Below are 56,251 nucleotides of genomic sequence, written 5' to 3'. Positions count from 1 at the left end.
CTCCGCCATCGCGCCGGCGAGCAGCTCCAGCGTCTGGATCCGTGCCGGGGTCTCGTCGAGCGGTTCGTGGTCGTAGGCGCCGGAGGACGCCGAGATCATGACCTCGTCGACGCCGTGCTTCTCCGCGAACGCGCGGAGCTCGTCGGCGACCTTCGCGGGCTCGCCCACGAACCACCGCTGACGGTTCTGCTGCATGAGCGAGTCCTCGAGCGCGTCGGACGGATTCGCCCGGACCTCGTCGACCGTCTCGATCTTGCGCATCGGCTTGTTCGAACGCAGGCGCGCGAACTGGCGCAGCTGCGGCAGGGCGCGCTCCTCCGCCTCGTCCTGGGTCGGCGCGACGACGACGTTCGCTGTGAGGAAGGACACCGGCGCGGGGTGGCGCTCGCTCGGCTGGTACTGCTGGCGGTAGAGCCCCATCGCGCGCTCGACGCCGTCGCCCGCGAAGTGGTTCGCGAAGACGTACGGCAGGCCGAGCTGCGCCGCGAGCTGCGCGGAGAAGTCGCTGGATCCGAGCAGCCAGACGGTCGGGGATCCGTCGGCCTCGGGCGTCGCGTGCACGTCGTAGGTGCCGCCCGAGGTGAAGCGGATCGACTCGCCGGCGGCGTCCATCAGCCGGATGATCTCCTGCACGTGGTCCGGGAACTGCTGCGCCTCGCTCGTCGTGCCGGTGCGGCGCAGAAGCTGCGTGATGACGGGATCGGATCCGGGGGCGCGGCCGAGGCCGAGATCGATGCGGCCCGGCGCGAGCGCCTCGAGCGCTGCGAACTGCTCCGCGACGATGAGGGGCGCGTGGTTCGGGAGCATGACGCCGCCGGATCCCACGCGGATCCGGCTCGTCTGCGTGGCGGCCGCGGCGATGAGCACGGGCGGCGACGTCGACGCAACGGCCGGCATGTTGTGGTGTTCGGCGAACCAGTAGCGGCGGAATCCGAGATCGTCGGCGGCCTTCGCGAGGGCGATCGACGACGTCAGGGCCTGCGCCGAGGTCTGGCCCGTGCGAACGGGGACGAGATCGAGGACGGACAGTGCGGGTGAGGTGCTCATCACCTGACGGCAACCGGATCCGCGGGGCGGGTATTCCGTCTGCGCGACTTTTCGGGTCGTCGTGTCGCGCCCACCGGGCTCAATCGAGCACGTCCTCCAGCTCGCGGCCGAGGGCGGGGGCGATGTGCTCGACCCACAGCCGGTTGAGGTGCGAGTTGTCCTCGTAGAGCGGCACGTCGCCGGCGAACAGCGGACAGCCGTCGTCGGTGCACACGAAGCCCTCGGTATCGAGGTAGACGGCGCCTGCGGCGGTCACTCGCTCCTCGGTGATGGCGTTGCTGTGGGCCTCGATACTTTCGCCCGAGACGACGCATCCCGACTGGTCGGCGCCGGGGCGGTCGATGCAGTCCTTCGGTTCGGACTCGTCGCGGGCGGGCACGTCTCCGAGCGCGATGACGCGGTCGGAAACCGCCTGATAGCCGGTCACGGCTTCGGTGACGGCGCTGGCCCACTGCTCGTCGACGGTCTCGCCGTCGCGATCGGCCATGTTCAGCTGCCCGCGGGCGCCGAGGATCACGACGTCGGGCTGCAGGTCCTCGACCTCGTCGCGTGTGAACTCGCGGAAGGCGTCGCAGTCGGGCTGGATATGGCCGTCGGCATCCTGCACCGCCGGGTACGCGCCGCAGGCCATCTTCGCGAACAGGGCGACGCGGAAGTCGTGCTGCTCGCCGATGATGTCGAGGGCCGGGAGCCACATGGCGGCGTGGGAGTCGCCGATGAGGGCGATCGTCGTGGACGAATCCGTGTTGCCGTAGTAGCACACGTCCGCGTCCTGCTCGCCTTCGGATGCGTAGCAGTCGCTGTCGGCGACGTCGGTCCACATCGCCTCACGCAGCTCGTCGGAGTCGATGTCGGGCGGGATCGGGGCGCCCGATTCGGCGACCTCCACCGCCTCGTCGAGCTCGTCCTGCACCTGGTCGATGTCCTGCCCCTTGATCTCCTGGTAGCCGTGCTCGGCGAAGTAGTCCTCCGCGGCCGCCTGCTGGGCCGACTGCCGCGCGTCGCCGTACGCGGCCGCGCCGAACGCGACCGAGAGGACGACGACGACGCTGATCGGCCACAGCCACAGGGTGCGCCGATCGCGGGAGAAGACGGGGATCCGCTTCTCTTGGAAAGGCCGCTCGACGAAGTGGAAGGTGAGCGACGCGAGGATCAGTGAGATGGTGATCGTCGTCGCGGCGGACACGAGCAGCGGGGTCCCGTGGGGCATCGACGCCTCGACCGCCATCGCGACGGGCCAGTGCCACAGGTACAGCGAGAACGAGATATCGCCGATGTAGCGCACGGGGCGCCACGACAGCGCGCGTCCCGTCCAGGTGTCGGGGCCGGCCGCAAGCAGCAGCGCCGTGCCGGCGACGGGGACGAGCGCATACCAGCCGGGAAACTGCGTCTGCTCGCTGAAGGTGAGCGCCGCGAGCGCGAGCAGCAGGATCCCGACCGTCGCGGATCCGTGGCGCCAGCGGGAGGACATCGGCGCCGCGAGGACACACGCGAGCAGGGCGCCGCCCGAGAGTTCGAACGCGCGGGCGACCGTGTTGAAGTAGGTCGCCTCGGGGGCGATGCCGGTCGCCCAGACCGAGTAGGCGAGGGATCCGATGAAGACGGCCGCGGCGATGCCCGCGAAGGCGCGTCGGCCGAGGCGGGGCACGAACAGCAGGACGAGCAGCGGCCAGATGAGATAGAACTGCTCTTCGACCGCGAGCGACCAGTAGTGCTGGAACAGGCTCGGGTCGGCGACCGAGAAGTAATCGGCTCCCGAGAACGCGAAGTGCCAGTTCGCGAGGAAGACGCTCGACCAGCCGGCGTCGGCCGCCGTCTGCTGCAGGCGCACGAGGGGCAGCGCGAGTGCGGCGTACGCGACGACGGCGACCGTCACGACGGTTGCGGCCGGGAGGATCCGTCGTGCGCGCCGTACGTAAAACTGCGCGATGCTGACGGATCCCGTGCGGTCGACCTCGCGCAGCAGCAGCTGAGTGATGAGGAAGCCGGAGATGACGAAGAAGACGTCGACGCCGATGAAACCGCCCTCGAAGCCCGGCGTGCCCACGTGGGCGATGACGACGAGTGCGACCGCGAGCGCGCGGAGACCCTGGATGTCGGGTCGCCACGTACTCGGCGCCTGCGTCGGGGGTGCTGCGTCGCGCGGGCGAACGGCGGTGGTGTCGATCACCCTTTCCAGGATAGTTATCGTTTTGTGATCTGTCTGGGAACCTGGGCGTGGTCGTCGTTCGGATGTCAGACCCCGCCCGTAGCCTGATCCCATGCAGGCCGAGTTCTTCTCCGTCCTCGCCGGTGCGGTCATCGTCGCCGGCATCGCGCGCTGGCGCGGGTGGCCCGCGCCCCTGCTCGTCACGGCGGTCGCGCTCATCGCGTCGCTGCTGCCGTTCGTGCCCGAGGTTGAGATCGACGGCGAGCTGCTGCTGGCGCTTGCGCTCCCGCCGCTGCTGTACTCGGCCGCGCTCGACGCGTCGTTCGTGAGCTTCCGGCGTTCGATGCCGCATGTGCGGCGGCTCGGGGTGGGGCTCGTCGCCGTCACGGCGCTCGTGGTCGGCGTCGTTGCCTGGCTGATCATGCCCGATCTCACCTTCGCCGGCGCCCTTCTGCTCGGTGCGATCGTGGGGCCGCCCGACGCCGTGTCCGCCGCGGCGATCGGCCGCAGGCTCGGGCTACCGCGACGCGTGATGACGGTGATCAGCGGTGAGAGCCTCATCAACGACGCGACGTCGCTGACGCTCGTGCGCGTCTTCGCGGCGATCGTCGCGGGCGCGACCGTCACGGTGTGGCAGGGGATCGGCGAGTTCGCGCTCGCCGTCGTAGTCGGCGTGGGTGTAGGCCTCGTCGCGGGTGTCGTGCTGCACGCGCTGCGCATGCGGTTCGACGATCCGGTCGTGACGGGAACGGTCGGCCTTCTCCTCCCTTTCGGTGTGTACGCAGGGGCTGAACAGCTGTACGGATCCGGTGTGCTCGCGGTCGTCGCGATGGGTCTGTTCGTTGGGTCCCGCGCTCCGCTCACCTCCTACACGCAGCGCCAGCAGGAGAAGCCGATCTGGCGCTCGGTGGACTTCCTGCTCGAGGCTTTCGTCTTCGCGTATATAGGTCTGCAGCTGCCCACAGTGCTCGACGCGGTGTTCCAATCCAACGGTCTGCGGACGATCCTGCTCGCGTTCGCCGTATTCGCCGTCGTGCTGGTCGTGCGCCCGATCTTCGTCTTTCTCTCGTACAGATGGGGGCGGGGCTGGCAGTGGCTGCGCGTGAAGCGGTGGAAGCACGCCGTCGAGGCGTTCCAACGGGATCCGCAGAGCAGTCGGGCGCGCGCCGTGCGGATCGCGAGGAAGAAGTCTGCCGCCGATGACGAGAACGCAGTGGCGAGCGCGATGCGCAAGCGGACACCCGAGCCGCTGCTGTCGTGGCAGGAGCGCGCGGTGATCTCGTGGGCCGGCATGCGCGGAGTCGTGACGCTCGCGATGGCGGCGGCGCTGCCCGACATCACGAACCACAGCATGCCCGAGGGGCACGTCGAGGTGCTTGTCGCCGTCGCCTTCGTCGTCACCGTCGGCACGCTGCTTCTGCAGGGGCTCACGCTCCCGGCCCTCATCCGACGTCTCCACGTCTCGAACGACGATGAGAAGGACGCCGACGCGCGGGCGCTCGAGCGTGTGCGCGACGAGAGCAGGAAGGCGGGCATCGAATACCTGCGCTCCCGCCAAGGGCAGTGGGAACAGGCCCACGGCACCGAGGGATCCGAGATGCTGAAGGCCTTCTCGCGGCGGCTGCTGCGCGTCGAGCGGGACACCGACCGTGAGGCGGTGGGAGCGGAGCGCGAGGCGGCGCTACGGCGCGACGTGGCTGACGAGATCGCCGAGCTCACCCGCGGGTGGCTCGCCGTGCGTCGGTCGGTGCTGCTTGAGGAGTTCCGCCTCGGCCATGTCAGCGAGGAGGTCATGCGCGACCTGTTCGACGCGATGGATGCCGAGGAGCTCGCGCTCGATTACCGCGGGGCGCACCAGGCCGAGTGACGCGGGGCCTTCCTCAGCGCATGACCCGCCCGGCGACCGCGAGCGTGGCGCGGCGGGGGAGGATCCGCGCGAGCGTCGCCGTCGCCGCGTTGCGCCACCCGGAGACGACGCTTGCCGGGCGCGAGCCCGCGTCGAGTGCCCGGAGCGTGCGGGTCACGACCTGCTCGGCGGTCTGGAATCCGCCGACGGCCGCGTCCTCTCCGGCGATGTCGAAGAACTCGGTGCGGGTCGGGCCGGGGCTCACGGCGAGCACCCGCGCCTTCGTGTGGCGGGCCTCGTGCGCGATCGCCTCGGTGAAGCTCAGCACGTAGGCCTTGCTCGCGCCGTACGCCGCCATCGTGGGGCACGGCTGGTAGGCCGCGGCGCTGGCGATGTTCACCAGGATCCCGTCGGCCGCGAGGATGTCGGGGAGGAACTCGCGCGTGAGGGTCGTGAGGGAGGCGACGTTCAGCTGGATCATCGCGTCGAGGCGCGCGGGGTCCGTCTCGGCGAGGGGGCCCTTGATCCCGAAGCCGGCGTTGTTGATGAGCCCGTCAATGCGGATCCCGGCGTCGTCGAGGCGCTCGCGCAGGAGTCCCGCGGCGTTCGGCTGCCCGAGGTCGAGAGCGATGACGTCGGCACGGACGCCGTGATCGCGAGCCAGGCCCTCGGCGAGCTCGCGCAGGCGGTCTTCGCGGCGGGCTACGAGCACGAGATCGCTGCCGCGGCGGGCGAACTGGGTGGCGAACTCGGCGCCGAGGCCCGAGCTCGCGCCGGTGATGAGCACGGTGCGGGGAGAGGAAGTCATGTTCCCGAATGTAGGCAGTGACAGCATTGTTGTCAATGGCTACTTCGGGATATCGTGACGCCATGACCGAACGTCCGTACCACCACGGAGATCTGCGAGCGGCGCTTCTCGCGCGGGCTGTCGACGAGATCGATGCGCGCGGCGTTGAGGGCCTTTCGCTGCGCGGGCTCGCTCGGGATCTCGGCGTCAGCCACGGTGCATCAGCGCGGCATTTCCGCGACCGGGCCGCGCTGCTCGACGCGGTCGCGATCGAGGGTTTCGAGCGGTTGCAGCGAGCGATGCGCGCGGCGTCGGACGCGGATCCCCTCACCTCCGCCGCGCAGGCGTACGTTGCGTTCGCCGTTGCACACCCGCGCCTGCTCGCGGCGTCGTTCGCGGCGAAGCGGGCCGCGAACCCGAGCGAGGAACTCCTCACGGTCGGCCACGGCGTGCTCGACTACGTGGTCGGCCTGCTCGTGCAGGGGCAGGAGTTCGGCACGGTGCGGGACGGCGACCCGGCCGAGCTGGCGCGAATCTCGTTCGCGACCGTGCACGGCGTCGCGATGCTCGCCATCGACGACCTGCTCGACGGCGTGCCCTGGGAACAGGCGACCGAAGAGGCCGTGGCGTTCTTGATGGAGGGGCTTGGGGCCGGGCGCGCGGGGTAAGGCCATCACAACGCAGTCAATCTGCGCGGCGGGCGGAGGGGATCCGCGAGATTCCGCGGACCCGCCCGGCAGGTGCCGGCAGATCGACTGCGTTGTGTTGCGCGGGTATGTCTGACCGGCGCGACCTCGCGGCACCTGGGCGCCACGAGCCGTAGGGAGGCCCCAACACAACGCAGTCGATCTGCGCGGCCGGCACGAGCGATCCGCGGATTCCCGCGGGGCCGCCCTGCACCTACCTGCAGATCGACTGCGTTGTGTTGCGCGCTCTCCCGAGGCCGACGTGTGCCCTACCGCGCCGCGGTCGAGGCCGCCTCCGACTCCGCGCCGGTGGCCTCCTCGTCCTCATCCTGGAACGGCAGGCCCTCGCGAGGCGCGTTGTAGAGGTCGGTGTCGAGGATCCCCTCGCGCTTGGCGACGATGGCCGGAACGAACGCCTGGCCCGTGACGTTGAGCGCCGTGCGGCCCATGTCGAGGATCGGGTCGATCGCAAGCAGCAGGCCGACGCCCTCGAGCGGCAGGCCGACCGTCGACAGGGTGAGGGTGAGCATGACGGTCGCGCCCGTCGTGCCGGCCGTTGCGGCGGATCCGACGACCGAGACGAGCACGATCAGCGCGTACTGGATGAGCGACAGCTGCACGTCGAAGAACTGGGCGACGAAGATCGCGGCGATCGCGGGGTAGATGGCGGCGCAGCCGTCCATCTTCGTCGTGGATCCGAAGGGCACGGCGAACGACGCGTACTCGCGGGGCACGCCGAGGTTGCGCTCGGCGACGCGCTGCGTGAGCGGCAGCGTGCCGATGGACGAGCGGCTGACGAATCCGAACTGCGTCGCGGGCCACACGCCCGTGAAGTACTGCCGGACCGAAAGCCCGTTCGCCTTCGCGAGCAGCGGGTAGACGACGAAGAACACGAGCGCGAGCCCGACGTAGATCGCGACGGTGAACCAGACGAGCGAGGTGAGGCGCTCCCAGCCGTACTGGATGACCGCGTTGCCGATGAGGCCAAGCGTGCCGATCGGGGCGATGCGGATGATCCACCACACGACGCGCTGAATCACCTTCAGCAGCGACTCGGTGAAGTCGAGGAATGCCTCGGCCTTCTTGCCCGCGCGCAGGGCGGCGAGGCCGACGACGACGGAGACGACGATGATCTGCAGGATGTTGAAGTTCACGGATCCGTCGAAGGAGCCGGTCTCGTCGACGGATCCGCTGACGCCGATTCCGAGGAAGTTCTGCGGCACGAGGCCGATGAGGAAGTTCCACCAGCTGCCGACGCTCGACGGCTCGCCCGTCTCGAGGTCGGTGCCCGCGCGGGATCCGGGCTGGATGATAAGGCCGAGGGCGATGCCGATCGACACGGCGATGAACGCCGTGATCGCGAACCAGAGCAGCGTCTGGCCGGCGAGGCGGGCGGCGTTCTGCACGCGGCGCAGATTCGAGATGCTCGCGACGATCGCCGTGAACACGAGCGGCACGACGGCCGCGCGCAGGATGGTGACGTACGAGGATCCGATCGTCGCGAGCGTCTCGGACAGCGGAGTCGGGTTCGTGGCGGACGCGCCGAGCTGGCGGGCGAGCAGGCCGAGGGCGATGCCGACGACGAGCGCCGCGACGATCTGGAAGCCGAACGACGCGTAGAAGGGGCGCTTCTTCTTCTCGGTTCGGGGTGCGGTGGTGGTCATGAGTCTCCGTTGGGTGGCGCGGGGCCGCGCGCGTCGTTCGCGCGGGTTGCTCGCGTGCGTGGGCGTCGACCGCCGGGCGCCCGTCAGGGCGCCGTGCGACGGCACGGAGAAGCGAAACTCACCGGTGCGGTGGCGTATTCCTGCGCGTTTCGGAGTGTGACGAGGGTCAGCTCGGCAGCTGCCAGTTCACTTCGGGGAAGCGTTGGAAGTCGGCGTCGTAGGTGACGACGGTCGCGCGGTGCTCGACCGCGAGCGCGGCGATATGCGCGTCATTGACCAGATTCCCCGCCGACGGTGAGGCGTCGAGCAGGCGCCGGAGGATGTCGCCGTGCCGGGCGGTCGGGTGGAGGATCTGCGTGCCGGGGTGTGCCGTCCACTGCGCGACGATGTCGGTCGCCTGCACGCCGGTGAGCGGCGTGGGCATCAGCGTCGGGTGGGAGGCGATGCGGATGAAGGCGAGAAGCGGCTGCCAGGCGAAGGCGACGACGTCGGATCCGGAAAGGGCGCGATCCAGCCACGCGTGGGCTTCCTCGTGGTGCGGAGCCGAGGAGTTGATCGCGTTCAGGAGGACGTTCGCGTCGACGAGCTTCATGTGCGCAGGTGCTTCGCGATGTCCTCGTCGTCGAGGTTCGCGGCGATGGTGTTCGCCTTCGTCAGGTCGGCAGCGGGGCGTCCGAGGTCGAAGACGGGTGTGTGAAACGGCGTGCCCATGTCGCCTCGATCTCGAGCCGAGTCGCGAACGGCATCGTTGAGCGCACGTTTGAAGCTGACGTGCTCACGCGCCATCCGTTCGCGGAGGGCGCGCTCGACGTCGGGGTCGAGCGTGACGGTCGTGCGCATGGTGACAGCATAGCGTCTGAGTGGTGATGCCTTGCTGTCAATCGGCCCGTCGAGGCGCTTGCCCGTGTCTTCAATCGCGTGCGAATCGCGCGTCACGAGTGACGTGCTCGTCGGCGTGAGCGTGATCTCTGCATCGGTCTGCCTCGGGGCTTCCATATGAGGATGATGCCCGGGAGGTCAGACATTCATGCGGCCGCGATCTCGTCTCGTTCCCTGTCTGAGACGCATGCAGTTTTCGCATGCAGTGGGAGTGTGATGCCAGGATCCAGGTTCCATCGACCACCCCCGCGCGCTTCACTGGACTCCATGGATGCCGAACCCACGACCGCCGCCGACGTCATCGGCGCCCTGCGCGCGGAGGCGGATCCGGCGCAGACGGCGAAGATCCGCCAGCGCGTGCGGGAGGGCGAGCCGGTGATCGGCGTGCGCATGGGCACACTGTTCGACATCGCTAAGCAGGCGACGGATCTGCCGCGGGCGGAGATCCTCGCCCTGCTCGACGAGGGTGCGTACGAGCCGCGCCTCGCCGCGTTCTGCATCCTCGACTTCCTCGCGCGCCGGCGGCTCGCCGACGAGCAGCGTGCCGAGCTTGCGCAGCTCTACCTCGATCGCCACGACGCGATCACGACGTGGGACATGGTCGACCGCGCGGCGCCCCGCGTGCTCGGCTGGCCGCTGCTGATCGGTGCGTATGGAGGCTGGGACACGTCGCGCGGCGAGCTCGGGATCCTCGCCGAGCTCGCCGGATCCGCGGATCCGCTGCGCCGCCGATCCGCGATCACGGCGCCGCTGTGGTTCATCAAGAAGGGCGACGACGCCGACGTGGCACAGGGGCTGCGCATCGCGGAGATGCTGGGCGGGGACGCGGATCCGTATGTGCGGTCGGCCGTGAAGACGTACCGGAAGCACGCGGTGCGGCGGGTGGGGTAGGACCGTCGAGTCGGTTCGACGGATATGCGCCCGAACTGCGGATCTGGCGGGTGGACTCGATCCGGCGAAGCGGCGTATCTCCTTCGGATCGGACGGGGGAGGCTACTCGATCTGCGCGGAAGCTGACGCGGAACTCACCAGGGTGTCGACGACCGGCTCTTCGTCGTCCGCGGCGGCCGGGGCCTTGGGTGGTGGCGCCACCCACTCGGAGAGGTGCTGGACCACGTCGGCGTAGAAGGCGTCGAAGGCCGCGAGAGATGTGTCGATGAAGGTTCCGGTCCCGGTTCCCCGCTTCATGCCCATCTTCGACATCGCCGCGACGCGGAAACGGACGATCTCACGGCTGCGGTCGAGGATGAGGACATCGGGCTCCTCGCGGATCTCGCTGAGGAGGTTCGCGGCGCCCTGGCCCCGTTGGTGTGCCACGTACGCCTCGATGCGGGTGTCGGGCTGCGCGTTCTTGAGTTGGCGGGCGAGCCAGTTGATCCGAGTGCGGTTTCGGCCCGTCTTGGGGGCTGCGATGTCCACATGGCACGTGATCGTGCGCGCTCGCAGATCGGCGGACAGGGTGATGTCTCCGACCGTGTCGGGGATGCGGATCACGCCCGCCAGCGTGCCATCGTCGACGAGACTGCGGGAGAGGACCTGCTGGCGGTATGCAGGATCCTGCTGCTCCTTGCGGGCGAGCTGGTGCTTGACGTTGACGCCGAGCTGTCGCCCCGCGCGGAGTGCCGTGAACCGCATCAGGGCATCGAAGTTCGCTGTGACCGAGCCCACGGCGTCGCGGTCTGAGGCCCGCAGCGTGCTCGCGCGCACGGCGTCGCGAACTGTCGTCCAGTCGTCCCCCATGTCCTCGAATGCGAGAGCACCGGATTTCGGATGCTCCAGGTAGCGGATGAGCTCGCCGAGGATCCATGCCTGGTCGGGGTCGCGGATCCCCTTGTGCTCTTTCTCCATGACCGCGACCGTGAGGAGCCGCGACCAGGACCAGTGGTGGAGCGCGAGCTTCTTCAGCTTGCGTCCGTCGATGCCGTCGGTCGGATGCTTGTCAGCGTTGGGGCTGATCTCGTTGGAGATTGTGATGAGCGCATCGAAGCCGTTCTCTCGCGCGATGTCGAGGTAGCAGTTCAACTGTTCGGCGGCGAGGGAGTTCTTTCCCGTCTTCACCTCGAGAAGTGCGGTCCAGGTTCGCTTGCCCCGCGTGACGCGGATCAGGCCGTCGGGTCGCACAATCTTCTTCTTTGTCAGCTCGAATGGCACTTCCGTGAAGCACTCGATGGTGCCAGCCGGTGCGCCCGCCATGCGAGTGAGCGTGCGCCCGAATTCGTCGACGGCCGCGATGACTGCCAATAGTGCCGATGTCGCTCGCCTCTCCTGCTCTTGTGCTCCGGAGATTCCGGTCGTTGGGATGAGGCGGGCAGATTCCCAGGCCTCGGCGGCTTTGTCTGCGGTGACCATGACGGAACACTAGCGATATTCAGCCAACGAGGGGAGTTCTTCGGTGGCATCGTATGTGCAGGGGCGGGCCTCCCGGTGAGTTGCTGCAGACGCCTCCCGCGCTCGGCGTCGGAAGGCACCGAGGGATTGCCATCGACGAGGACGTTGGTGTCGAGCAGACATCTCACTCGCTTGCGCACTCCCGCGGACCCCGTGCCTCATCGGTCTGGCACGAGCGTCCGCCTCCACCGATACCCTGGCCGATGTGTCCTTCGACCTCCTCCAACAAGACCTCCGCGCCTTCGTCGCCGAGCGCGACTGGGCCCAGTTCCACACTCCCGAGAACCTCGCGAAGTCGGTGTCGATCGAGGCGGGCGAGCTGCTTGAGGAGTTCCAGTGGGGCGAGCCGGCCGACGATGATGGTGTCCGCGACGAGCTCGCCGACGTCCTGACCTACTGCCTTCTCCTTGCCGATCGGCTTGGCGTGGATCCGATCGAGATCGTCCGTGCCAAGCTCGCGAAGACGATCGAGAAGTACCCTGTCGACAAGGCTCGCGGGCGGAGCGCGAAATATGACGAGCTTTAGTATCGAGCGGCATCGGTTCACCGATGCCGAAGTCGCGCGTCTTGCCGGATCCCGAGATCGGCACAGCAACTGGCCGGTCGTCTACCTGCTGAACGACGCACGATCCATCTACATCGGAGAGACGCTCAACGCCGCGAAGCGCCTGCGTCAGCACAGGGATTCGTCCTCGCGCAATCGCGACATGAAGCAGATGCGCATTGTGCTCGGCGACGAGTTCAACAAGTCGGCCTGCCTCGATCTCGAGTCGCAGCTGATCCGATACTTCAGCGGTGACGGGCAGCGGCAGGTCAGGAATCGCAATGATGGCGTCACTGACGCCGACTACTTCGATCGCCACCGGTATCAGCAGAGCTTTGACGAGATCTTCGATGCGCTCCGCGCCGAGGGAATGTTCGCGAAGTCGCGGCACGAGATCGAGAACAGCGACCTCTTCAAGCTTTCGCCGTTCAAGGCGCTGACGGTCGAGCAGCGGGCGGCCGTCGAAGGAATCCTCGACGGACTGTTCGGCGATCTGGCGGCTGACCGCTCGAGCATGTCCGTGATCCAGGGCGCCGCCGGAACGGGCAAGACGATCGTCGCGATCTACCTCATCAAGCTGCTGAGCGATATCGCTGCGGCCGACGAGAGAGACGCCTACGAGGGGGACTCGGTGTTCTCCGACTACTTCCAGCGGGGATATCCGGCGCTGGCACGGGGCCTGCGAATCGGCTTCGTCATCCCGCAGCAGTCGTTGCGCACCTCTGTGCAGGCGGTTTTCCAGCGCACGCCGGGCCTCACGAAGCATATGGTGATGAGCCAATTCGACGTCGGGAAGTGCGACGATCAGTTCGACCTGCTCGTCGTCGACGAGTCGCATCGGCTCACGCGCCGCGCGAACCAGTCGTCGGGCGTGCTCAACCGTGACTATCGCCTCATCAACGAGAAGCTCTTCGGACGCGATGACGACGGGTATACGCAACTCGATTGGATCCGCGCGAAGAGCACGCATCAGATCTTCCTCATGGATAGCGGGCAGAGCGTGCGCCCGGCTGATATCTCGTTCGAGACGCAACGAGCGCTGCGCGACGAGGCGTACGGGTCGGGTCGCTGGCACCACCTCATGACGCAGATGCGCGTGAAGGCCGGAACCGACTATGTCGGGTGGGTGCGCGAGGTGCTCGCCGGTGGCACACCGGATCCGGTCGACCTGGGCGAGTACGACTTCCGCTTCTTCGACTCGCCTGCCGAGATGCGCGACGAGATCCATGAGCGCGAACGCGAAGCCGGTCTCTCGCGCGTGCTCGCGGGGTACGGATACGAGTGGCGCTCGCGCGATGATCCAGACGCGTACGACATCGAGATCGGACGTCTCCGGATGCGCTGGAACTCGAAGACGACCGACTGGATCAACTCCCCGCGATCCGCCAGTGAAGCCGGATCCATCCACACGGTGCAGGGATACGACCTCAACTACGCGGGCGTCATCATCGGTCCCGAGCTGTACTGGGATCCGGTCGAAGAGCGGATCCGCGTCGACCGCGAACGCTACTTCGACAAGAAGGGCAAGGAGAACAATCCGAAGCTCGGCGTCGTCAACGGCGAGGCCGAGCTGTACGCCCTCATCGTGAACATCTACGTGGTGCTGATGACACGCGGGATGCTCGGGACGTACGTGTACGTGCACGATGCGGGGTTGCGGGAGCGGTTGCGTGGGGTGTTCGGGGCGGGCGCCCACACGGAGTGAATCGACGTGCCCGAAGTGGCGGCGAGATACTCAAGGTTGGTTCGGGCATGAGGCGAGGAGCGGTTCGCTGCATGGCGCGGTGCGAAGATGGCGACATGTCTCCTGATCTCGAACTGGACCTCGATGCGATCGCGCGCGTATGCGAGCGATTCAGCGTCGAGCGCCTGCGCGTTTTCGGGTCGGCTCTGACGGAGCGGTTCGACCCCGAACGAAGCGACGTCGATCTGCTTGTCGACTTCCGCAAGGATGTCGAGCGCACGTTCCGCGACTACTTCGCGCTCAAGGACGCGCTCGAGGAGGTCATCGGGTACCCGGTGGATCTCGTCCAGCCGCGCAACGTGCGCAATCCCTACATCGCGAAAACGGTGTTCTCCGACACGTACGAGCTTTATGCGGCCTGAGACTCCGGCCCTCCTCTGGGATGCTCAGCAGGCCGCTTCGCGCGCAGTGGAAGCGGTGCGAGGCATGTCGCGCGCCGAGTACGCGTCGGATTGGATCCGCCAGGCAGCCGTCGAGCGCCAGATCGAGATCATCGGCGAGGCTCTCAACCGGCTGTGCCGCGGCGACGAGGAGACGGCGGCCCGCGCGTGCCCGACCTCCGGGAGATCATCGGCACACGGAACGTCATTGCGCGCGGATACGACGTCGTCGACCAGGACATCATCTGGTCGCTTCTGCGCTCCGGGATCCCTGCTCTGGCCGAGGTCTTGAAGGCGCTGCTCGAGGAAGCGCCGGCATTCGAAGACTGACGCGCTTCGGATGCGAGGGTGGGCGTCGAACGCGACCGCTGCATCGACAAGAGAGACAAGGCGAACGTCCCGGACGTCTGCGTCTCCACCGCCGGGGCAGAGCTGTCCGCGCTCGTTGCGATCTTCTCCCTGGTGCTGGTGACGCGCGGGATGATCGGGACGTACGTGCATGTGCACGACGCGGGGCTGCGGGAACGGTTGTGTGGGGTGTTCGCGGGCGCGGTCGCCGAAGGATGGGAGTCCGTGACTGAGAAGCAAGGAGCGCACATCATGGTGAGAGGTCACGTCGTCCCGCACCCCGGTCGGTCACAAGCACGGACGGGAGCTCGGCCGGTATCCGTACGAGCAGGACGTGGAATCGATCGTGAGAGAGCGAGCTCGCTGGCATCCCGCGGATGCACCGTGGGGCAGCTATCGGAGCACTCTCGATCGCGGCAGTCGCCGCCATCTCGGCGATAACCCTCATCGCCGGGGGCACAACTGCCGCGTACCTGCAGATCGTTGTATCGGCTCTGATCGTGATTTCGGTCGCATTCGTCGGCTTCGGTACCTACTACGTGTTCGCAGACCCCGACAGCGCGAGGCGAGCATGGGCCGCATTGCTCGAAACTGAGCGCGCGGTTCGAACACAGCAACAGGTGGCGCGACGAAACACGCGCCGGGCTTGGTTCTGGCGTCGCCGATGTCTGTGCGCTCCTCGGCATCGATCTCACCGGTGCCCACGCCGCGCTGCACGATGCGCGCGCAACGAGCGGCGTGCTCGAGGCGCTGATCCGGAGCGTCGGCGGCGACAGCGAGTGGCGGGATCACGTTTCGCGCGCCGCCTTCGGATCGGCGACGCCGCACGCCGCGAGTGTCCCGCCATCGGCCGGGCAGCCGATGCGACAGCCGATCGCTGCGAAGGAGGACACCGCCGAATGGGCTTTCTGACAGCGCACGAGCATTCCGATCGCCTCGGACGAATCGAGCGACTCGGTCTGCCTCGAGCTTCTGGGCGCGGTGCTCGACCACTGCGTTGTCTCGCTGGCCGCGCACAATCGCCTGGACCAGATCGCCGAGATCACCGGCGTCGGCGAGCGCCGTCTGCGCGCGGCGCAGCTCGAAGCGGCCGTTCATGAGGCCACTGCAGGCGGGACGGTGACGCACGCCGAGCGTGCCGAACTCGAGCAGATCGCCACCGTCCCGGACGCCGCTCGCGCCGCCCGCGTCTCGTCCGTCGTGACGGGACCGCGCTTCCTCCTCGGCATCGCGTGCAGCCCCGGCAGCAGCAAGACCCCCCTCGCGACGACGCTCGTTGACCGCCTCATCGCTCGACAGGAGGGGAGCGCCGTGCACCTGCCGATGGACGGGGTCCACCTCGCGAACTTGACGCTCGACCGGCTCGGCATTCACGCCCGCCGCGGAACGCGGCCCTCGCCTCATCGAGCCGACCTCCGGCCGCGCGGAGCTCATCGTCTCGGGCGTGGCCTGGAAGGCGTGACGCCACGGTTCGCGACCTGAGACGTCACCCCAGGACTTTTCCGACGAAGTCGGTGACCCCGCGTACCCATGCCGCCTCGACATGGGGGGCGGCCACAGTGTGCGTCATCTCGTACACGTGCTCCTCGGCGACCCCTCCGGCCATCTTGACCCGCGCGCACAGCTCGCCTCCGCCGTCGGCGATCTCGTCGTGTCGAGCCACGACCGCGTGCACGGGCGGAAGCGCGCCGAGCGACGGGCTGAGGGCCGGCGATGCCCGGGGATCCTTGGGCGAGATCTCGCCCAGGTAGCCGAGCAGCTGACCTCGGCGCTCCTCCCACGCGGCCGGATCGTCGTGCATGGAAGCGGGGGGAACATCCAATCGAAGTGACGAGACGATCAGTACGAGGCCGGCGATGGGATCATCGACGCCGAGATCCGCTAGCGCCGCCGCCGCCGCGATATTCGCGCCCGACGAGGTGCCGATGAGTGCGATCCGGCGCGGATCCAGATCCTCGCCGAGCTCCCCGTGTCGTACGGCCTCGAGCACGTCGTGCACGTCATCCATCGCCGCCGGGATTGGGTGCTCGGGCGCGAGCCTGTAGTCGACGTTCAGCACCGTCGCGCCGCACGTCGCGGCGAGCTGCTCGATGAGGGAGCGGTCGAGCAGGCGCGCCGCCCGGCCACCTCCCATCCAGAAGCCGCCCCCGTGTAGTCGGACGACCACGGCGCCCGAGGGACGTGCAGGGGCCGTGACCGACACGTCCACGACGCGACGGTCCGCGGCGGTCACCTGAACCTCGGACTGCCGGAGGTTGTCCGGCACCGCCGGCAGCAGCTCACGCGCGGTCGCGCCGAACAGGCGCGACGCGGCCCGATCCACCGCCTCGCGATGCGCGAGGGCGTGCATATCCGCGTCGTCTCGCGCGGCCGCGATCCGCGCTCTCCAAGCAGCCGCCGACTCGTCCGCTGCGCGCTCGAAGCGCGGAAGCGGCGGCGAGACGAGCCGGATCTCCGCGAGCAGCCGACGCAGGTTCTCTGGCATGTCGCCTCTCATGTCGTGATCCCTTCCACCAGGCTCGGCGTGAGCAGCACCCGCTCCTGCGGCGCCGCACGGTCGGCGAGCAGGGACAGCAGCTGCCGCGCCCCGATCCGTCCCGACTCCACGAGCGGCTGCTGCACCGTCGTCAGCCCGAGCGCCTCGACGGAGTCGCCGCCGTCCCACCCGATCACCCCCACGCTTTCGGGGACCGAGACGCGGCGCGCCCGGAGCCCCGCGAGGATCCCCGCTGCGAGTGTGTCGTGCCCCGCGAGCACGCCCACGCGCTCGTCGCGCGCGAGCGATGCGATCGCCTCCGCCGCGTGCCGCCCCGCTGTCACGTTGCCCGAGCGTGCTGTGATGCGCTTGACGTGATCCTCGGGGATCCCGCGATCCGCGAGCGCGTGCACGAAACCCGAGAGACGCCGCGTGCCGTGTGCGATGAAGTCGTGCGACACCTGTCCCTCCGTCACGTACACGAAACGCGTGAATGCCCGTGCGAGCAGGTGCTCGCTCGCGATGCGCGTGCCGTGCGCCTCGTCGAGCACAACCGACGGGAATCGCGGATGCGTCGAGTCGACGAGAACGGTCGGCAGTTCGCGATCGACGAGCCGCTCGCCGAGGCCCGTGTCGATCGGCACGCCCATGACGATCAGCCCGTCGAGCGACGCCGACAGCGGTAGCGTCGACAGCCGCGGCGAGGGGCTGCGGCTCGCCGAGGGATGATCGAACACGATCACGTCGACCCGCTCCGCCTCGCACGCGTCAAGCACGCCGTTCAGGCGCATCGCGTACGAAGGATAGGCGCGGAACGGCGCGACGACGCCGATCCGCTTGCGCGCCGTGGGGGCCCTGCCGTTCGCTGTGCGCGCCGGCACGTATCCCAGCTTGTCGGCCGCCTCGAGTACCTTCGTCCGTGTCTCAGCCGACACCCGAGCGGGCCGGTTCATCGTGTGCGACACCGTCGCGATCGACACGCCCGCCTCGCCCGCGACGTCATGGATCGTGACCGAGCGCGTCATACGACGTACCGCTCGGCGGTGAGCGAGCGACCGCGCTGCACGGTCGGATCCGGAATCGGCGCTGCCTCGAGCAGCGAACGCGTGTACGCGTGCTCCGGGCGCAGGATCACGTCGCGTGCCCTGCCGCGCTCGACGATGGATCCGCGATACATGACCGCGACGTCGTCGCAGAAGCTGCGGACGACCGACAGATCGTGCGAAATGAACAGGTAGGCGACGCCGAGCTCGTCCTGCAGCTCCGACAGCAGGGTCAACACCTGCTCCTGGATCGTCAGGTCGAGGGCACTCACCGGCTCGTCGCACACGATCAGCTCCGGGCGCAGCACGATCGCGCGGGCGATCGCGATCCGCTGGCGTTGTCCTCCCGAGAACTGCGTCGGGTGACGATGGGCCGCGCTCGTCGGCAGGCCGACCCGCTCGAGAGCGTCCGCGACATCGCGCCGCGCGTCCGATGCCGAGCGGCCATGCGCGAGTACGAGAGGCTCGGCGAGCGTCGATCCGACGGTGCGCACCGGATTCAGCGATCCGTACGGATCCTGGAAGATGACCTGCACGCGCCGGCTGAGCTCGCGCCGCCGTCGCGTCGAGGCGCCCACGAGTTCGTCGTCGCCGAGCCGGATGCTGCCCGAGGCTGCCTCCACGAGGCCGACGACCGCGTTGCCGATGCTCGACTTCCCGGATCCTGATTCGCCGATCAGCCCCAGCGTGCGCGCGCGGTGAAGGTCGAGGTCGATGCCGTCGACTGCCGTCGTCCGCATCGAGCGACCCCGCGAGTCGCGGCCCGCGTACTCGACGCGCAGATCGCGCACCGCGAGGAGCGGATCCGTCGACGGCCGCGCCGCACGCACGTCGAGCCGCGCGGGGTCCGCCTCGAGCATCGCGCGCGTGTGCTCGTGTAAGGGACGGGCGAAGATCTCGTCCGCGTCCGCCTCCTCGACGATCCGCCCGTCGCGCAGCACGATCACGCGATCAGCGATGTCGGCGACGACGCCCCAATCGTGTGTCACGAGCAGCAGCGACATCGACTCGTCCGCATTGCACAGCCGATGGAGCAGCGCGAGGATCTCTGCCTGCACCGTCACGTCGAGCGCCGTCGTCGGCTCGTCGGCGACGAGGATCCGCGGCTCGGCGCTGAGCGCCGCGGCGATCACGACGCGCTGTGCCATGCCGCCCGAGAGCTGGTGCGGGTAGCGGCGCGCGACGGCCTGGGGGTCAGGGATCTGCACCCGCTCGAGCAGCTCGATGGTCCGCTCCCGCGCAGTACGCTGGTCGACGTCCTGGTGCAGGCGCACGAACTGGGCCAGCAGATCTCCGATGCGCATCGACGGATCCAGCGACGGCTGCGGATCCTGCGTGATGTAGCCGAACAGCTCCGTTCGCAGGCGCCGCATCTTCTCGGCATCACCGGCGACGACCTCGCGTCCGTCGACCACGATCCGGCCCGACGTGACACGGGTGCCGCGGCTGAGTCCGAGGAGCGCGAGCGAGGTGACCGACTTGCCGGATCCCGATTCGCCCACGAGGCACAGCGTCTCGCCGGAGCGGAGCGCGAACGACACGTCCTCGACGAGCTTGACCGGACCGGAGGGCGAGTCGACGACGATGGTGAGGCCGGTCACCTCGAGGAGGGCGCCGGATTCCGTCGTCGTCGCGGGCGTCGCCGCCTGCTCGCTGCGCGCTGCGCGGATCCGCTGCCGCGAGGACCCCGTCCAGCGCTCGGCGACCGCGTCGCGGACGCTGTCGCCGACGAGCATGAGCGCCATGATCGTGACGATGATCACGCCGCCTGTCGGGACGAGTAGCCACGGTGAGCGGCTGATGTTCTCGCTCGCGGTCTGTACCATGTTGCCCCAGCTCGGGGCCGGCAGTTGCACGCCGAATCCGAGATATCCGAGGCCCGTTTCTGAGATGATGACGGCTCCCGAGAAGATCGTCGCCTGCACGATGATCGGGCCGGCGAGGCGCGGCAGGATGTGGCGCACCGTGATCTGCACCTCGGTCAGTCCCATCGTGCGCGCACCCCGTACGAACAGCTCGCCTCGTACGGTCTTCGTCGTGCCGCGGACGACGCGGATCAGCAGAGGGCTCGTCAGCACTCCGATCGCGATCATCGCGACGGACATGTTGCCCGGCACGATCGAGAGCATCACGAGCAGGATGATGAAGGCGGGAACGCTGAGGAGGATCTCCGCCGCGCGCACGATGATCGTGTCGACGAAGCCGCGCGCCATCCCCGCGGCGAGACCGAGCGTGGTGCCGATAACGAGGAACACCGCGAGAGCCTGGACCACGCCGAGGAGTGTTACGCGACCGCCGTAGAGCAGCCGAGACAGCACGTCGCGCCCGAGATCATCCGTTCCGAGAGGATGCGCGAGGCTCGGCCCCGAGAAGGTATTCAGCAGGTCCTGCGCGACGGGAGAATATGGGGCGATCACCGGCGCGAAAGCGACCGCGAGCGCGAGAACGGCGAGGACCGCGGCGCAGACGACGAACTGGGTGCGCGAGAGCAGGATCCGCCACAGCGGCGGGACGGCACGGGCATCGCGCGGCACGCGCACCACCTCGGTGCGCTCTTCGACGGGCCTGGTCATGCGTTCTCCTTCACGTTCAGCCGCGCGTACGCGAGTTCGACGACGAGGTTCGTCACGATGATGACGATCGTGAAGATCAGGGTGATCGCTTGTACCACGGGGATGTCGTGCAGGAGCGTCGCGCTGACCGAATATCCGGCGAAGCCGGGGATCACGAAGACGCTTTCAACGAGCACCGTGCCGCTCGTGAGGCCGACCATCTTCATTCCGAGGATCGTCACGATCGGCACGGCCGCCCCGCGCAGGGCATGGCGCCAGAGGATACGCCTCTCGCTCACGCCGTGGGAGCGTAGGAGCACGATGTACGGCTGCGTGAGCTGCTCGGCGACCGCATCGCGCGTCTGCTTCGCAAGCAGCGCCGTGCCGCCGATCGTGAGAGTGATCACGGGGAGGACCATGTGGGCCAGCCACGGGCCGACGCCGTCGACGAGCGGCACATAGCCGCTGGTCGGGAGCAGCCGCAACTGCACGGCGAAGACGGTCGCGAGCACGAGGCCGATCCAGAAGCTCGGCACGGCGGAACCGACGACGCTCCCGACGTCAGCGGCCTTCCCGACGACGCCGGGACGCGCGGCGCCGATCACGCCGAGCACGATGCCGAGGATCGAGGCGCAGACGAACGTACCGATCATCAGCGCGAGCGTCGGCTCCACCCGATCCGCCAGTACCTGTGCGACGGGCACGCCCGTGACGACCGACTCGCCGAGATCGCCGCGAAATAGCCCGCCGATCCAGCGGCCGTACTGCTGCCACAGCGGCAGATCGAGGCCCAGGCTCGCGCGGACCTGCTCGTACCGCTCCTGCGAGGCGGTCGGGCCGACGATCGCTCGCGCCGCGTCGCCCGGAGTGAGCGAGACGAGCACGAAGACCAGCGCCGAGATGACGAAGAACAGGATGATGCTCATAACGAGCCAGTTGACGAAGCGCCTCAGCGGCACGGTGATTTCCTCCTCGAAGTGCGGTGACGGCTCACTCGGCCGGCGCGATCTCCGTCAGTGGCGCCTGCGGCCGTGCCTCCGACACCTCCACGGGCGCGATGGTGTCGCCCGCGTAGTAGAAGACGGGGGCGAACACGATGGGGGCGAACCACGCCTCCTCGACGAGCGTCGTCGTGATCTCCTCGTACAGCGGCGTCGCCTCGTGCTCGGGTGAGACGATCGCCTCCGCATACGCGTCCTCGATGGCGTCGCTGCGGGATCCGAGAGGGTTGAAGATCGCGTCGGGGCCGAACAGCCCGTCGTACTCCATCGGCAGCGGCTGGGACCCGTAGCCGATGCCCGCGGCGGGATACTCGCCGCTCGTCATGAGCTCGAAGTACTCGGGGCCCGGGCGCGACTCGAGCTGCACGTCGATCCCGACCTGCGCGAGCTGCTCGACATACACCTGGGCGAGCGTCGCGGCGGTGTCGGACGTGCTTGCGATGACGGGCAGCTCGAAGCCGTCGGGATACCCGGCCTCGTCCAGCATCTCGCGGGCGCGGTCGGGATCGTAGGCGTATCGGCCCTCGAGATCCTCGACATAGCCGGGCTCGCTCGGCACCATCACCTGCTCGGTCGGGAAGCCGTACTCGCCGAGCAGCGACTCCGCGATCGAATCGCGGTCGAGGGCGAAGTTGATCGCCTGGCGTACGCGCACGTCCTCGAGCGGCGAGCCGAGTGCGCCATCGCGGTCGAGCAGGCTCAGGCCGTACGCGATCGTCGGGGCGTACAGCACCTCGACGCCGCCGGCGGCGGCCGTCTGGGCGGTCGCGAGGTCGCCCACCGCATAGTCGATCTCGCCCGTTTGCAGGGCGTTGAGCCGCTGCTCGGGATTGTCCATCACCTGGATGACGATTTCGTCCCAGTGCTGGCTGCCCGGATCCCAATAGTCGTCCCGCGCCTCGTACACGTAGCGCGATCCGGCGACTGTCTGCGAGGCGTCGAGCGCGTAGGGGCCGGCGCCTGCCGTCTGCGTCGTGAGCGACGCGGGATTCTCCGCGAGCGCGTCGGGGGAGACCATCATGCCCGCGACCCACGTCTGTGTGAACGACTGTGCCGCGAGGGGATGCGGCGTCTCCCAGGTGATCCGCACCGTGTGCTCGTCGGTCTTCTCGTAGGCGCCGCCGTTCACGAGCGTCGCGACGTTGCTTTTGCCCTCGTCGAGGTGTTCGAGGTTCGCGATGACGGCATCCGCGTCGAGCTCCGCGCCGTCCGAGAACGTCACGCCCTCGCGCAGCGTCAGCTCGAAGACCTGGTTCTTGTCGTCGACGAAGCCCCATTCGGTCGCGAGACCCGGCACGAGGGATCCGTCGGGCTCGACGCGGATCAGAGCGTCATACGACGGCTGCGCGAACGGGCTCGTGGACTGCTCCATGTTCGCGGGATCAAGACTCGACGGCGGCGCGGCGAGGCCGACCGTCAGCGTGGCGTCGCCGCGACCCTCGGCCTCGGATGAAGCACAGCTGGAGGCGACGAATCCGACAGCGGCGACCGTGGCGGTGAGCGCAGCGACTCTGCGCGTGCGGGAAACGGACATGAGACCTCCTCGTCTGACCGTCGGCGACGATGCCGACGGGCCCTGGATGAACAGGAGTCAAACAGCCGCGAGTCTCCGCGCAAATCACTTTATGTGAAATGTTTTACAAGAGTTTTGGCCCCCGTCAGCTGGGCATGGGGCTTGATGCGGGAGGAACGCAATGTGATGTCCCTTCGGTGGGGTCTGCTGCGTCGCGCTCCACTTGCCCTGGGGGCACGCGCACATCATCGGGGTCGCGGGGACGCCGGTCGTCGGGAGAGAGGTTCACACGCGCACGCTGTGCGCTCGGAGATCTCGTTCGAGATGACCTGCGTGTGCCTGCGCGGATCCGTCCGGCGCGGAGCGCGAGCATGGGTCATCGCACGATTGTCTTCACGTTGCGAGTCGGCGCTCCTCCCGGGACGAAGGCGAGACGGTGACGTCACGCGATTCGCGACCGCCTCACAGGATGTCCGACTGGTAGTGCGGGCGCCGATCCGGGACGGGGATGCTGTGCTCGCCGTCGCGGGCGATCAGACGGACCCGCTCGACGGCGGGCGCCTGCTCCTCGGGGAGCCGAATGATCCACTCTCCGACGAGGAGGTAGCCGTCGGCGCCCTCCGTCGCGATCCCCGAGACCGAGATCTCGCCGTAGGGCACGGCCGTGAAGTCGACCGAGACGAGGTCGCCGTGCGACAGATCCGTCGCTTCGATCGTCTCGCCGCGGGGAGAGGGGACGCCGTCGCGGACGACGCGCAGATCGCTCGTCGGCGTTCGTGCCGGCTCGCCATCCTTCGTCTTCGTGAGCGGGCCGGCGACGATCCGGCCGGCGATCATCATGTCGCCGCCGATGCCGACATGCGCGGCGCTTGATAGCTCGACGTCGCCGTACCGATTCGTGCGGAGGATGGCGTGCACGGGCTCGCCCTCCTCCATCGCGCCGAGGGTGGCCTTCATGCCCTGGACGTCGCGCCGAGCGGGGACCGCGAGGAAGTCGTGCATGGCACCGAGCGTATCGCCGATCGCCGCGACTCACGCGTGCGCGGCTTCGACCTCCGCGCGCAGCTTGCGCCATACGGCCGCATCGCGCGCCACGAGACGGATGTCCTCGACGTCGGTGGCAGTCGCGCCGAGTGTTTCGACGGCGGCGGCGATCGCGTCGTCGAGCGGCCAGCCGTACGCGCCTGCGCTGATGAGAGGGAACGCCACGGATCGCGCCCCGAGCTCGTCGGCGACGGCGAGCGAGCGGCGGTAGCAGTTCGTGAGCAGTTCGCGGTCTGTCTGGCCAGCGTGGCGATTCGGTCCGACCGCGTGGATCACCCACCGTGCCCGCATCTCGCCGGCCGTCGTCCATCCGGCTTCGCCGGTTGCGAGTCCGTTGGGAAACTTCCGGACGCACTCGGCGAGGATCTCCGGGCCGCCCGCGCGGTGGATCGCGCCATCGACACCCCCGCCGCCCCGCATCACCGGGCTCGCGGCGTTGACGACCGCATCGGCGCGCTGGGATGCGATGTCGCCGAGAACCGCCGTGAGGGTCGCCATGGGTCAAGTGTCGCGCGGGAGGTCGAGGATCGCGACGGGGTCTGCCGGATGTGTTCGGACGGCGGTGGCGGGTTCGCAGCTGCACAACGACGCCAGATCTGACGGCGGCGGCCCGGAAGCCCGGCGTGTCGGCTGGGTCGGCCCAGAATTGGCGTCGTTGTGCAGGGGGGCGATGCATCGGGCAGGATCCGTACGGGGCGGCGGATAGTGTGGACGTCGACGAAGGGAAGCCGCAGTGATCACTCGGTTCGAGGAGCTCGACTGGCAGCCCACCCCGATCGGCGACCTCACGCTGCGACGGCGCACGGAACCGGCCGTCGGGCGCGAGATCTACGAGGTCAAGCTCGGCGACGAGTACCTCATGTCGAGCCTGTTCACCGTCGCCGAGGAAGAGCTCGCGCACCTCGGCCTCGCCGCCGTCGAGGGGCAGAATCTGTCGGTCCTGGTTGGCGGACTCGGGCTCGGCTACACCGCCGTCGCCGCCCTGCGAGACGAACGCGTGAGCGCGCTCACGGTGATCGACCGGCTCGGCGCCGTCATCGGCTGGCACGAGCGCGAGCTGCTGCCGGCCTCGACGGAGCTCGTCCGCGATGCACGTACGTCCCTCGTCGAGGACGACTTCTTCGCCGTCATGCGAGCGGATCCCGCCGACGGGCACACCGGCTACGACGCGATCCTGCTCGACGTGGATCACTCTCCGCGTCATCAGCTGGATCCGACCCACGCTTCGCTCTACACAGTCGACGGCCTGACGCGGCTCGCCCGCCACCTCGCGCCGGAGGGCGTCTTCGCGCTGTGGTCGGACGATCCGCCCGACGACGACTTCATGACCGAGCTCGAGGCGGTGTTCGACGCTTCGGCCGCCCACGTCGTCGACTTCGACAACCCTGTCACGGGCGGTGTCTCGTCGAACACGGTCTACGTCGGGCGCCGGCGCGGCTGAGAGCGGTGCCTTCCCGAGTGCGGATCCGCCGCTGAGCCTGCTGGGAGGGGCGGGTGGGCACTCGGGCGCCGGGTGGCGGTCGGGTCCGGCGCCGTACCGAGTGCCGTTGTGCCGCAGCGATCGCCGGAAGGGGCGTGTGGGCACTCGGGTGGTTCGGTGGCGCAGGTCGGGGGACGGTTTTCTGTGGCCGTGGTCCACGAACGTCGGGCGGTGCGGGGGATGGTGCTCCGGGAGAGACCCTCACCTCGCCCGGACGAGCAGCTCGCCGACCTCGCAATCGAGAGCATCGCAGATCGCGATGAGTGTCGAGAACCGGATCGCTTTCGCCCGGTCGTTCTTCAGCACCGACAGGTTCACGATGCTCACGCCGACCTCGTCGGCCAGCGCGGTCAGTGTCTTGTTGCGCTCGGCGAGCAGCTCGTCGAGGCGGCAGTGGATCCCCGAGAGATCCTCGGAAGCGGGCGTCACACGAGCCCTTCGGTGTCGCGCCGAAGCCGTGCGTTCTCAGAGCTGAGGCGCGCGCCGTGGGCGAAGATCTTCGCGAGGCAGACGAGCGCGAGCGCCGCGAGGGCCGGCCAATACGGCACGGACAGCTGAAAACGCAGGGAGCTCGTCGCAGCGTCAAGGGCATCCCCCGCGGCGATCACCGAGCCGATCCGCGTCAGCAGCGGCGACAGCGTCCCGCAGACGAAGATCGCGATGGCGCTCGCCGTGATCCAACGCACGGCCTGCGTGCTGAAGGGGCGGCCGGCCAATGCGCGATTCGCCAGCGCGAGCAGCGCGGCGGCCGGCACCGCGGATCCGATGAGCTGGAGGAACAAGCCGCCGAACAGCGCCGCCCGCGCGCCGGCCGACGGGCTCGCCGCCTCGAACCAGCCGTCGGTCGCGTGGACGACGCATTCAGTTGCGGGATCCGCCGCCGTCGCGCAGAGGTTGGCGCTGGAAAGGAGCTCGGGCAGGGGAGCGGCGACGGTGATCGTCGGCGCGAGGAGAGTGTTGTAGACCGCGAAGCCGGCGCCGACGACGCAGAGGAACAGCCAGGCGAGCGCGAGCCCTCGCGTCGCGCGGAGCGCCATGTCGCCCGGACCGGTCCGTCGCGCGAGAAACACGAAGACCGTGCAGACTGCCGCGACGATCGCGGCCAGCAGTGCGAGCCACCCGAGCGCCTCCCCGAGCGTCTGACCCGTGACGCTCACACGAGCCCCTCGGTGTCGCGCTGAAGGCGTTCGCCGACCCGGAATGCCGCGGCGAGGGCGCCGAGGACGAAGACGCCGAGCAACGGAGTGAAGTTCGTCTGCGCGAGCACGTTGTTGTAGTCGCCGCCGCTGATTGCGTTGAATGCTCCATTGATCGCGACGGTGTCCGCCAGGAACGTCACGGCCCAGCCGAAGCCGACGGCGGATGCGGCGATCGTGAGCGCTCGGGCGTTCGAGACGGCGAAGATCCGGCGTCGCACGATGTTGAGGCACAGCACGCTCACACACGCGAGCACGACGAGCGTTGCGACAATCCCGGCGACCACCCCGCCGACGAGCGCCGTGTACGAAACTGCGGGGATCCCGGGGGCCGAGATGTGGGCGCTCTCGACGGACACCTCGCGCATTTCCGCGCCGGGGCCGATCGGCAATTGTGCGGGCTCGCCCGAGAACGGCGCAAGCAGCGACACCGGATCCTCCGTGACGATCCGCACGATGTCGGCGACGCCGAAAGCGACCGTCGCTGATCCGAGCAACACGGCCAGGGCGACCGTTCCGATCGCGCTCCAGCGATCATCCTTCGTGAGCACCGCGTCGGCGGCTTCTCCTGTGCGTTCCATGAGCCCTCCCCGTTGGACCATTCGACTCTTATCGAAAAACGATAACAACGAAAAACGATAAGTCAAGGGGTCGTCAACACAACGCAGTCAGAACAGCCCGAGAAACCCTCAAGCGGCTCGTTCGGCCCGATCCGCGTCAGATCGACTGCGTTGTGCTGCCGCAGGCGCGCCCCTTCACCGCCGGTACGAGATCGGCTCCTCCGCATACGGCTCCCACGCGGTGCGGGCGTCGGTGGGGAGGCGGGTGGGGCGGCCCGTCTCCGTGTCGACGAGGACCACGACGGTCGTCGCTCGCGCGTAGCGGGTGCCGCCGTCGCCCATGACCTCGTAGCAGATCTCGAAGCTCGAGCCGCCGATCTTCCCGAGCCACATCTGCACATCGAGGGGCTCTCTCGCGTAGGGCACAGGGGCGAGGTATTCGATTTCCTGCCGCGCGATGAGCGTCGCGAGGCCGGCGCCGGTCGAGACAGTGTCCGCGTCGAGCACCGCCAATGGCGCATCTTCCGCGGATCCCTCGTCGCGCCAGAAGGCCCTCACTCGCGCCTCCTCGAGGAGCTTCAGGAGGGAGACGTTGTTGATGTGGCCGAGGGCGTCCTGATCGCCCCACCGGCGGTGGACCGGGATGTGAATGCGCATGACGTCATGGTCGCACCCGGATATGCCCACGGCGAACACGGCGACGGGGGCCCGTGCACGTGGCTACCGTGGAAGCACGGCGCGTTCCATCGTGTCGTCGATCGGCCCCAGCGCCCGGAGGAGTGACATGTTCGAGAGGTTCACCGACCGTGCCCGTCGCGTGGTTGTGCTCGCCCAAGAAGAGGCGAAGATGCTCAACCACAACTACATCGGCACTGAGCACATCCTGCTCGGGCTGATTCACGAGGGCGAGGGCGTCGCCGCGAAGGCGCTCGAGTCGCTCGACATCTCGCTCGACGCCGTGCGCGAGCAGGTGCAGGACATCATCGGCCAGGGGCAGCAGCAGCCCACGGGCCACATCCCCTTCACGCCCCGCGCGAAGAAGGTTCTTGAGCTGTCGCTGCGCGAAGCACTGCAGCTCGGCCACAACTACATCGGCACCGAGCACATCCTGCTCGGGCTGATCCGCGAGGGCGAGGGCGTCGCCGCACAGGTGCTCGTCAAGCTCGGCGCCGACCTGAACAAGGTGCGCCAGCAGGTCATCCAGCTGCTCAGCGGATACCAGGGCAAGGAGCCCGTCGGCGTCGCCACGACGGGGCAGGAGCAGCAGGAGTCGAGCGGCAAGGGCGGCTCGCAGGTGCTCGACCAGTTCGGCCGCAACCTCACGCAGGCCGCGCGCGACAGCCAGCTCGACCCGGTCATCGGGCGCGAGAAGGAGATCGAGCGCGTCATGCAGATCCTGTCGCGCCGCTCCAAGAACAACCCCGTCCTCATCGGCGAGCCCGGCGTCGGCAAGACCGCCGTCGTCGAGGGCCTCGCGCAGGCGGTCGTCAAGGGCGATGTGCCCGAGACGCTCAAGGACAAGCAGGTCTACTCGCTTGACCTCGGATCCCTCATCGCCGGATCCCGTTACCGCGGCGACTTCGAGGAGCGCCTCAAGAAGGTGACGAAGGAGATCCGCACGCGCGGTGACATCATCGTCTTCATCGACGAGATCCACACGCTCGTCGGCGCCGGCGCGGCTGAGGGCGCAATAGACGCCGCCAGCATCCTCAAGCCGCTGCTCGCCCGCGGCGAGCTGCAGACCATCGGTGCCACGACGCTCGACGAGTACCGCAAGCACTTCGAGAAGGACGCCGCGCTCGAGCGCCGCTTCCAGCCGATCCAGGTCAACGAGCCGTCGCTGCCGCACGCGATCAACATCCTCAAGGGCCTGCGCGACCACTATGAGGCGTTCCACAAGGTGCAGATCACCGACGGCGCCATCGTGTCGGCCGCGAACCTGGCCGACCGCTACATCCAGGACCGCTTCCTGCCCGACAAGGCGATCGACCTGATCGACGAGGCCGGCGCCCGTCTGCGCCTGTCGATCCTCTCGAGCCCGCCCGAGCTGCGCGAGTTCGACGAGAAGATCGCGAAGGTCCGGGAGCAGAAGGAGACCGCCTCCGAGGAGCAGGACTTCGAGAAGGCCGCTGCCCTGCGCGACGAGGAGAAGCAGCTGCTCGGCGAGCGCCTGCGCCTCGAGAAGCAGTGGCGCGCGGGCGAGGTCGAGTCGAAGGAGGTCGTCGACGAGGGCCTCATCGCCGAGGTGCTGGCTCAGGCCACGGGGATCCCCGTGTTCAAGCTCACCGAGGAGGAGACGAGCCGTCTCGTCTTCATGGAGAAGGCGCTGCACCAGCGCGTCATCGGCCAGGAGGAGGCCATCTCGGCCCTCTCGAAGACGATCCGCCGCCAGCGTGCGGGCCTCAAGGATCCGAAGCGTCCCTCGGGTTCGTTCATCTTCGCCGGCCCCACGGGCGTCGGAAAGACCGAGCTCGCGAAGGCGCTCGCCGAGTTCCTCTTCGACGATGAGGATGCGCTGATCAGCCTCGACATGTCGGAGTTCGGCGAGAAGCACACCGTGTCGCGCCTCTTCGGTGCCCCTCCCGGATTCGTCGGATTCGAAGAGGGCGGCCAGCTCACCGAGAAGGTGCGCCGCAAGCCGTTCTCGGTCGTGCTCTTCGACGAGATCGAGAAGGCGCACCCCGACATCTTCAACTCGCTGCTGCAGATCCTCGAGGAGGGTCGCCTGACCGACGGTCAGGGTCGCATCGTCGACTTCAAGAACACCGTGATCATCATGACGACGAACCTCGGTTCGTCGGCGATCGCGGGCGGCCCCGTCGGCTTCCAGGTCGAGGGCAACGAGAAGACGAGCTACGAGCGGATGAAGGGCAAGGTCGACGAAGAGCTCAAGCGGCACTTCAAGCCCGAGTTCCTCAACCGTGTGGACGACGTCATCGTCTTCCCGCAGCTGAAGAAGTCCGAGCTGCTGCAGATCGTCGACCTCTTCACGAAGCGCCTCGCCGAGCGTCTGCTCGACCGCGACATGTCGATCGAGCTGACGCAGGCCGCCAAGGAGCGCCTCATCGAGATCGGCTTCGACCCGTCGCTCGGTGCGCGTCCGCTGCGTCGCGCCATGCAGCGCGAGATCGAGGATCGCCTCAGCGAGTCGATGCTCTCGGGCCAGCTTGAGTCGGGGCACCACATCAAGGTCGACATCGTCGACGGTGAGTTCTCGTTCCACAACGAGCCGCGCGGCGAGCAGCTGTCGGTCGGTGTGAACACGGGGGGCGACATCTCCGCGACGCCCGAGGTCACCGCCTTCGGCGAGTAAGCCTTCCGGCCCAGAGCCCCCGCCGTCCCGTTGGACGGCGGGGGCTTCTGCGTGTGCGGCCTCTCCTGCATGACGACGCCAATTTTCGAGCTGCGAGGAGCGAGAACCGCGGAATTCCGGGGGTGGTGGGGTCTACTGGCTCAGAAATGGCGTCGTTGTGCATCGGGTAACGAAACGGATCTGAGACGATCGACCACCTCGCGACACTGTGCAGGGTGAGAGACGATTGCACCCGAGGACGGGCGGACCGATGATCGACGCAGACAGCACCGACGCGGAGCTGGTGGCCGCGGCCGCAGACGGCAGCGAGACAGCCTTCCGCGCGCTTTTCCGCGCCTATGTGCGCCCCGTGTTCTGGATTGCGCACGGCCTGCTCGACGACCGCGGCGATGCCGAGGACGTTGTGCAGGAGACGTTCGCGGTCGCCTGGCGCAAGTTGCGCGGCTTCGAGCTCGCCGGTGCCTCGGCCCTGCCGTGGCTCGCGACGATCTGTCGGAACGTGGCGGCCAACCGGATCCGTCAGCGCCGGCGCGAGCGCGAACATACGGCGGGGAGCGTGGACGAACGGCAGCCCGACACCGTCGACGTCGAACAGCAGGTGATCGACGTCGAGCTCGCCGATCGCATCGCGCGCGAGGTGGCTCGCATGAGCGACACCGATCGGCAGATCTTCACCCTCTGCATCACCCAGGGATACGCCTACGCGGCGGCCGCCGACGAGCTTGGCGTCGCCCACGGATCCGTGCGCAATCGTCTCTCCCGAATCCGAACGCGGCTGCGTTCCGTCGTCAGGGAGGAAGCGTGATGAACACCACAGACAAGGATCTGCCCGAGCTGTCGGACGAGGCCGTCCAGCGTATCGAGGCGGGCGTCTTCTCCGAGATCACCCGGGAGCGCACCGCCGACCGGGCCCGATCGCGGAAGCGCCGGCGCTGGGTAGGCGGGGGGATCACCGCGGCCGCCGTGATCGTCGCGGCCATCGTCGTCGTTCCGCTCGCGATGGATCAGAACCTCGCAGGCTCCGCCGGCGACGCCGCAGACGTGCTCCCCGAGCCTGCGCCGATGGAAGGCGGGGACGACGCGCTCGTCGAAGACCGCGCGGCCGCGGGGGAGTCGGCGATCGACGGATCCGAGTCTCTCGTCTCGTCGGAGGTCGCCGCGGACGACGACCGCCGCGTCATCCGCAACGGGTTCATGACGCTCGTCGTGGGGGACATCCTCGTCGCGACGGACGAGGTGACCGCCCTCGCGAGGGAGCACGACGGATACGTCGAGTCGCTCGGATCCTCGAGCGACCGCTTCGAAGAGGATGTGAACGCCGCCGAGGAGATCCGATCCGGCTGGGCGACCCTGCGGATCCCCGCGGAGGAGCTCGATGCTGTGCGCACCGCGCTCGGCGACATCGGCGAGGTGACGAGCACCGAGATCTCCGAGAACGACGTCACGTCACAGGCGATCGACCTCGAGGCGCGGATCGACGCGACGCAGACGTCGGTCGACCGGCTCTCCGAGCTCATGGAACAGGCCGGATCGGTCAGTGATCTCCTCGACGCGGAGGCCGCGCTGTCGGAGCGGCAGGCGCAGCTCGAGTCGTACCAGCGCGAGCTCGAGCACCTCGATGACCAGGTCGCGATGTCGACCCTCCACGTCGAGCTGACGCGCGACCGCGAGGTTGCGTCGACGGATCCCGCGGGCTTCGGCGACGGCCTGCTGACCGGCTGGAACGGCCTCGTCGCCTTCGCTAACGGCCTCGTCGTCGCCGTCGGCTTCGTGCTGCCGTGGGCCGGCGTGCTGCTCGTCGCAGGCGTCGTCGTCTGGGTGATCGTGCGCGTGGCCCGGCACCGGAAGGCATGACGGAGAAACACAACGCAGTCGATTTCGCGCAGCTCTGGTCGTTTTCGGGTGTGGCGGCCGCACCGGCTTCGGATTGACTGCGTTGTGTTGCGGCGGGTGCCGGCACCGCGCGCCTCCGAGGCGCTCACCAGGCGCGCGGAGTAGCCTGACCGCGATGACCGACTTCTCCGTGCGCCCCGCCCGCGCCGCCGACATGGCGGCGGTGCACGAGATGCTGCAGCCGTTCGTGATGCGCCGCATCCTGCTCGGCAAGGAGCTCGTCGTGCTCTACGAGGCCACGCAGGAGTTCGTTGTCGCGGTCGATGACGACGACCGCGTGATCGGCTGCGGTGCCCTGCACGTGATGTGGGAACACCTCGGCGAGGTGCGCACTCTCCTCGTCGCTGACGAGTGGCTGCATCGCGGCGTCGGCCGCGCGATCGTGGACCGACTCGAGGACAATGCGCGCGAGCTGGGCATCACGCGCCTGTTCTGTCTCACCTTCGAGACGGCATTCTTCGAGCGCCGCGGATTCACCGAGATCGGCGAGCAGGTTGTCTCGCCCGACGTCTACTCGCAGCTCGTGCGCAGCCCCGACGAGGGCATCGCCGAGTTCCTCGATCTCGCGCACGTGAAGCCGAACACTCTCGGCAACACCCGCATGCTCAAGCAGCTCGCCTGACGGTGGGCGAATAGTCTGACGTCGTGGGAGCGAAGCGGAGGCCGTCCAAGGCCGTGTACCGGCGGCGACGACTCGTCGTCTTCGTGCTGACGCTGATCCTGCTCGCGGCCGCCGTCACGGGAGCAGTCTTCGGGATCCGCTGGCTGGTGCAGGAGCAGCCCTGGCAGAATCTGCCGTTTCTCAGCGATGAGCCCGTGGCGGAGGAGTCGGCGGATCCGATCCCCACGATTCTGCCCACGGCGTCGCCGAACGGCGGGGGCGGGCCGACGCCGGAGCCGACCGAACAGGAACCTGAGGCGTGCGCCAACGGGGCGCTTCAGGTTGTCGCCGTCACCGATCAGGACACGTATCAGCCCGAGCAGAATCCGAAGCTGTCGATGGAGCTGACCAACGTCGGCGCTGTTGATTGCGTCGTCAACGTCGGCACGAAGCAGCAGCGTTTCGTCGTGTCGAGCGGCCCCGACGACTGGTGGCGCTCGACCGACTGCCAGGTGGATCCGTCAGACCAGTGGGTGACGCTCGAGGCCGGGCAGACCGTGTCGACGGTGGATCCGGTGACGTGGGATCGCACGCGCTCGTACGACGACACGTGCGACGCCGACAACCGGCCGGGTGCGGTGGGCGGCGGCGCGACCTACACGCTGACGGTGCGGCTCGGCGAGGTCACCTCGGCGCCGAACTCGTTCATCCTGTATTGAGCCGCGATTCGTGACGGGATCGGGCGCGCACGTACGCTGGATCCATGGCCAAGAAGCGAGGCAAGAAGGTCGCGGATCCGGCGGAGTTCCGCTCCGAGGCGCTCGCGCAGGCGCTTGAGAAGCAGGACATGGCGGCTGTCGCGCTCGCGCTGCGCAATGGCAACACGATCGTCCCGCTCATCAAGCCGGGTGCGCGTGACAATCCGCTCGACTCGGGTGAAGTGTGGACGTTCCGGGACCCGAAGACGGGCGAGGTCGCGCTGCTGCTGTTCAGCGACGCACGCAACAAGCCCGAGAACCTGCCGCCCGCTGTCGGCGCGTATTCGCCGGCCTGGCTCGAGGGGTTCCTGAAGCAGCACCTCGACACGATCACGACGGTGTTCCTCGACATCGCGGGGCCGCACCCCATGCAGGCGCCGCCGGAGGAGCTGCTGCGGACTCTCGAGGCGTAGGGCATGGACGTCTGCCCCTGCGGATCCGGTACCTACGCGACCTGCTGCGGTCCCCTGCACAGGGGTGAGCGCGACGCGGCGACGCCCGAGGAGCTGATGCGTTCGCGTTATTCGGCTTTCTCGAAGGGCGACCGCTTTTACCTCGCTCGCACGTGGCACCCGCGCACGCGCCCCGATGATGTCTCGGCGGATCCGTCGATCCGGTGGGCGGGGCTGACGATCCTCGGATCCGCGGTCGACGGCGACACGGGAACCGTCGACTTCGTCGCGCGATACGAGGGCCCGGACGGTCCCGGAGAGCTGCGCGAGCACTCGCGATTCGTCCGCCGCGGCGGGCGGTGGGTGTACGTCGACGGCGACGTGGCGTAGGCACGCCCGCCTGCGTTCGTCTGTCAGACCTCCCGCCTAGCCTGGACCCATGGCTACGAAGCGCTCCGCCGCCCCCGCATACGTCTGCAGCGAATGCGGGTGGACGACGATGAAATGGGTCGGGCGCTGCGGCGAGTGCCAGCAGTGGGGCACGGTCGTCGAGCAGGGGGCGAAACCGGCTTCGCAGCGGGTGCAGTCGCTGGCACCGAGTTCGGCCGCGCAGCCGATCACGCACGTCTCGACGAGCGAGTCGCCGCGGCGCCCCAGCGGCGTGGGCGAGTTCGACCGCGTGCTCGGCGGAGGCGTCGTTCCGGGCGCCGCGGTGCTGCTGTCGGGCGAGCCCGGCGTCGGCAAGTCGACCCTTCTGCTCGAGGTCGCGGCGCGTGCGGCGCGCGAGGGGCGGCGCGTTCTCTACGTCAGCGCCGAGGAATCCGTCGCACAGGTGCGCCTGCGTGCCGAGCGCACGGGGGCGCTGCACGACGAGCTGTTCCTCGCGAGCGAGACCGACCTCGCGACCGTGATCGGGCACATCGACTCCGTCTCGCCCGAACTCGTGATCGTCGACTCGGTGCAGACCGTCGCCTCGAGCATGCAGGACGGTGCGGCGGGTATGCCGGGCCAGGTGCGCGAGGTCGCGTCGACGCTCATCCGCGTCGCGAAGGAGCGCGCCCTGCCGATCATCCTCGTCGGTCATGTGACGAAGGACGGCAACGTCGCAGGCCCGCGCGTGCTCGAGCATCTCGTCGACGTCGTGTGCCATTTCGAGGGCGATCGTCAGACGGCCCTTCGATTCATCCGTGCTCTCAAGAACCGATTCGGTCCGACGGACGAGGTGGGCTGCTTCGAGATGACCGGCGACGGGATCCAGGAGGTGCCCGATCCTTCGGGGATGTTCCTCTCCCAGGGCGAGCCCGAGCCGGGCACCTGCGTCGGCATCTCGCTCGAGGGTAAGCGCGCTCTGCCGGTCGAGGTGCAGGCGCTGACGATCCCCACGGCTGCCCCGAATCCGCGCCGGATCGTGCACGGGGTCGACTCGTCTCGCGTCGCCATGGTGCTCGCCGTGCTCGAGCGCCGCGCGGGCATCAAGACGAGCGACATGGACGTCTACGTCTCGACGGTGGGCGGCGTGAAGTTCACCGAGCCTGCGGCCGATCTCGCGATCGCGATCGCCGTCGCCGGATCCCTGCGGCAGTTCGCCGTGCCGCGCGACATCGCGGCGGCGGGCGAGCTCTCGCTCGCGGGCGAAGTGCGTCCCGTGACGCAGGCGGCGCAGCGCCGAGGCGAGGCCACCCGTCTCGGCTACTCGCGCGTCATCGACGACCGCTCGGGCAAGCTCCGCGAGGCGCTGGAAGACGTCCGCGCCCACAAAGCTCCCGCGCTAAAAGACATTCCGGAGTTCTGATGCGCCGGGGAGGTAGCGGGACTTCTGCTTCGTAAAGCGCGAACGCACTTTACCTTCGCTCGTCGATATATGGGGCGTTCGGCGGCTCGCGACGCAGGTGCCGCTCCGGTCCGGGCAGGGGATCCGGGCTATGGTCCGCACCTCGACCGCGATGGAGACGGCGTCGGCTGCGAGTGAGATATTGCGTGGGCGCGGGGCGCTCTCGGGGAAAGTACCGCGATGCGGGTGTTCTATGCCGACGTGCGCGCCGCGTCTGCCGTGCGGGTGAGGGTGTCGGCGGAGGCGTGCAGCTGCGCGAGCTCGCGCTCCGAGAGGTGGAGCCCGCGCACGGGGCGTGCGCCGGACCGGTTCACGACGCACGGCACAGACATCGCGACGCCATTGATGCCGGAGTAGTCGGTGAGCACCGTCGAGACGGGGAGGATCGCGTTCTCGTCCCGCAGTACGGCTTCGGCGATGCGAGTGGCGGCGAGGCCGATCGCGTAGTTCGTCGCCCCCTTACCGTCGATGATCGAATACGCGGCGGTGCGCACGTCGTGGGCGATGCCGTCGAGGTCGTCGCGCGTGAAGACGCGCTCCCCGTCGCGCATCCATTCGAGCAGGGGCACCGGGCCGATCGTCGCCGTCGACCACAGCGGGAACTCGGTGTCGCCGTGCTCGCCCGCGATGAGTGCGTGCACGGACTTCGACGCGACACCGGCGCGTTCTGCGAGCACCCACCGCAGCCGCGACGTGTCGAGCACGCATCCGGACGCGAAGATCCGTGAGGGGTCCGCGCCGGTCTGTTCGACGGCGAGCATCGTCAGCACGTCGCACGGGTTCGTCACGACGATGACGACCGCGTCCGGTGATGCGTCGATGAGCTGCGGGATCATCGTGGCGAAGATGCGCGCGTTCGTACCGACGAGTTCGAGGCGCGTCTGCCCGGGCTGCTGCGCCGCGCCGGCCGTGACGATGATGACGTGAGATCCGGCTGTCGCGGCGATGTCGCTCGACCCGACGACCGAACCGGTCCCCGTGAACAGCGCGCCGTGCGCGAGGTCGAGGGCCTCGGCCTTCACGCGCGCCGCGTTGATGTCGTAGAGGACGACATCGCGGGCCGCGCCGCGGATGAGCATGGCGTACGCGGTCGCGGATCCCACCGCCCCCGCACCGACGATTGTGACCTTTTGGCTCTCGATGAGGGGCATGATCTCATCATCTCAGCAAGGACGATGCCGGGGAAGGGGGCGGGCCAGGCGTCGATAGGATCATGGCCGCGGACGTTCGGGAACGGAGATCGGCATGGCGGATGACGCGAGGCAGAGGCACGACGCGCGCGGATTCATCTCGCGCCGCGTCGATCCTGCGCAGGTGACGCCTGGCACAGACCGGCCGGGCCTCGTGCCCGACCCGTACCTGTTCGGCAGTGTCATGTTCGAGACCACAGGAGCTGCCGGATGGGATCCCCATCGGCACGCGCACGAGCACCAGCTGCTCTGGCCCGTCACCGGAGTGCTCATGGCGCGCGCCGGTGGGCGCGCGTGGCAGGTGCTTCCCGGGCAGGGGGCATGGTTCCGCGCGGGGGACCTGCACACCGTCTCGGTGCGGGGGCCGGCGCGCTTCGGCATCACCTATCTGCGTTCCGACGTCGCACGGTTCCGACCCGAAGTCTCCGGGAGCACAGTGGTCGTCCCGGCCCTTCGTGAGCTTCTCATCCACATGAATCGCGAGCGGCTGGATCTCGCCTCCCAGCTGCGGTTCCAGCAGGTGTGCATCGATCTGTTTCGTCCCGCGAACGATCCGATCCTCGCGGTCCCGCTTCCCGATGATCCGCGGATCGCGCCCATGGTGTCCACGCTCCTTGACGATTGCGCCGACTCGCGTTCCATCGAGCAGTGGGCGGAGTTCCTCGGGCTCAGTTCGCGCACCGTGGCGAGGGCGATGACGGCGTCTGTCGGCATGAGCTTCGGTCGGTGGCGGCGGCTGCTGCGAATGCGCGATGCGTACGCGCTCCTCGCGGATGGCGAATCGGTGAGCGCGACCGCCTGGCTCGTCGGCTACCTCTCGACGAGCGCGTTCATCGCCGCATTCCGGGACGTGACCGGCGTGACGCCGACGGCCGTCGCGTCCGACTCCGCGCGGGGCGCGCTCCTCGCCTACCCCTGACCGTTTCTCGACACATCGCGTCCGATTCGCGCTAGCGCGTTCCCTTCAGGTTCCCTAAGGTAAGGCTGTCCTTACTTTCTGTCGGAGAACTCTGCCATGCCTTCACGCGCCCGCGCTCGCCGGATCCTCCTCGTCGGCGTCGCCACCTTCGCCGTCTCTGCACTCGTCGCCTGCGGTCCGTCGACCGCGGCGGAGCTCGAACGCTCCGACGACGCCACGATCTCGTTCGACTACGCGGGATTCTCTGCCGAGATCCCCGCTGATCCGGAGCGTGTCCTCGTCATCGAAGGTCGGGCGGACCTCGAGTTCTCCCTGACGCTCGGGTACCCCGTCGTCGCCTCCGGATTCTTCTTCGGGCGCGACGGGCACTTGTACGACGAGCTGGACGAGCTGATGGCCGATGACCTCGCGACGTTCGAGTTCGCGGACAGCAATGAGCCGGACTACGAGGCAATCGCGGCGCTGGATCCTGACCTCATCGTCATGCGGCTCAACGCCTACAACGGCGACTTCTATGGTGCCGATCGGCTTGAACAGATCGCGCCGGTGCTGGCGCTCGACACCGGGGCAACCGACTGGAAGGGGCAGATGCGAGAACAGGCCGCGATCCTCGAGCGCTCCGAGCAGGTGGAGGCCGAAATTGCGCGCTACGACGATCTCGTTGAGGAGATCCGCGCGCGATCCGGCGACCGTCTCGATGAGATGAGCCTCGCCTGGGGAACGGCGCTGGACGACGTCGGTATGTACGTCTTCACGAACACGCACAGCACCGCCGTCGCCGAGGACCTCGGGATCGACGTCCCTCTCAGCGACCCCGAAGACGAGGAGAACTACTTCGAGATCTCCGCGGAGAACTTCGACATCGTCTCCGACGTCGACACGCTCGCCCTCTTCGCCTTTGACGAAAGCCCCGCGCTCGGCGAGTCAGCCGCCTTCCAGCGGCTGCCCGCGTCTCGGAGTGATCGTGTCTTCTCGGTCGACCTCACGTTGAACAACGGCCTCGCTCGCGCGGCGACGGCTCTCGCCGTCGAGCTCGAAGAGATGGCGAACGCCGGATGACCCCGCTCCTTCGCCTGCCCCGGGTCCTGCGCCACGCGGAACCTCCCGCGCGTCGCGAAACGTATCGCGCGTTCCTCGCCACGGTTGTCGCCGTCGAAGACCTGACGCCCCGCATGCGTCGCGTCACGCTGCGCGCACCGCAGCTGGCCGATTATCGGCGTGTCCGCGCTGACGACTTCTTCGCCCTTCTCATCCCCGGCGATGGCGGGATCGAGATCCCCGGTGACGAGATCACGGCCGAAACGCCGCGCGGCGTCGCCGAGCTGATCCCCGAGGCGCAGCGCCCGACGCTGCGCTGGTACACGATCCGCGCCCACCGCCCGTCTTCGGCGGAGATCGACGTCGACATCGTCCTCCACGGCAGCGGCCTCGCGAGCGGTCCTGGAAGCACCTGGGCCACGCATGCTCGTCCCGGAGACGCGGTCGGCATCGCCGAAGGAAACGGGGTGTACAACCCCGTTCCTGATGCCGAGCGACAGCTGTTCTTCGCCGACATCACGGCGCTGCCCGCCTTGATCTCGATCCTCGAATCCGCGGATCCGGCGCCCGGGCGCCCGCGCCCCGGAACGGGATCGATCGCGCACATCGAGGTCCCGAGCGAAGAAGATGTCACCGAGATCGCGACCGACGTCGACGTGCGCTGGCATGTGCGCGGCACGGAGCGCACCGGGTTCTCGGTCCCACGGATCCTGGACGGCGTCGACGTCGACGGCATCAGCTACGCGTGGCTGTGTGCGGAGGCGGACATGGTCAAGCGTGCGCGGCGTCTCGTCTCCGGGCCCGGTGGCGTATCGAAGTCTGCGATCACATTCAGCGGGTACTGGCGCCACGGGCAGGCGCGGAGCTGATGGTTACGGTCGCTCCCGAAGCTCCGCGCCGCGCTGCGATACCGATGTTCCCGCGCCGGGCGGGGGTGCTCGCCGTTCTCACGGTCGTCCTCGGCTGCGCAGTTCTCGTGAGCATCGCGGTCGGATCGAAGCAGATCCCGCTCGCAACGGTGATCGAGGCGTTCACCGCGTACGACGCCGCGATCGACGAGCACTTCATCGTGCGCGAGATGCGTCTGCCGCGCGCGGCGGCCGCCGCGGCCGTCGGAGCGGCGCTCGCCGTCGCGGGCGCGCTCATCCAGGCGCTCACACGCAACCCGCTCGCGGATCCGGGGATCCTCGGCGTCAGCTCCGGAGCAGCGTTCTTCGTCGCGGTGGGCGTCGCCGTATTCGGCGTCGCCTCGATACGCGGCCACGTCTGGCTCGCCTTCGCCGGTGCGCTGATCGTCACGGTCGCTGTGTACCTCATCGGCTCGGCGGGCGGCCAGGCGGATCCCGTGCGTCTCACGCTCGCGGGGGTCGCGCTCGGCGCGGTGCTCGCCGGGATCACCACGGGCATGGTGCTGCTCGACCCCGAGGCTTTCGACCAGATGAGGAACTGGAACGCGGGGACCGTCGCCGGACGCGGCCTCGACGTGCTCCTTCCGGTGCTGCCGTTTCTCGCGGCGGGGCTCGTCGTTGCGGTCGTCGTCGCGGGGCCTCTCAACGCCATCGCGCTCGGCGACGACCTGGCGGCCTCGCTCGGCACCCGCATCGGACTCGTGCGCGTCGGCGTCATCGTCGCCGTCACGCTGCTCGCGGGCGGCGCGACGGCGGTCGCGGGACCCATCCTCTTCGTCGGCCTCATGATCCCGCACATCGCCCGCTGGATCACCGGGCCGGAACAGCGCTGGATCATCGCGTACTGCGTCGTGATGGGCCCGATCCTCGTCATCGTCGCCGACACGCTCGGGCGCGTCGTCATGCGCCCCGGCGAGCTTCCCGTCGGCATCGTCACGGCGTTCGTCGGCGCACCGCTCCTGATCGCGCTCGCGCGTCGCCGGAAGGCGAGCGGACTGTGAGCGTCGTGACCGAGCAGCGCGAGACGGTCGACTTCGGCCGCGGGCAGCGGGTGTGGCGCGTCGGGAGCCGGTCGCTGCGCGTCTCGTCGCGGGCGCTGGCCGTCTGCGCGGCGCTGGCGGCGCTCGCGATCGCGGGCGGTATCGTCGCCCTCGCGCTCGGCAGCTACACGATCGGCCTCGGGCAGCTCGTCGACGTCTTGCGGGGCGCCGACGACACCTTCGCCCGCACCGTCGTCGTCGAGTGGCGTGCTCCGCGGATCCTTGCCGCGATCGTCCTCGGGGCGGCGCTCGGGATGTCGGGTGCGATCTTCCAGGGACTCACTCGAAACCCGCTCGCGAGCCCCGATGTCATCGGGTTCGCATCCGGTTCGTACACCGGCGCGCTCATCGTGATCATCGTGCTCGGCGGCGGTTACGCGCTCGTCGCCGGGGGAGCGCTCATCGGCGGCATCGCGACCGCGGCCGCCGTGTACCTCCTCGCCTACCGAGGCGGCATCACGGGGTTCCGGCTCATCATCGTCGGCATCGGGGCGTCCGCGATGCTCGGCGCGCTGAACACCTGGCTGCTTCTGCGCGCCGATCTCGAAGTCGCCATGAGCGCGGCGGCGTGGGGCGCGGGATCCCTCAACGGCATCACCTGGGAGCAGGCGGGGATCGCCGTCGTGATCATCGCGGCTCTGCTCGTCGGCGTCGGCGCGCTCGGCGGATCCCTGAACCAGCTGCAACTCGGCGACGATGCGGCACGCGCGCTCGGCGTGCGCCTCGAGCCGGTTCGGCTGGGCCTCGTCGTCGGGGGCGTCGCACTCACGGCAACGGTGACGGCGGCCGCCGGCCCCATCGCCTTCATCGCCCTCGCCGCCCCGCAGATTGCGCGACGGATCGCACGCACGCCCGGCATCACCCTGGCGCCGGCCGCGTGCACGGGCGCCGCGCTGCTCCTCGCGGCCGACCTCGTCGCGCAGCACCTGCTGCCACGTCCCCTTCCGGTGGGTGTCGTCACCGTCGTCATCGGCGGCGGCTATCTGATCTGGCTCCTGATCCACGAAATGAGAAGACGCGCATGACCACTTCGCGCCTCCACGCGGCGGACATCACGATCGGCTACGACGGCCGATCGATCTCACAGCAGCTGAGCGTCGAAATCCCCGCCGACTCGTTCACCGTCATCATCGGCCCCAACGCCTGTGGGAAGTCGACCCTGCTGCGGGCGCTGTCGCGCCTCATCGCACCGTCTGCAGGGCGCGTGATCCTGGACGGCGCCGACATCTTGTCCTACAAGACGAAGGAGGTCAGTCGGCGTCTCGGCCTGCTGCCGCAGTCGTCACTCGCCCCCGACGGCATCACGGTCGCCGATCTCGTCGCACGCGGCCGCGCGCCGCACCAGGGATTCCTGCGGCAATGGTCACGGGACGACGAGCGCGCCGTCGCGGCGGCGATGCGAGTGACGTCGACGACGGATCTGTCGGCCCGGCTCGTCGACGAGCTGTCGGGCGGCCAGCGGCAGAGGGTATGGGTGGCGCTCGCCCTCGCGCAGGAGACGGATCTCCTGCTGCTCGACGAACCGACGACGTTCCTCGACATCGCGCACCAGATCGATCTGCTCGAGCTGTTCACGGACCTGCACGAGCAGGGGCGCACCCTCGTCGCTGTCCTTCACGACCTCAATCAGGCGGCGCGCTACGGCACGCACCTCATCGCGATGCGCGACGGCGAAGTCGTCGCAACGGGCGCGCCCGAGGAGGTGATCACGGAAGAGCTCGTCGAGCACGTGTTCGGCCTGCGCTGTCGGGTCGTCCCGGATCCCGTCGCTGGCACGCCGCAGGTCGTGCCCCTCGGTCGAGAGCGCGGCAGGACGTCTCCCGTACCCGCTCCCGCACACGTCTGAAACGAGAGAACTCATGACATCCACACACACTCGAAACGGCTTCGCGGCACTTGCGCTCACGGCTGCCGTCGCGCTCACCGGCTGTTCATCCGCGACATCCGACACCTCCGCAGAGCCCGCCGATTCGGCGGCGGCTGAGGCGGCCTTCCCCGTGACGGTCGAGCACGAGTTCGGCAGCACGATCGTGGAGGAGGAGCCGCAGCGCGTCGTCTCGATCGGCTGGGGCGACTTCGACAACCTCCTCGCGCTGGGAATCGTGCCCGTGGGACGCTTCGGTTCGTTCTCCGAAGAGCCGACTCCGTGGGAGGCGGAGATGCTCGGCGACGAGGAGACCGAGTTCCTCGGATACACGACCGAGCTCGACTACGAGAAGATCGCCTCGCTGGATCCCGACCTCATCATCGCCGTGCAGGGGACGAGCGTCGACGAGGAGTCGTACGCGATCCTCGAGGACATCGCGCCGACGGTTGCGAGGCCCGCGGGCTACGGCGGGTGGCAGGTGCCGCGGGCGGAGGGGACCCGGCAGATCGCCGCCGCGGTGGGACGGGACGAGGCCGGAGAGGAGATGCTCGAGGGCCTCGCCGATCGCTTCGCCGAGGTGCAGAGTGAGCATCCGGAACTCGTCGGTGCGACGGGAGTCTCGGCCATCACCTACGACGCGAGTCTCTACTACGCGTTCGCCCCTGTCGACGGACGCGGTGCGTTCCTCGAGGAGCTCGGACTGCAGCTGCCCGCAGGTCTGCTCGATGGCTACGACGGCACGTCGTTCACCGTGGAGCTGGCACCGGAGGAGGTCGGGGCGCTCGACGGCGACCTCGTGCTGTTCATGGCCGACGACCCCGAGTACGACCCGGCCGACGACAACGCGCTGTTCGAGCGATTCGGCGCCGAGTTCGTCGCGGTGACGGGCGAGAGCAGGCACGCGATCTCGATCAACACTCCGTCGTCGATCGCCTACGCCCTCGACGAACTCGCGCCGGTCCTGGCCGACGCGATCGGCGGCTGAATCTCCCCTGAAAGAAGACACCCATGGCAACACGGTTCACACCTGCCACGGAGACGGCAGGCGGCGTGCCCCGAGAAGTTCTCACACAGATCCCGAACAGGAGGATGCCATGACGCTCATCTCCCGCCCGCGGCAGCGGGCCCTCACCCTCCTCCTCATCGCATCGGTCGCGCTCGCCGGCTGCGCTGCGGATCCCGCTCCAGTCGATGCCGGGGCCGGATCCGGCGCCGCAGCGGCGGACGGCTTCCCCCTCACGGTCGAGCACGCCTTCGGCGAGACGGTCGTCGACACACCGCCGGAACGCGTCGTCACGATCGGGTGGGGCGACCTCGACAACGCGCTCGCGCTCGGCACCGCGCCGATCGGGTATTACGCGCCCGGCGCAATGACCGACGAGCTGATGCCCTGGACGGAGGAGCTTGCGGGCGACGCCCGCCCTGAGTACCTCGGCCCGGAGGCAGAGCTCGACTTCGAGCAGATCGCCGCGCTTCGTCCGGACCTGATCCTGGCGGTGCAGGGCCATCGCCTCGACGATCAGGCCTACGCTCGGCTGGCCTCCATCGCGCCGACCGTCATGCACCCGGACGACGCGGAGAGCGCGTGGCGCATCGGCCGAGAGACGGCGACGCGGCAGATCGCCGCGGCGCTCGGCGTGCCGGATGAAGGGGAGCGCCTCCTTGACGACCTGGACGCGCAGACCGCCGCGGCACGGGCGAGTCACCCCGGGCTCGAGGGGCTGACCGGAGCCGTCGTGCTTCCGGGGGACGGCGTGTATTACTCCTACAACACGGCTGACGGGCGTGGCGAGTTCCTCGCATCGCTCGGACTCGAGCTTCCCGAATCCGTCGCGGCAACCGGTGAGTCGGACTCGGTCTACCTCGAGGTCGCGGGGGAGGAGGTCGGGCTGCTCGACGGAGATCTCATCGTCTTCCTCACCGAGAACCTTGACGATGATGTCGCAGCCGGGAACGAGCTGTTCGAAAGATTCGACGCTGATTTCGTCTCCGTCGCAGGATCGGATCGGTGGTCAATCACGCTCAACACGCCCCCGTCGATCGCCTACGCGCTCGATCATCTCGTCCCTGAGATCGCGGCCGCGGTCGAGGGGTGAGAATACGGGGGCGCTGACCGTGACCCGACCGTCGCCACGCCCCAGACACGCGTGGCCGCTTCGGGTTCGACGCGGTCCCCGTCGCGATGATCGCGTCACTGCTCGGGCGCAGGAGACGGGTGCACCGCGAACACGGTGGCGGGGGACCCGCGCCGCGTGGATCCGCGCTCGACGAGTTCGGTCGGCAAGACGACCGTCTCGTCCGCGACCTCCGCCCCGGCGGATGCCCGGGCGAGGATCCGCACCGCCGCGGCAGCCATCTCGCGGATCGGCTGGCGGATCGTCGTGAGCGGCGGCTGCACCCAGCGCGCGCCCCGGACGTCATCGAATCCGACGACGAGCATGTCGTCGGGGATCCGCCGACCGGTGTCGTGCGCGGCGCCGTATGCGCCGACGGCCATCTCGTCGGAGCAGGCGAAGACGCCGACCGGTCCGCCGTCGTCGTGCTCGTCGAGCGCCGTGCCGCACGCGATCCGCGCGTCCCGTGCACTCCATGCGGCGCTCGTGTGGATGCACGCCGCGTCGGGTGCGAGGTCGGCCAGTGCGCGCGTGAACCCCTCGACGCGTGCGCGCCCGAAGCGGAACGGCGGCGAGCCGTCGATCACGATGAACCGTCGCGCCCCGCGTTCGACGAGGTGTCGCGCCGCGGCTTCGCCGCCCGCGCGGTCGGTCGTGCGCACGCTCGGGAGCGGGCTGACCGACTCGGCGGGCGGATCCACGACGACGAGCGGGATCCCCGCCCGCTCCATCGCGAGCACCTGCTCGCGCGTCGGCACGATGAGACCGAGGATGACGCCCGCCGAGCCGCGGGAGCGGATTCGCTCGGGCCAGTCGTCTGCGGGCTCGTCGCGTTCGGCCGTGAGCGTCAGGTCGTAGCCGAGATCCGCGGCGGCGGTTCGCGCCCCCGCGACGATCTCTTCGGAGTAGGAACTGTGGAAATGGTCGAGCACGAGATCGATCTGGAGAGCGGTGCCGCGGCGCGGGCGGCCTCGGGCCTCGCCTCCGGCGGAGTATCCGAGCTCGGTCGCCGAACGCGCCACGCGCGCGCGGGTGTCCGCGCGCATTTCACCGCGACCGCGGAGCGCGCGCGACGCCGTGGCGATGCTCACGCCGGCGTGCGCCGCGACGGCTGCGAGCGTGACGCGCGAGGTTGATGTCATCCGACCATTTTTGCGCAATCGCCATGCGCATCGGGTCACGCGATGGGAAGCTTCTGCACGGTACACGGATCCGGCGATGCGAAGGAGCAGATCGATGACGTCGAGCACGATGCCGGGGGCGACAGGGGGAGCCCGCCGCGCCCTCGTCGTCCGGGGCGGCTGGGAAGGCCACCATCCGGTCGACGCCACGGAGATGTTCCTCCCATTCCTCACGGCACAGGGCTTCGCGGTACGCGTCGAGGAGTCGAACGAGATCTACGCCGACCGCGACGAGATGGCGCACACCGACCTCATCGTGCAGTGCGTGACGATGTCGGACATCTCGCGGGATGCGCTGACCGGGCTGCGCGGCGCGGTCGAGGCTGGCACGGGACTCGCCGGCTGGCACGGCGGCATCGCCGACTCGTACCGCGCCAGCTCCGACTATCTGCAGCTCGTGGGCGGCCAGTTCGCGACGCACCCGGCGCGGCACCCCGACGAACGCGAGGGCGGCGAGGCCGACAACTACCTGCCCCACACGATCGACATCACCGAGCTCGGCCGTTCGCACGAGATCACGGCCGGTATCGAGGGCTTCGCTCTCGACACCGAGCAGTACTGGGTGCTCACAGACGACCTCAACGACGTGCTCGCGACCACGACGCACCCCGTCCAGCCCTATCACCCGTGGCATCGCCCGATCACGACGCCCGCCGTGTGGACCAGGCGCTGGGGGAGCGGGCGCGTGTTCGTCGCAACTCCCGGGCACAGCCCCGACATCCTCCGCGACGCGAATGTGCGCACCATCATCGAGAGGGGGATGCTGTGGGCGAGCCGCACGGAATCGGCATAGTCGGGCTCGGCGTCATCTCCGAGCAGTACCTCGGCACGCTCGCGACCCACCCCGAGGTGCGCATCGTCGCGACCGCCGACCTCGATCGCGAACGCGCCGAGGCCGTCGCGAAGCGGATCCCCGGATGCCGGGCGATGACCGTCGACGAGCTCGTCGCGGATCCCGCCGTGCAGACGGTCATCAATCTCACGATCCCCGCCGCGCACGCGGAGGTCGCGCTCGCCGCGCTCGCCGCGGGAACGGACGTGTTCGGCGAGAAGCCCCTCGCGGCCACGCTGCCCGACGCGCGCCGCGTGCTGTCGGAGGCGCGGGGATCCTGGGTCGGCGCCGCGCCCGACACCGTCCTGGGGACGGGGATCCAGACCGCACGCGCGGTCGTCGACGCGGGCGGCATCGGCCGGCCCGTCTCTGCCGTCGCGACCTGGGTGGCGCCGGGCCACGAGGCGTGGCACCCGCACCCCGACTTCTACTATCGCGACGGCGGCGGCCCGCTGCTCGACATGGGGCCGTACTACCTCACGAGCCTCGTGCACCTGCTGGGACCGGTGCGCCGCGTCGTCGGGGCGTCGTCGCGTCCGCGCGACACTCGGACGATCGGATCCGGTCCGCGCGCCGGCGAGACGATCCCCGTCGAGGTCGACACCCACGTCACGGGCGTGCTCGAACACGTCGGCGGCGCCGTGTCCACCGTCACCTTCAGCTTCGACGCCGCGGCGACCGACGCGGCGCCCCTCGAGATCCACGGCGAGACGGGCACTCTCTCGGTGCCGGATCCCAATCTCTTCGACGGCGAGGTGCGCGTGCGTCGTCCCGGCGACGCGCAGTGGTCGCTCGTCGACGAGAGGGCCGGCTACGAGGGAGCGGGCCGCGGGATCGGGGTGATCGACCACCTGCGCACCGGATCCGGCCGCGCGAGCGGCGAGATCGCGCTGCACGTGCTCGAGATCATGACCGCGCTGGGCGATTCCGCCGAGACAGGACGCCGTATCGAGCTGACGACGGCGCCGGAGCGGCCCCCGCTCGTCCCGTTCACCCCCGTCGGGGAGTGGTGAGGAGCGCAGCTGCCCGGCTCTCTCACGACGATGAGCCGGGGCGGGCAGGCAGGCCGTCGCCCGGCGCTGCGCACGAGATCGTGAACTCGATGAGCTGGGTCGCGTCGTCCGTGCGGAACAGCTCGTCGAGGGCGACATTGAACTCGAGGCGACGTGAATGCGGGATGTTCACTGCGTCGTACCCGGAGGACATGAGCTCGCCAGCCATCATCAGTCGGGCCGTGCGCTTGTTGCCGTCGAAGTAATACTGGGTGCGCGTCGCCGCGGCGTTGTGGACCAGCGCCCTCATCCGTGCGTCGTCGATCTCGGCGAGTTGCTCCATCAACAGCTGCCACCGGGCAGGGAGCTCGTCTTGCGGTGTGCCGTCGACATACCCGCCGGTTGACAACTGGACGGTCCCGCCGCCTTGGGCGGTCCCTTCGCCGCGGAAGTGTCCTGACTCGATCGCCTCATGCCGGGCTATGAGTCCGTGGACACGGTCTGAGGTGGACTTGTCCAGGCGAAATTCGCCGGCGTCGACGAGCTCGTCGACGAGGTTGTATCCCTCGCTCAATGCGAGGACTTGCCGTTCTTCCTCAAGGCGCTTGCCCTGCACGGTCGTACCGTCCAGGAGTGTTCTGACCTCGGGGAGGGTGAACGTGCTGCCCTCCAGCGCCGCGGCATTCCAGATGAGGTCCGGAAGTGCGGCGCGGAAGCGGTGTCGCGCCTTCGTGACGCCGACTTCGCGAATACGAGTGATGTCGAGCTGAGAGGGATCCCAGCTGATCCCCGTCATCTCGCGCTGCGCGTTCCGATCGGCGTCTGCCTGACCCGCGGCCGCACGGCTCGCCTGCGTCGCTGCGGCCCGGCGTCGCCGATACTCGTCGGCGCCGAGGGCCCAGCCGCGTCGCTTCTCGTTCATCGTTCTGACCAGCCTTCTGCGACTCGCCGGGCGAGCTCTTCGAGCTCACCGCCGAGGCCGATGCAATCGAGGAGGATCTGGACGGGAGCGACGAGCCGCGTCGGTCCGGATTCCCATGCATCGACGAAGACGGCGTCGGCGGCGGGGGCGACGACGACCTGCGCGTTCGCGGGGGAGGTGACTCGTCGGTGCGTGTCGAGGAGCATGCGGGCCGTCGCCTCGGGATCGGTGGTCCACACGATGCTCGGTCCCGATGTCGCGGCGACACCTTCGGCTTCGAGGAGACCGGCCCAACCGGAGACGGCCCACGGCACGCCCGCTGCGGTCCCCGCGGAGGAGAGGCGGAGCGCAGAGCGGTCTCCCCGGAGGAGGACGGCACCGGGGCGCTCCGCGGGCGCAGAGGCGCGTCCCGCGGTATCGATGATGTCGAGCGGATCGGCGAAAGAGTCCAGGCGGCTGATCCAGCGCCGTGTGCCCGTCGTGATCTCGTAGTCGCCCATCGCTTCGTCCAGGAGCACCCGTGCGGCGGCAGCCGCGTCCGGATCGCTGAGCGGTCGGAGCGAGAGGTCGAGGTCAAGGCCGTGCACGAACGCGAGCTCCCGCAGAGTACCGAGAGCGGGGTCGGTCTCGCCGCGGGCGATGCGGTGGATCGTCGACCTGTTGACGTCGGCCCGGCGCGCGAACTCAGCTGTCGTCATCCCCGACGGTGGGGTGACGAGGCGCTCGAGGATGTGTTGCATGATTGCAACTTTATCAACCATGTGTTGCATTTGTGCAACAGGCGCGCATTGTCCCCTCGGTGCGGGAGGGGCATGTTGATGTCTGCTTCTCGGGGAGGCTTGAACTGCAGGAACAGAAAATCCCCCGCGATCCCAGTCAAGAGAAGGGACCGCGGGGGATTCTATCTGGCGGTGACGGTGGGATTTGAACCCACGGTAGGGGGTTACCCTACACAACATTTCGAGTGTTGCACCTTCGGCCGCTCGGACACGTCACCGAGATCAAGTTTACGGATCGGTGACGTGCCCGCAAAATCGAGTGGCTGGGGATCCGCTGGGGGTGCTCTCCCGCTCGGTAGGAGTTGTGGAGCGGGGGAGAATACGCGCTCGATAGCCTGCGGGCATGAGCAGCGTCGCCGAACCGCCGGTCCCTGAGCTCGAGCCCGCGTTCGAGGTCGATGCAGAGCTCGGCCCCCTCGAGGATCACGGCCAGACGAGTGTCGGGCACCGGCGCATCATCCCGGTCGTCGGCGGGACGATCACGGGGATGTTCGAGGGGGAGCTGCTCGCGGGCGGCGCCGACTGGCAGGTCGTGCGCGCCGACGGATCCATTGCGCTCGACGCCCGGTACAGCGCCCGCGGCGCGGATGGAGAGCTCGTGTTCATCTCGGCGCGCGGCGTCCGCAGCGGCGATCCGGAGGTGCTCGAGGCGCTCCTGCGGGGCGAGGAGGTGGATCCTTCGCGGTACTACTTCCGCACCGCCATCACGATCGAGTCGTCGACGCGCCCCGAGCTCGAGCATTCGATCTTCGTCGGATCCTGCATCCGCGAGGCGAATCGCGTGCGCTACATCGCGTACCGCGTGACGTAAGGCGCGCGACCGCCGCGCGTTCCGAGGCAAGGCGGAATCGCCGGGACAAGACGGGATCCTCCTGAGGTCGCGACTCTCAGCGACATCGCCTTGTTTCGGAATCGCGCACGATCGCGTTCGAGTGTGGGCAGGCCTGTTCGATCCTGATCGACTCGATTGATCGCGGCGTGCGTTCGCACGTTGACTGTGGGGCGCAAGGACGCGACAGCGCGCGGATCGGCGGCGAGGATGCCGCTGACGAGATCAGAAGGATCGGACATGCCTGAACCCGCTCATGCCCACTCACGTTCATCGGGGCCCCGTCGAGGCAGAGGTGTCGCGGCGACGGTCGCGGCCGCCGCGATCGGCTGCTCCCTCCTGGCCCCGACGGTCGCAAGCGCCGCCCCGGACGATCCCGTCTCGATCACGGTGAGCGGCGCCGACGTCGCCGCCGCAGCCGAGAATCGCAACGGCCTCCCGTTCAAGGGCTTCGGCATGCTCTCGGCCAACTCGACGAGCTCGTTGCTGATGGACTACAAAGCTGCGCAGCCCGAGAAGTACTGGGAGCTGGTCGAGACCCTGTACGGCGGTGAACGTCCCCTCATGAACACCGTCAAGATCGAGATGGGCAACGACCGCAACACCTCGACGGGGCCCAATGCCGCCACGATGCGCAGCCGCGACGAGTACCCGAACGTGCAGCGCGAGCCGGGCTTCCAGTTCGCCGCCGACGCGCAGCGCGTCGCGCAGGGCGACATCCACCTCAGCCTCCTGCGCTGGACCACGCCCGCGTGGGTCGCCGACAAGGCCGACGAGTACATCTGGTTCAAGAACACGGCCCTCGCCGCGTACCGCGAGTACGGCATCATGGTCGACTCGATCAACCCCGACCACAACGAGACATACGACCCCGACGAGGCCGTGGTCATCGACTTCGCGGCGAAGCTCGCCGCGGACGAGGCGGGGTACGAGGGCGCGACGGCGGAGGATCCGAACAGCGGCTACGCCTCCCCCGAGGAGAAGGAACTGTTCCAGGCGATCCGCACCGTCGCGGGCGACACCGTCGGCACCCCGCCGACGAGCTTCGGAGACCAGCTCACGGATCCGGCCGACAGCGCGCTGCGCGACGCGGTCGACATCGTCGGCTTCCACTACAGCAGCGCCGACGACGCGAACGGCAACATGACGAAGGCCGCCGAGGATCTGGATCTCGAGGTCTGGAACTCCGAGGGCCAGGCGACCTTCTCGAACTCGGCCGATCGCCCGAACAACACGAACGACGACGGCGTCGGCGGCACGGGCACGGGGATGGGCGGCGCGAACGGCCCGCTCGAGATGGCGAACTGGATCACGACCGGCTTCGACGCCTCGCGGCGCACGATGACGATCTACCAGCCGGCCATCGGATCCTTCTACGACGGCTTCCAGTACGCCTCGAAGGAGCTCGTCAGCGCCCGCGATCCGTGGTCGGGCTGGCTGTATTACGACGCGGGGCTCGCCGTGCTGCAGCACTTCACGCAGTTCGCGACGCTCGGCTGGGAGAACGCCACGGGCGAGGCCGACGCGAACGGCATCTGGCGGGCGATCCCGCAGGCATCCGACAGCACGCTCGGCCGGGGAAATCCGCCGAGCGGCGCCCTCGGAGGCGGCGACTCGTACACGACGCTGGCCGCGCCCGATGCGACGGACTTCTCGACCGTCATCGTCAACGACAGCTCGTTCACCCGCACCTACGAGATCACCGCGAGCGAGCTGAACCTCGGTGACGACGCCGCGCTCGAGGTGTGGGAGACGCGCGCCGCCGACGACGGCGAGGCGTATGACGCGAACTACCTCTCGCCCGTCGACGAGCTGACCCCCGACGCCGCCGGCACCTACACCGTGACGGTCGAACCGTGGTCGGCGGTCACCGCGACGACGCTCGACCAGGCGACCGCTGCCGCCGACGGATCCCTGACGCCGCGCGAGGGCGCGGGCAGCAAGCTGCCGCAGGCGCCCGAGTACACGGCCGAGGACGGAGGCCGCGACGTGCTCGACACCGACGCGAGCGGCGCCGTGAACGGTCGGACCGACGACGACGTGATCTACGCCGACGACTTCGACTATGCGGAGCAGGGCGGGATCCTCACCTACGATCCCGAGACGGGCGAGCTCGCCGATTCGGGCGAGACGTACCTCGGTTCCCGCGGCGCGAAGGAGGCGCCCGACGGGACGCCGAGCGTGCGGCCGGAGGATCGCGGCGCGACGCCGCGGTACACCCACGACGCCAACGGGGCCTTCGAGTCGGTCGCGACGGACGATCCGGATCGCGATCGGGTGCTGCGCCAGCAGATCGGCCCGGACATGGTCGGCAGCGCCTGGAACGGCGGCGACCCGAAGACGACGATCGGCGACTTCCGCTGGGCCAACTACACGGTCTCGGTCGACGTGCTGTTCGAGCCGGGCTCGGGCCGGTACGCGACGGTCGGCGCCCGCCAGCAGGGCGGCACCTCGAACGGTCAGAACGTGTCGGCCGCGGAGCTCCGGGTCGATCCGGACGGTGCCTGGTCGCTCGAGCGATACGGCGAGACCGTCGCGAGCGGACTCGCGTCCGACGTGCCCGAGACCGCCTTCCAGGCGGGATCCGATGTCTGGAACACCCTCGCAGTGCGCGTCGCGGGAGACACCTACACGGCGCTCATCAACGGCGTCGAGGTCGCGGAGTACGTCGACCCCGAACCGCAGGCGACGGGGCGGATCCAGCTCGGCTCAGCGTTCACCTTCACGCAGTTCGACGATCTTCGGGTCACGCCGATCGACGGATACACGCCGTACTACACCGACGTGATCGACGGGATGCATCAGACCAGCTGGGCCGACACGTCGGCGCCCGTGCTGTCGTTCGACGAAGGGTGGCGCCACCTCAACGGCCAGAGCATGTACGAGTGGGGGCGCACGCGCAGCCTCAGCACCGGCTCGGGCGCGACGCTGAGCTACACCTTCACCGGAACCGGGCTCGACCTCATCGGCAGCAACAGCGGCGAGACGCTGCTGCACGTCGCCGTCGACGGGGAGCGCGTTCTCACCGACGCACCGACGATGCAGGCCGGATCCGAGAAGACGGCTCTCCGCCTGCGCGGGCTCGCGGACGGCGAGCACACGGTCGAGTTCCAGACCGCGAACGACGCCGAGTTCAACGTTGACGCCGTCGGAGTCGTGAAGGCCGCGGCCGACGCGAGCGCGGTCGAGCTGACGGCGCTGAACGACGCGATCGCCGCGGGCGAGGCGCAGGATCCCGAGGGTCACGACCCCGCGGAGTGGCAGGTCGTGCAGACGACGCTCGCCCACGCGAAGGCCGCCGCCGCGGATCCCGTCGCCTTCGGCCTCGACGCCGAGGGGGCGGCGGGCCTCACCCAGCGCCTGGACCGCGCCGTCGAGCAGCTGACCGCGGTCGACGTCGAGGACATCGGCCTCGCGGGCGCCGTCGCGATCGGGCAGGAGCTGCCGGAGACGGTCGTCGTCGGCGGTGCCGAGCGCTCCGTGACCTGGGATCAGGACGCGATCGATGCCGAGCGCACGGCGTACGAGACGCTCGCGGTGCGCGGCATGCTCGACGAGCAGGCCGCGGTAGAGGCGGAGTACGAGGTGGTTCCCGACGGAATCCGGTACTTCATCGACGCCGGAACGGGCGGGCAGGACTCGCCGCAGTACCTCGCAGTCGACGGCTCGTTCCCCGAGCTGCGCAACGACGCGGTGGATCAGGCGTCGACCGGCGCCGATGTGTGGGGGCACCTGCCCGACGGCATGAACGTCAAGGGCGGAATGGACCTGGCCGACAAGTATTCGACCGGGTACTGGCAGTCCACGACCGATCTGCGCTACCGCCTCCCGCTCGAGGCGGGCACGTACACGCTCACGGCGGGCTTCACCGAGTGGTGGGGCGTCACCCGTCCGATGATCCAGTCGGTGTCGGCCGGCGGCGTCGAGCTCGCCTCGGGAACGGTCGGCCTCTCGGGCACGAACGACCGGGTCTCGGCGGATCTGACGTTCACGCTCGACGAGCCCGCGACGGTCGACTACCTCGTCACGAGCGAGGGCGCCGGCAGCTCGGATCCCGTCATCTCGTGGCTCGCGGTCGCGGGCGAGGAGGCGGAGGGGCTGCGCCTCGACGCCGAGGTGACCACGCGCTCGCTCGGGCAGAACGTGTTCCTGGTGACGAAGGTGCACAACGCCAACGACACGGCCGCCGACGTCACGGTAGAGACCGAGTACGGGGCGAAGACGTTCGAGGACGTCGCGCCGGGTGACACGGTGTCGGCCGCGATCAACACGCGCCAGGCGCAGATCCCGGCGGGCGCGGTGACGGTGACCGGCACGGGCGCCGACGGCACGACGCACTCGTCGACGGCACCGTACGACGCGGTGGAGTAGCCCTGGCGCCGCTCGTCTGCCGCGGATCGACCGCTCCCGAGCGGATACGGGTCGGTCTGCGGCAGGCGCGCGGCGAGCTCCCGCTCAACCCCGTTGACGCGCTGCGAATGTTCCCGGTAACATCCGAGCGGTATCCGACAGACGGGCGCACAGGAGCGGCCGTCGCGCGATGAGGCGAGGAGACGGCGATGCAGCCCGGACATGAATTGACACGGGCGACGCCCGCACGGATCAGGCGCGCTAGTGCGTATGCGGCGGGCGCCGCAGTCGTGGGCGCCATGCTCGCCGCGTCACCCGCCGCCGCGGAGGTTCCGTCGGGCGGTCTGCTGCTGTCGTACGACTTCTCCGAGACATCGGGCACGGTCGTGCACGACGCCTCCGGAACCGGCAACGATGGATCGGTCGTCGGCGGGGAGGCGTGGCGCGACGGCTTCATGGAGTTCACCGGCGAGAATCACGTCGCGCTGCCCGACGATCTGCTCGCGGGACGGGAAGCGGCGACGATCGTCGCCGAGACGACACCCGAGGCACTCGCCGGTGCGCAGTTCCTGTGGAACATCGGCGGATCGGGAGACGACGGCGAAGGGCAGATGTTCATCCAGCCAGTCGACCCGCGCCTGACGATCTCGTCGACGAACTGGTCGGACGAGCAGACAGCCCGGGCTGACCGCACGCTCGTCGAGGGTGCGTCCCAGTCGGTCGCTGCGACGATCGCCCGGAACGCCGACGGATCGGCCTCGACCCTGCGCCTCTTCGTCGATGGCGAGCTGTGGGCCGAGAACACGGGATCGGTGACGCACCTCGACGATCTCGCGACGCACACCATGAACCTCCTCGGCGCGAGTGCGTACTCGGGCGATCGCCCCTACGAGGGGCGCATGTCGACGTTCCGTGTGTACGGTGTTGCGCTCGAACAGCCTGCGCTGCAGCAGATCTCCGATGCCGACGCACCCGAAGCCGCGGCCGAGGCGGTGCGGGCGATCGACCTGGGATCCGCCAACGAACAGGACCTGTCCGCGATCGAGACCGACATCGTGCTGCCCACCGCCGGAAGCGTCACGTGGTCGGGTGAGCCCGCCGGCGTCATCGCCCCCGATGGTGCCGTCACGCAACCGCAGACGGCGACGGACGTCACGCTCACGGCGACGTCCGAC

At 69.0% G+C, this 56,251-nt stretch carries 54 protein-coding genes, 1 tRNA gene and 1 pseudogene (2 of these 56 only partly in view); 33 read left to right on the top strand and 23 right to left on the bottom strand.

From position 1 onward, the window contains the following. Both C0012_RS04885 and C0012_RS04880 read right to left on the bottom strand, forming a co-directional pair. Positions 1–1,047, bottom strand: partial view of an LLM class flavin-dependent oxidoreductase gene (locus tag C0012_RS04885; RefSeq protein ID WP_110589498.1) — the 5' portion only. 39 nt of this gene lie to the left of the window's left edge; only the first 1,047 of its 1,086 coding nucleotides appear in the window; the start codon lies at positions 1,045–1,047; its stop codon lies off the left edge, out of view. A gap of 79 nt (positions 1,048–1,126) precedes the next feature. Then, on the bottom strand, positions 1,127–3,217 hold the full coding sequence (locus tag C0012_RS04880; RefSeq protein WP_162621875.1) for an acyltransferase family protein: 2,091 nt from the start codon (positions 3,215–3,217) through the stop codon (positions 1,127–1,129). A 91-nt stretch (positions 3,218–3,308) separates the two neighbouring features. On the opposite strand from C0012_RS04880, the gene C0012_RS04875 reads away from it, so the two are divergent. Continuing rightward, complete coding sequence (locus tag C0012_RS04875; RefSeq protein WP_110589500.1) at positions 3,309–5,063, top strand: cation:proton antiporter; 1,755 nt, start codon at positions 3,309–3,311, stop codon at positions 5,061–5,063. Positions 5,064–5,076: 13 nt separating this feature from the next. Here C0012_RS04875 and C0012_RS04870 read toward each other — a convergent pair whose 3' ends face one another. Then, complete coding sequence (locus tag C0012_RS04870; RefSeq protein ID WP_110589748.1) at positions 5,077–5,850, bottom strand: SDR family NAD(P)-dependent oxidoreductase; 774 nt, start codon at positions 5,848–5,850, stop codon at positions 5,077–5,079. 62 nt (positions 5,851–5,912) lie between these two features. Between C0012_RS04870 and C0012_RS04865 the strand changes: the two genes are divergently transcribed. Next, the gene (locus C0012_RS04865) at positions 5,913–6,497 is read left to right on the top strand and encodes a TetR/AcrR family transcriptional regulator (protein WP_110589501.1); all 585 of its coding nucleotides are present in this window, start codon (positions 5,913–5,915) and stop codon (positions 6,495–6,497) included. Positions 6,498–6,784: 287 nt separating this feature from the next. Here the strand turns inward: C0012_RS04865 and C0012_RS04860 are convergent, their stop codons facing one another. The 3 genes from C0012_RS04860 to C0012_RS04850 all read right to left on the bottom strand — a co-directional run bounded on the left by C0012_RS04860 (position 6,785) and on the right by C0012_RS04850 (position 9,019). Further along, entirely contained in the window at positions 6,785–8,179 is a 1,395-nt protein-coding gene (locus tag C0012_RS04860) for a dicarboxylate/amino acid:cation symporter (RefSeq protein WP_110589502.1), read from the bottom strand. A 166-nt stretch (positions 8,180–8,345) separates the two neighbouring features. Further along, positions 8,346–8,771, bottom strand: a complete 426-nt coding sequence (locus tag C0012_RS04855) for a TA system VapC family ribonuclease toxin (protein ID WP_110589503.1) — start codon at positions 8,769–8,771, stop codon at positions 8,346–8,348. Beyond that, positions 8,768–9,019, bottom strand: a complete 252-nt coding sequence (locus C0012_RS04850; protein WP_110589749.1) for an antitoxin — start codon at positions 9,017–9,019, stop codon at positions 8,768–8,770. The genes C0012_RS04855 and C0012_RS04850 overlap by 4 nt, the downstream gene beginning before the upstream one ends. 306 nt (positions 9,020–9,325) lie before the next feature. Here C0012_RS04850 and C0012_RS04845 point away from each other — a divergent pair, with 306 nt between their 5' ends. Then, entirely contained in the window at positions 9,326–9,949 is a 624-nt protein-coding gene (locus C0012_RS04845) for a DNA alkylation repair protein (protein WP_162621876.1), read from the top strand. Positions 9,950–10,051: 102 nt separating this feature from the next. Here the strand turns inward: C0012_RS04845 and C0012_RS04840 are convergent, their stop codons facing one another. After that, positions 10,052–11,407 carry a hypothetical protein gene (locus C0012_RS04840; protein WP_232527776.1) on the bottom strand — a complete coding sequence of 452 codons (1,356 nt, stop codon included), beginning with the start codon at positions 11,405–11,407 and terminating at the stop codon, positions 10,052–10,054. 244 nt (positions 11,408–11,651) lie between these two features. Between C0012_RS04840 and C0012_RS04835 the strand changes: the two genes are divergently transcribed. The 7 genes and pseudogenes from C0012_RS04835 (at position 11,652) to C0012_RS04815 (ending at position 15,944) form a co-directional block, all read left to right on the top strand. Beyond that, a complete protein-coding gene (locus tag C0012_RS04835) occupies positions 11,652–11,972 on the top strand; it encodes a nucleotide pyrophosphohydrolase (RefSeq protein ID WP_110589505.1) in 321 nt (106 codons plus the stop codon). Then, positions 11,959–13,695 (top strand): DUF2075 domain-containing protein, encoded by a 1,737-nt coding sequence (locus C0012_RS04830; RefSeq protein WP_232527775.1) that lies wholly within the window; start codon positions 11,959–11,961, stop codon positions 13,693–13,695. The genes C0012_RS04835 and C0012_RS04830 overlap by 14 nt, the downstream gene beginning before the upstream one ends. Positions 13,696–13,790: 95 nt before the next feature. Continuing rightward, complete coding sequence (locus C0012_RS04825) at positions 13,791–14,096, top strand: nucleotidyltransferase family protein (protein ID WP_110589752.1); 306 nt, start codon at positions 13,791–13,793, stop codon at positions 14,094–14,096. Beyond that, positions 14,086–14,247: pseudogene (locus tag C0012_RS15860) on the top strand (HepT-like ribonuclease domain-containing protein); the annotation flags it as partial. The gene C0012_RS04825 and the pseudogene C0012_RS15860, both read left to right, overlap by 11 nt. Before the next feature lie 35 nt (positions 14,248–14,282). Then, positions 14,283–14,444 carry a HepT-like ribonuclease domain-containing protein gene (locus C0012_RS15800; protein ID WP_269777917.1) on the top strand — a complete coding sequence of 54 codons (162 nt, stop codon included), beginning with the start codon at positions 14,283–14,285 and terminating at the stop codon, positions 14,442–14,444. Between the two features lie 756 nt (positions 14,445–15,200). Continuing rightward, positions 15,201–15,374, top strand: coding sequence for a hypothetical protein (locus tag C0012_RS15385; protein WP_162621877.1), 174 nt, complete (start codon positions 15,201–15,203; stop codon positions 15,372–15,374). A 69-nt stretch (positions 15,375–15,443) separates the two neighbouring features. Beyond that, on the top strand, positions 15,444–15,944 hold the full coding sequence (locus tag C0012_RS04815; protein WP_110589506.1) for a nucleoside/nucleotide kinase family protein: 501 nt from the start codon (positions 15,444–15,446) through the stop codon (positions 15,942–15,944). Positions 15,945–15,948: 4 nt separating this feature from the next. Here C0012_RS04815 and C0012_RS04810 read toward each other — a convergent pair whose 3' ends face one another. The 7 genes from C0012_RS04810 to C0012_RS04780 all read right to left on the bottom strand — a co-directional run bounded on the left by C0012_RS04810 (position 15,949) and on the right by C0012_RS04780 (position 24,589). Beyond that, on the bottom strand, positions 15,949–16,947 hold the full coding sequence (locus C0012_RS04810; RefSeq protein WP_162621878.1) for an alpha/beta fold hydrolase: 999 nt from the start codon (positions 16,945–16,947) through the stop codon (positions 15,949–15,951). 8 nt (positions 16,948–16,955) lie between these two features. Beyond that, entirely contained in the window at positions 16,956–17,963 is a 1,008-nt protein-coding gene (locus tag C0012_RS04805; RefSeq protein ID WP_110589508.1) for a LacI family DNA-binding transcriptional regulator, read from the bottom strand. Further along, on the bottom strand, positions 17,960–20,554 hold the full coding sequence (locus C0012_RS04800) for an ABC transporter ATP-binding protein/permease (protein WP_110589509.1): 2,595 nt from the start codon (positions 20,552–20,554) through the stop codon (positions 17,960–17,962). Before C0012_RS04800 ends, C0012_RS04805 begins: the two co-directional genes overlap by 4 nt. Next, positions 20,551–21,492 (bottom strand): ABC transporter permease, encoded by a 942-nt coding sequence (locus C0012_RS04795; RefSeq protein ID WP_110589510.1) that lies wholly within the window; start codon positions 21,490–21,492, stop codon positions 20,551–20,553. Before C0012_RS04795 ends, C0012_RS04800 begins: the two co-directional genes overlap by 4 nt. A 31-nt stretch (positions 21,493–21,523) precedes the next feature. Next, a complete protein-coding gene (locus C0012_RS04790) occupies positions 21,524–23,068 on the bottom strand; it encodes an ABC transporter substrate-binding protein (protein ID WP_110589511.1) in 1,545 nt (514 codons plus the stop codon). A gap of 441 nt (positions 23,069–23,509) precedes the next feature. Beyond that, a complete protein-coding gene (locus C0012_RS04785) occupies positions 23,510–24,049 on the bottom strand; it encodes a hypothetical protein (protein ID WP_110589512.1) in 540 nt (179 codons plus the stop codon). Positions 24,050–24,079: 30 nt separating this feature from the next. Then, entirely contained in the window at positions 24,080–24,589 is a 510-nt protein-coding gene (locus C0012_RS04780) for a macro domain-containing protein (RefSeq protein ID WP_110589513.1), read from the bottom strand. A 235-nt stretch (positions 24,590–24,824) separates the two neighbouring features. Between C0012_RS04780 and C0012_RS04775 the strand changes: the two genes are divergently transcribed. Further along, positions 24,825–25,532 carry a polyamine aminopropyltransferase gene (locus C0012_RS04775; protein ID WP_110589514.1) on the top strand — a complete coding sequence of 236 codons (708 nt, stop codon included), beginning with the start codon at positions 24,825–24,827 and terminating at the stop codon, positions 25,530–25,532. Positions 25,533–25,772: 240 nt separating this feature from the next. Here the strand turns inward: C0012_RS04775 and C0012_RS04770 are convergent, their stop codons facing one another. The 4 genes from C0012_RS04770 to C0012_RS04755 form a co-directional block, all read right to left on the bottom strand. Continuing rightward, positions 25,773–26,000 (bottom strand): helix-turn-helix domain-containing protein, encoded by a 228-nt coding sequence (locus C0012_RS04770; RefSeq protein ID WP_110589515.1) that lies wholly within the window; start codon positions 25,998–26,000, stop codon positions 25,773–25,775. Beyond that, entirely contained in the window at positions 25,997–26,728 is a 732-nt protein-coding gene (locus C0012_RS04765; protein ID WP_110589516.1) for a hypothetical protein, read from the bottom strand. The genes C0012_RS04770 and C0012_RS04765 overlap by 4 nt, the downstream gene beginning before the upstream one ends. Next, positions 26,725–27,348, bottom strand: coding sequence for a DUF2975 domain-containing protein (locus tag C0012_RS04760; protein ID WP_162621879.1), 624 nt, complete (start codon positions 27,346–27,348; stop codon positions 26,725–26,727). The genes C0012_RS04765 and C0012_RS04760 overlap by 4 nt, the downstream gene beginning before the upstream one ends. Before the next feature lie 174 nt (positions 27,349–27,522). Beyond that, positions 27,523–27,984: an acyl-CoA thioesterase gene (locus C0012_RS04755; protein ID WP_110589518.1), complete on the bottom strand. Its 462-nt coding sequence runs from the start codon at positions 27,982–27,984 to the stop codon at positions 27,523–27,525. A gap of 127 nt (positions 27,985–28,111) precedes the next feature. On the opposite strand from C0012_RS04755, the gene C0012_RS04750 reads away from it, so the two are divergent. From C0012_RS04750 to C0012_RS04710, 9 genes are all read left to right on the top strand, one after another. Beyond that, positions 28,112–30,640 (top strand): ATP-dependent Clp protease ATP-binding subunit, encoded by a 2,529-nt coding sequence (locus C0012_RS04750; protein ID WP_110589519.1) that lies wholly within the window; start codon positions 28,112–28,114, stop codon positions 30,638–30,640. Between the two features lie 250 nt (positions 30,641–30,890). Beyond that, positions 30,891–31,445 carry an RNA polymerase sigma factor gene (locus C0012_RS04745; RefSeq protein WP_110589520.1) on the top strand — a complete coding sequence of 185 codons (555 nt, stop codon included), beginning with the start codon at positions 30,891–30,893 and terminating at the stop codon, positions 31,443–31,445. Then, positions 31,445–32,494: a DUF4349 domain-containing protein gene (locus C0012_RS04740; protein ID WP_110589521.1), complete on the top strand. Its 1,050-nt coding sequence runs from the start codon at positions 31,445–31,447 to the stop codon at positions 32,492–32,494. The genes C0012_RS04745 and C0012_RS04740 overlap by 1 nt, the downstream gene beginning before the upstream one ends. A gap of 154 nt (positions 32,495–32,648) precedes the next feature. Further along, the gene (locus C0012_RS04735) at positions 32,649–33,155 is read left to right on the top strand and encodes an amino-acid N-acetyltransferase (RefSeq protein WP_110589522.1); all 507 of its coding nucleotides are present in this window, start codon (positions 32,649–32,651) and stop codon (positions 33,153–33,155) included. 23 nt (positions 33,156–33,178) lie between these two features. Further along, positions 33,179–33,853 (top strand): hypothetical protein, encoded by a 675-nt coding sequence (locus C0012_RS04730; RefSeq protein ID WP_110589523.1) that lies wholly within the window; start codon positions 33,179–33,181, stop codon positions 33,851–33,853. A gap of 44 nt (positions 33,854–33,897) precedes the next feature. Then, positions 33,898–34,305 carry an SseB family protein gene (locus tag C0012_RS04725; protein ID WP_110589524.1) on the top strand — a complete coding sequence of 136 codons (408 nt, stop codon included), beginning with the start codon at positions 33,898–33,900 and terminating at the stop codon, positions 34,303–34,305. 3 nt (positions 34,306–34,308) lie between these two features. Further along, positions 34,309–34,674, top strand: coding sequence for a YchJ family protein (locus C0012_RS04720; RefSeq protein WP_110589525.1), 366 nt, complete (start codon positions 34,309–34,311; stop codon positions 34,672–34,674). A gap of 49 nt (positions 34,675–34,723) precedes the next feature. Beyond that, the gene (gene radA / locus C0012_RS04715) at positions 34,724–36,076 is read left to right on the top strand and encodes a DNA repair protein RadA (RefSeq protein WP_110589526.1); all 1,353 of its coding nucleotides are present in this window, start codon (positions 34,724–34,726) and stop codon (positions 36,074–36,076) included. Between the two features lie 69 nt (positions 36,077–36,145). After that, complete coding sequence (locus tag C0012_RS04710) at positions 36,146–36,253, top strand: excalibur calcium-binding domain-containing protein (protein WP_110589527.1); 108 nt, start codon at positions 36,146–36,148, stop codon at positions 36,251–36,253. Between the two features lie 53 nt (positions 36,254–36,306). On the opposite strand, the gene C0012_RS04705 is transcribed toward C0012_RS04710, so the two are convergent. Next, on the bottom strand, positions 36,307–37,266 hold the full coding sequence (locus tag C0012_RS04705) for an L-lactate dehydrogenase (protein ID WP_110589528.1): 960 nt from the start codon (positions 37,264–37,266) through the stop codon (positions 36,307–36,309). A 94-nt stretch (positions 37,267–37,360) separates the two neighbouring features. On the opposite strand from C0012_RS04705, the gene C0012_RS04700 reads away from it, so the two are divergent. From C0012_RS04700 to C0012_RS04665, 8 genes are all read left to right on the top strand, one after another. After that, a complete protein-coding gene (locus C0012_RS04700; RefSeq protein WP_110589529.1) occupies positions 37,361–38,224 on the top strand; it encodes a helix-turn-helix domain-containing protein in 864 nt (287 codons plus the stop codon). A gap of 96 nt (positions 38,225–38,320) precedes the next feature. Then, positions 38,321–39,283, top strand: coding sequence for an ABC transporter substrate-binding protein (locus C0012_RS04695; protein WP_110589530.1), 963 nt, complete (start codon positions 38,321–38,323; stop codon positions 39,281–39,283). After that, positions 39,280–40,131 carry a siderophore-interacting protein gene (locus C0012_RS04690; RefSeq protein WP_110589531.1) on the top strand — a complete coding sequence of 284 codons (852 nt, stop codon included), beginning with the start codon at positions 39,280–39,282 and terminating at the stop codon, positions 40,129–40,131. Before C0012_RS04695 ends, C0012_RS04690 begins: the two co-directional genes overlap by 4 nt. Beyond that, positions 40,131–41,171 (top strand): iron chelate uptake ABC transporter family permease subunit, encoded by a 1,041-nt coding sequence (locus C0012_RS04685; protein WP_232527774.1) that lies wholly within the window; start codon positions 40,131–40,133, stop codon positions 41,169–41,171. Before C0012_RS04690 ends, C0012_RS04685 begins: the two co-directional genes overlap by 1 nt. Beyond that, on the top strand, positions 41,168–42,235 hold the full coding sequence (locus C0012_RS04680) for a FecCD family ABC transporter permease (RefSeq protein WP_110589533.1): 1,068 nt from the start codon (positions 41,168–41,170) through the stop codon (positions 42,233–42,235). The genes C0012_RS04685 and C0012_RS04680 overlap by 4 nt, the downstream gene beginning before the upstream one ends. Then, the gene (locus C0012_RS04675) at positions 42,232–43,056 is read left to right on the top strand and encodes an ABC transporter ATP-binding protein (protein WP_110589534.1); all 825 of its coding nucleotides are present in this window, start codon (positions 42,232–42,234) and stop codon (positions 43,054–43,056) included. The genes C0012_RS04680 and C0012_RS04675 overlap by 4 nt, the downstream gene beginning before the upstream one ends. Before the next feature lie 13 nt (positions 43,057–43,069). Next, the gene (locus C0012_RS04670) at positions 43,070–44,062 is read left to right on the top strand and encodes an ABC transporter substrate-binding protein (RefSeq protein ID WP_110589535.1); all 993 of its coding nucleotides are present in this window, start codon (positions 43,070–43,072) and stop codon (positions 44,060–44,062) included. Positions 44,063–44,171: 109 nt separating this feature from the next. Further along, on the top strand, positions 44,172–45,173 hold the full coding sequence (locus tag C0012_RS04665) for an iron-siderophore ABC transporter substrate-binding protein (RefSeq protein WP_110589536.1): 1,002 nt from the start codon (positions 44,172–44,174) through the stop codon (positions 45,171–45,173). Positions 45,174–45,268: 95 nt separating this feature from the next. Here C0012_RS04665 and C0012_RS04660 read toward each other — a convergent pair whose 3' ends face one another. Next, positions 45,269–46,333, bottom strand: a complete 1,065-nt coding sequence (locus tag C0012_RS04660; RefSeq protein WP_110589753.1) for a LacI family DNA-binding transcriptional regulator — start codon at positions 46,331–46,333, stop codon at positions 45,269–45,271. Between the two features lie 94 nt (positions 46,334–46,427). On the opposite strand from C0012_RS04660, the gene C0012_RS04655 reads away from it, so the two are divergent. Beyond that, positions 46,428–47,165 (top strand): ThuA domain-containing protein, encoded by a 738-nt coding sequence (locus C0012_RS04655; protein WP_232527773.1) that lies wholly within the window; start codon positions 46,428–46,430, stop codon positions 47,163–47,165. Continuing rightward, entirely contained in the window at positions 47,138–48,217 is a 1,080-nt protein-coding gene (locus C0012_RS04650; RefSeq protein ID WP_110589537.1) for a Gfo/Idh/MocA family protein, read from the top strand. Before C0012_RS04655 ends, C0012_RS04650 begins: the two co-directional genes overlap by 28 nt. 22 nt (positions 48,218–48,239) lie before the next feature. Here the strand turns inward: C0012_RS04650 and C0012_RS04645 are convergent, their stop codons facing one another. The 3 genes from C0012_RS04645 to C0012_RS04635 form a co-directional block, all read right to left on the bottom strand. Beyond that, complete coding sequence (locus tag C0012_RS04645) at positions 48,240–49,118, bottom strand: Fic family protein (protein WP_198411056.1); 879 nt, start codon at positions 49,116–49,118, stop codon at positions 48,240–48,242. Beyond that, entirely contained in the window at positions 49,115–49,858 is a 744-nt protein-coding gene (locus C0012_RS04640; RefSeq protein WP_162621881.1) for a helix-turn-helix transcriptional regulator, read from the bottom strand. The genes C0012_RS04645 and C0012_RS04640 overlap by 4 nt, the downstream gene beginning before the upstream one ends. A 166-nt stretch (positions 49,859–50,024) precedes the next feature. Beyond that, positions 50,025–50,115 (bottom strand) — tRNA-Ser (locus tag C0012_RS04635). Positions 50,116–50,240: 125 nt separating this feature from the next. Here C0012_RS04635 and C0012_RS04630 point away from each other — a divergent pair. The 3 genes from C0012_RS04630 to C0012_RS04615 all read left to right on the top strand — a co-directional run. Beyond that, positions 50,241–50,708, top strand: a complete 468-nt coding sequence (locus C0012_RS04630; protein ID WP_110589539.1) for a DUF3237 family protein — start codon at positions 50,241–50,243, stop codon at positions 50,706–50,708. Between the two features lie 258 nt (positions 50,709–50,966). After that, positions 50,967–55,097 carry a family 16 glycoside hydrolase gene (locus C0012_RS04620; protein WP_110589541.1) on the top strand — a complete coding sequence of 1,377 codons (4,131 nt, stop codon included), beginning with the start codon at positions 50,967–50,969 and terminating at the stop codon, positions 55,095–55,097. A 188-nt stretch (positions 55,098–55,285) separates the two neighbouring features. Further along, positions 55,286–56,251 carry the 5' portion of an immunoglobulin-like domain-containing protein gene (locus tag C0012_RS04615; RefSeq protein WP_110589542.1) on the top strand. 2,688 nt of this gene lie beyond the right edge of the window, so only the first 966 of its 3,654 coding nucleotides appear in the window; the start codon lies at positions 55,286–55,288; its stop codon lies off the right edge, out of view.

It is taken from the genome of Microbacterium suaedae (assembly GCF_003254645.1).
GTDB lineage: Bacteria > Actinomycetota > Actinomycetes > Actinomycetales > Microbacteriaceae > Microbacterium > Microbacterium suaedae.
The sequence above is the reverse complement of the archived record's forward strand: the minus strand, read 5'-3'. Positions and strand labels throughout refer to the sequence as shown.

Bases quoted from the DNA above. Each gene is read 5' to 3' on its own strand.
- C0012_RS04620 (WP_110589541.1), top strand. From the start codon at position 50,967: ATGCCTGAACCCGCTCATGCCCACTCACGTTCATCGGGGCCCCGTCGA.
- C0012_RS04630 (WP_110589539.1), top strand. From the start codon at position 50,241: ATGAGCAGCGTCGCCGAACCGCCGGTCCCTGAGCTCGAGCCCGCGTTC.
- C0012_RS04810 (WP_162621878.1), bottom strand. From the start codon at position 16,947: ATGCCAGAGAACCTGCGTCGGCTGCTCGCGGAGATCCGGCTCGTCTCG.
- C0012_RS04685 (WP_232527774.1), top strand. From the start codon at position 40,131: ATGGTTACGGTCGCTCCCGAAGCTCCGCGCCGCGCTGCGATACCGATG.
- C0012_RS04700 (WP_110589529.1), top strand. From the start codon at position 37,361: ATGGCGGATGACGCGAGGCAGAGGCACGACGCGCGCGGATTCATCTCG.
- C0012_RS04755 (WP_110589518.1), bottom strand. From the start codon at position 27,984: ATGCGCATTCACATCCCGGTCCACCGCCGGTGGGGCGATCAGGACGCC.
- C0012_RS04725 (WP_110589524.1), top strand. From the start codon at position 33,898: ATGGCCAAGAAGCGAGGCAAGAAGGTCGCGGATCCGGCGGAGTTCCGC.
- C0012_RS04675 (WP_110589534.1), top strand. From the start codon at position 42,232: ATGACCACTTCGCGCCTCCACGCGGCGGACATCACGATCGGCTACGAC.
- C0012_RS04655 (WP_232527773.1), top strand. From the start codon at position 46,428: ATGACGTCGAGCACGATGCCGGGGGCGACAGGGGGAGCCCGCCGCGCC.
- C0012_RS04720 (WP_110589525.1), top strand. From the start codon at position 34,309: ATGGACGTCTGCCCCTGCGGATCCGGTACCTACGCGACCTGCTGCGGT.
- C0012_RS04850 (WP_110589749.1), bottom strand. From the start codon at position 9,019: ATGCGCACGACCGTCACGCTCGACCCCGACGTCGAGCGCGCCCTCCGC.
- C0012_RS04855 (WP_110589503.1), bottom strand. From the start codon at position 8,771: ATGAAGCTCGTCGACGCGAACGTCCTCCTGAACGCGATCAACTCCTCG.
- C0012_RS04705 (WP_110589528.1), bottom strand. From the start codon at position 37,266: ATGCCCCTCATCGAGAGCCAAAAGGTCACAATCGTCGGTGCGGGGGCG.
- C0012_RS04790 (WP_110589511.1), bottom strand. From the start codon at position 23,068: ATGTCCGTTTCCCGCACGCGCAGAGTCGCTGCGCTCACCGCCACGGTC.
- C0012_RS04825 (WP_110589752.1), top strand. From the start codon at position 13,791: ATGTCTCCTGATCTCGAACTGGACCTCGATGCGATCGCGCGCGTATGC.
- C0012_RS04800 (WP_110589509.1), bottom strand. From the start codon at position 20,554: ATGACCAGGCCCGTCGAAGAGCGCACCGAGGTGGTGCGCGTGCCGCGC.
- C0012_RS04660 (WP_110589753.1), bottom strand. From the start codon at position 46,333: ATGACATCAACCTCGCGCGTCACGCTCGCAGCCGTCGCGGCGCACGCC.
- C0012_RS04745 (WP_110589520.1), top strand. From the start codon at position 30,891: ATGATCGACGCAGACAGCACCGACGCGGAGCTGGTGGCCGCGGCCGCA.
- C0012_RS04670 (WP_110589535.1), top strand. From the start codon at position 43,070: ATGACATCCACACACACTCGAAACGGCTTCGCGGCACTTGCGCTCACG.
- C0012_RS04870 (WP_110589748.1), bottom strand. From the start codon at position 5,850: ATGACTTCCTCTCCCCGCACCGTGCTCATCACCGGCGCGAGCTCGGGC.
- C0012_RS04840 (WP_232527776.1), bottom strand. From the start codon at position 11,407: ATGGTCACCGCAGACAAAGCCGCCGAGGCCTGGGAATCTGCCCGCCTC.
- C0012_RS04785 (WP_110589512.1), bottom strand. From the start codon at position 24,049: ATGCACGACTTCCTCGCGGTCCCCGCTCGGCGCGACGTCCAGGGCATG.
- C0012_RS04645 (WP_198411056.1), bottom strand. From the start codon at position 49,118: ATGAACGAGAAGCGACGCGGCTGGGCCCTCGGCGCCGACGAGTATCGG.
- C0012_RS04830 (WP_232527775.1), top strand. From the start codon at position 11,959: ATGACGAGCTTTAGTATCGAGCGGCATCGGTTCACCGATGCCGAAGTC.
- C0012_RS04665 (WP_110589536.1), top strand. From the start codon at position 44,172: ATGACGCTCATCTCCCGCCCGCGGCAGCGGGCCCTCACCCTCCTCCTC.
- C0012_RS04865 (WP_110589501.1), top strand. From the start codon at position 5,913: ATGACCGAACGTCCGTACCACCACGGAGATCTGCGAGCGGCGCTTCTC.
- C0012_RS04710 (WP_110589527.1), top strand. From the start codon at position 36,146: ATGGGGCGTTCGGCGGCTCGCGACGCAGGTGCCGCTCCGGTCCGGGCA.
- C0012_RS04735 (WP_110589522.1), top strand. From the start codon at position 32,649: ATGACCGACTTCTCCGTGCGCCCCGCCCGCGCCGCCGACATGGCGGCG.
- C0012_RS04805 (WP_110589508.1), bottom strand. From the start codon at position 17,963: ATGACGCGCTCGGTCACGATCCATGACGTCGCGGGCGAGGCGGGCGTG.
- radA (WP_110589526.1), top strand. From the start codon at position 34,724: ATGGCTACGAAGCGCTCCGCCGCCCCCGCATACGTCTGCAGCGAATGC.
- C0012_RS04875 (WP_110589500.1), top strand. From the start codon at position 3,309: ATGCAGGCCGAGTTCTTCTCCGTCCTCGCCGGTGCGGTCATCGTCGCC.
- C0012_RS04690 (WP_110589531.1), top strand. From the start codon at position 39,280: ATGACCCCGCTCCTTCGCCTGCCCCGGGTCCTGCGCCACGCGGAACCT.
- C0012_RS04640 (WP_162621881.1), bottom strand. From the start codon at position 49,858: ATGCAACACATCCTCGAGCGCCTCGTCACCCCACCGTCGGGGATGACG.
- C0012_RS04760 (WP_162621879.1), bottom strand. From the start codon at position 27,348: ATGGAACGCACAGGAGAAGCCGCCGACGCGGTGCTCACGAAGGATGAT.
- C0012_RS04740 (WP_110589521.1), top strand. From the start codon at position 31,445: ATGAACACCACAGACAAGGATCTGCCCGAGCTGTCGGACGAGGCCGTC.
- C0012_RS04845 (WP_162621876.1), top strand. From the start codon at position 9,326: ATGGATGCCGAACCCACGACCGCCGCCGACGTCATCGGCGCCCTGCGC.
- C0012_RS04750 (WP_110589519.1), top strand. From the start codon at position 28,112: ATGTTCGAGAGGTTCACCGACCGTGCCCGTCGCGTGGTTGTGCTCGCC.
- C0012_RS04780 (WP_110589513.1), bottom strand. From the start codon at position 24,589: ATGGCGACCCTCACGGCGGTTCTCGGCGACATCGCATCCCAGCGCGCC.
- C0012_RS04695 (WP_110589530.1), top strand. From the start codon at position 38,321: ATGCCTTCACGCGCCCGCGCTCGCCGGATCCTCCTCGTCGGCGTCGCC.
- C0012_RS04860 (WP_110589502.1), bottom strand. From the start codon at position 8,179: ATGACCACCACCGCACCCCGAACCGAGAAGAAGAAGCGCCCCTTCTAC.